We start from the raw sequence: 57,671 nt of genomic DNA, 5'->3' as shown, positions 1-57,671 counted from the left end.
TATAGCCTTTTTCAATTAAAATATCAATATAGCCTTGTGCTGCATGATGGGGTACCCCACACATTGGGATTGGTTCGTCTGCATTACGATTCCTGCTGGTTAATGTTAACTCTAAAATTTGAGACGCATTGATGGCATCTTCATAAAATAATTCATAAAAATCACCTAAACGATAGAACAAAAAAGCATCTTGGTATTGGGCCTTGATGCTTAAATATTGTTCCATCATTGGAGTATTCTTAGTTTTTTGAGGCATTGTCTTCCTCCTCTATCCAATTATTGATTTCATCTTGCAGCATTTTCGTCAAATGATGCAATAAATCATTTGCTTCAAGCAATTGTTTCCGATAAGCTACTACGATCGGATGTTGATCAAATTGTTTCGTCAATTGTTCAACCCGACCATTCGCTTCTTTTTCTGCTATTCTTTTCCCATAATAAGCATAGTTTGCTGCTTCTTTTTGTGCAGATTTGATATCTTCCGTTAACTTTTCTAAATAGGAACTAGTTTGTACTTTTCGCTCTAGTTCGTGGTAGCGGATGATCGTTTCATGTTCACTTAAAAGTTGAGCTAATTTATCCGCTTCTCGTTGAATATTCGGCTCTTTATGCAAAAGATGTCTCACTTTCTATTCTAAAAATGGACGGTCCTCGTTGATCTGGATTAATTGGATGGTTTTCGCTTTACCAGTTGCATCGTCAAATTCCAGTAAACAGCCACTCAAAATACCTCGTCCTCGTTCAACGACTTCAAAACGTTTCGGCAAAGCTGTTAAAAATTTTTCGATAACTGGTTCTCGGCGCATACCTAAAATTCCGTCATAAGGACCTGTCATACCTACATCAGTTAAATAGGCAGTTCCCTGCGGTAGAATCCGAGCATCATTGGTTTGTACATGCGTATGGGTCCCAATGACTGCTGAGACTTTTCCATCTAAGAACCATCCCATGGCTTGTTTCTCACTTGTCGTTTCTCCATGAAAATCAACGAAAATGATTGGCGTTCTTTTTTTTGCTTCGGCGATCAAGCGATCCATCTTGCGGAACGGATCATCTAAGTCGACCATAAAAGAACGTGCTTGCATGTTGATTACAGCTAGTTCTACTTGATTGACTTTCACGAATACCATTCCTTGACCTGGCGTTCCTTCAGGAAAGTTTGCTGGACGAACGATTTTTTTTGCTTGATCGATAAATTCAAAAATATCTCGGTTGTCCCAAGTATGATTGCCCATCGTGACAACATCTACACCGTCTTGTAAAAACTTTTTATAAATTTTTTCAGTTATTCCTCTTCCAGAAGCTGCATTTTCTCCATTTACGATTGTGACCTGTGGTTGATATTTCTTTTTTAAACGAGGAAGATAGGTTGTAATCATATCTCTTCCCATTGAACCTACTACATCACCAATAAATAAAACCCGCACACGTTTTCCTCTTCTCTTTTAACATCATTCTATATTATAGTTGTTTTTTTGTAGAAAGAAAAGGGCAGAAAAATCCTCTGCGTAACCCTCATCTGAAACTACTAAAAAACTAGCTGAAGTCAGTCTCCAACTAGTTCTTTTTACTATCCTAGATTATACTTGTTTATTTAAATCATGGAAAGTTGCTTCAATGCTTTCCAAATTCCATCTTCATCATTTGTATCAGTAACCAACTTCGCTTCTGCTTGTACCTCTGGAACTGCATTTCCCATTGCAACACCAATGCCTGACATACGCAGCATCTCCCGGTCATTTTGGCCATCACCGAAACTAATGATATCTTCTTGCGCAATTCCGACTTGTTCTGCTAGGTGTAAAATCGTGGCTGCTTTTGAACCGTCATGTGGAACAACATCCACACTTTTTTCATGCCAACGAACAAATCGAATCTTATCGTAACTAGAAAAATGATGATCGTAATTCTGATCAAAAAATGCTAAAGCTTGATAGATATCTTGTTCTTCCACAAAGTACTGATCAAGTTCAGGTAAAACAGCACCAAAAGAATGCATTGCCTCTTCCATCATTCCCACATGATTGGAAGAATAACGTTTGATATTATCTAGACTCACAAAAGCAGTATCGATATTTTTATCTTGTGCTTCTTTGACAAAATTGTCTAATTGTTCACGGTCAAGCAAATTTTTATAAACTTGTTCATGATCTAAAAATCCAGCAGCGCCATTACATAAGATATAATTTGTAAATGCTAGATCTCGTATAACCTCTTGCGCATGGAAACGACTACGCCCAGTAGCAATCGTTACCAAATGTCCTGCTTTACGTAACTTATCCAAGGCTTCTCTTGTGCTGTCTAATGCTTGTTTATTTGTGTCCAGTAGCGTCCCATCAATATCAAAAGCAAATAATTTACGTTTCATTTTTTTAGTCGACTCACTTTCTTATAAATACTTGCTTGCTTCTCTTCTTGTCAAAGCAGACCATTCTTTTGTCAATTGTTCTTTTACCCAAGAAACATTTGTCTTGCTATAATCGCGCAATGCCCACCCAATCGCCTTTTGAATAAAAAATTCCTTTGAGAAGCGATCTTCAGTGATCACTCGATCCAACAACAGCTGATTGGTAGCTTCTTTAAATCCTAACTGTAACGTAATTGCTATTCTCCGAAGCCAAAAATCTTCTTTTTTTTCAAACAAAAGAGAAACCGTCTCTAATTGTTCCATATGAAGTTTACACCATGTAGCATAAACTTTCCGCCAAGCATCAATCGTATCCCACCATGCTTTTTCCGGTACCAATACAGACAATTCGACCAACTCATCCAATGATAAACGTTTGATGTTTTGTTGAATCAAATCAATCGCCAGGTACTGATACTCCCGTTCTGTTTTTTCATAATAATAGAAAACAAGGAAAAAAAGGTCTGGAACATCAAGCACTTTGCTTTCACGCAAAAGTGTTTGTTGCAATTTCCAACGTTCTGGTTTGGGCACACCTGCAAATGAGAACTGATTTCTCATATACATTTCCATTGGATGTGCTTTTTCTTCATTTTTTTGAAAAACTAAAAGTTCCAAGACAGTCCTCCTTGAAAAATCAAGCCCGTATCTTAGGTGACAGCTGAAAAATCACTGTCACTACCTTTTAGTGGCTCTGTAGGTTGAAAATAGGCTGTGCTTACACAAGCATGATCCTTCATTTATTTCTTTTTAAGATTGGTACGTTTATTTTTCATGCTTTTAAAAGATACCCTCTTATTTTATAGAGTGAAACAAGGTTTGTAAAGCGTTTTTAAAGAGAAACGTACTTGACAGTTTCACCTTGTTTCCCTTATACTGGACTTTGTGTAAAATAATGCAGCGGAAAAATAATAATTTCGTCCCTAGTTCATTGCCCCGATTCGGGTTCAATTGCGTAACCGCGGCTGCAAAGGTGAAGATTGAAGAATGGACTACACGATTATGAATTTTTTATCGGATTATTTTACTCCAAAAACTAAATTTATTTTATTGGAGGAAATTTTAATGTCTCGTTATACAGGACCATCATGGAAAATTTCTCGTCGTCTAGGTATTTCATTATCAGGCACAGGAAAAGAATTAGCACGTCGCCCTTACGCTCCAGGTCAACATGGACCAAACAGCCGTGGCAAACAATCAGAATACGGTATGCAATTAACTGAAAAACAAAAACTACGTCACATGTACGGAATGAACGAACGTCAATTCCGTAACTTGTTCGTTAAAGCTAGCAAAATCAAAGAAGGTAAACACGGGGTTAACTTCATGATCTTACTAGAACAACGTTTAGACAATGTTGTTTATCGTCTAGGTCTTGCAACTACTCGTCGTCAAGCTCGCCAATTAGTTAACCATGGTCATGTGATGGTTGATGGCAAACGCGTTGATATCCCTTCATACCACGTTGAAGTTGGTCAAGTGATCTCAGTTCGTGAAAAATCACAAAACATGACAACAATCAAAGAAGCTGTTGAAGCAACTGTTGGTCGTCCAGCATTCGTAAGCTTCGATGCTGAAAAATTGGAAGGTTCATTAACTCGTTTACCAGAACGTGACGAACTATATCCAGAAATCGACGAAGCTCTTGTCGTTGAATACTACAACCAAAGCCTATAATTTTCAAAGCTTTGGCTTACAAGCCCACTATCTATTCGATAGTGGGGCTTTTTTTATGTAGATTTCCCTCTCTCTTTTCTAGCTCTCTTCTTTATTTGAATTTGATTCGCCCGTGTAACTCTCCTAGAATCATATGTTGAGACTTGCCAAAAAGTTCAAAATGAAACAATGTTTAACTGAACATATAACCTATCCTCAAAGGAAGATAGACTAATATTTTGAAGGAATACTTCGTTTATTTAAAAAATATACTTTACAAAAAATAATTTTTCTTATACAATTTCGTTAACTTAGAAAATAAAAATGGTTAACAAAGGAGAACTTATGACAAAATCACTCAAGGAACTCATTCTTGCTGCAGAATTTGCAGCGATCATTGCCGTTCTTTCACAATTCACTTTCCCTCTAGGTCTAATTCCTTTGACTGGACAGACTTTTGCCATTGGTTTAACTGCTACTTTCCTTGGTAAGAGAACAGGAACTGTCTCCGTCTTGATCTATCTTTTATTAGGTCTTATTGGGTTACCTGTTTTCTCGGGGATGTCTGGAGGAATTGGTGTATTATTCGGTCCTACCGGTGGCTATCTAGTTGGTTTTATCCTCCAGTCTTGGCTAATTGGATTTATCATGGAGAAAGTCGGTTCTCGCTATCCTCTGACAATATCCGCAAACTTAGTTGGTTCAGCAGCCGCATTATGCTGTGGCATGCTTTGGTTAATGATCAGTAGCAGTCTTTCTCTTCACACTGCATTTTTAAGTGGATTTCTTCCTTTTATAATCCCTGAAGCAATCAAATCGATTGCTGCCGCTTCGGTAGGTCTGTTTCTAAAAAAACGTTTGTCTCGACTTCAGTTGTTTAGTATGGATAAATAACTAGACAAAACAACTACTACGTTGTATTCCTTTACGAAAAATTTTTTAAAATAAAATCGTCACTGATTCAAACTGATTGTGGCATTACCTAAATTCCTTGAATTGATGATAAATAAAAAAAGCTTACAATCGTAAGCTTTCAGACTATAGACAAAGTACTTATTTATAGTGCTTTGTCTTTTTTATACGTTAAAACAGAACGATAAATTGGAGCTGTACCCGATGCTTTCAAAACAAAGTAAGTTTAAAGATCTCTATAAAAAAAGAGAAGAAACGATTGAACGAATATTCAGCACCACAAAAGAATTTCATGGATTACGTTATACCAATCAAATAGGAATTGTAAAAATACACATGAAAATCGGGCTTACTTTTGCTTGTCTAAATATGAAAAAGCTAAATCAAAAAATATCAAGCGAAAAAAGAGTATTTTTCTAAAGAAAAGAAGACAAATTTTTCTTTTGTTTTTGAAAATAGACATATAAAAAAGAGGTTGAGACAAAAGTGTTCAGCATCAAGAAATAAGAAGGAATTTCCGAAAATTGCTTCTCAAATTTTTGGTAAATTTCGGCTTATTTCCGAAGATGCTACTTTTGTCTCACCGTTTATTCGTTTTTAGAGATACTAGAAGAGACTGAGACAACTTTTGTCCCAGTCCCTTCAATCTAAAAGCTTTCAATCGTAAGCTTTTTATCTTCTATTTTTAGACTTAGCTAAATCGTCGTTTATTTTTTTAGATCTACTTTTTGTCCGACCCAATAAATGATGACTCCTCCCACTAGCATGGAAGCTAGCTCACCCAAAGCAACAGTTCCCCAAGTGAAGAAAAAGGGTAATTGATAGAATAGCTTCAATTGTCCAGCAACTGTAAACATAGAAAATGCAAAGACCAAAGCTGTAATCACCATTTTTATTTTCATGTTTCTTACTCGTTTCGTTATCTCATAGTTAATCAATAAGACGAGTAAGGTGCTGATACTACCAACTACTACATCAATCAATCCCAATGGTGAGGAAAGATTGGCTAAAGCAACACCTAGCGTGATAGCCAAAATATACTTTTTATTATAGAGCGACAAATAATTGAACATTTCGGAAAGACGTATTTGAATGGCACCAAAACTGATAACTGACAACACGAATGTAACTGCCACATATAAGCCTGTTACAAGTGCCATTCGAGCAATTTCTGCTGTGGTAAAACGATTAGTAGAACGAATTTTCTTTTGATCCATATTCTTTCTCCTTTACAAGGTCGGGATACAATCGATCATCCTTGTGGTCAAAAATGCCACAAAAGATCTCGTCTCTCTCAACTCTTGGTAATAACTACGACCAAAGGATGGGAATTGACTTCCAACTGAAGTGCCGTAGTGCGAATAAATTCGCTAATCATAGCTTATCTGAAAACAATAAAAAAGACAAAATCATTTTAATAACCAACCACCATCGATTGGAACGATCGTCCCTTGGATATAGCTTGCTTGAGGGGTTGCCAAAAACAACGTTAATTCAGCAACTTCCTCTGGTTGCGCCCACCGTTTAACAGGTGTTTCATTCGCCACCCATTCTGCCATCTCACCATTTCCTGCAAAATCAGCTGCATTCATAGGTGTTTGAATCGCGCCTGGTGCAATTCCTTTGATACAAATACCTTGAGAAGCATAATCTAATGCTAATTGCTTCGTAAAGCCAACAATTGCATGCTTTGCGCTGGTATAGGCAATCCCGCCCCCACCACCGACAAAGCCAGCAATTGATGCCATATTGATGATTGTCCCCTTTTCTTCCTCAAGCATATCTGGAAGGATCAAGTGCGTTAGCTGAAACATACTCTTGACATTAACAGCAAACACTCGATCCCATAAAGCTTCATCTGTTTCCAACAATGGCTGGTACTCATCTAAAATTCCTGCTGTATTCAGCAAGATCGCAACTTTTCCAAACGTTTCGTGACACTGTTCAACCGCCTTTTTTAACAAAGAATGATTCGTGATATCACCTAAAAAATAAGCAAAGGTTTCAGAAAATTGCTGGGATAGATCGTCCATTCGGCCTAATTGCTGATCAAAACCAAACACCCGCGAACCTTGTTCTAAAAAGGCTTTAGCTTGTGCCTGTCCGATACCTGAAGCTGCTCCAGTGACAAAAACAACTTTCTCTGTTAGATCACTGTATCTATTTTTCATTCCACAATGATCCAATCTTCAGCTAAAATGTCACAGACTGTAGGCGCAAAACTGGAAAATCCTTCGTCACTTGTTTTGATTAAAAAGTAAGGGGTAACGGGACAACCGTCAAATTCTTCTCCTGAAACAAGAACGACATACAATTCAAAACCACTCCAACCTTTTCGAATCACTTTATTCCCTTTTTTTAATGCTGGTAAAATTTCTTCAAATGTCATTTATTTCGTTCCTTTCTTTGTCTTTTCGGTCTTGGATCAACACAAATTTTTGGTACAATTGGATATAATCGTTTAACTGTAACTCTCCATTCACGATAAAATATTCTAAATCAGACCATGGTTTACGATGCACTTTGCTCGTTGAAAGTAATAAATCAACTTCTCGTCCCCGATAATCTGTTGGTAAAAATTTCAAACAATAAACATTTCGAAAAAAACGATGTAAGTCTTCTATTAACAACTGCTCTTCAAACAGAGGGAAATCTGTCATCAAAAGAATCGTGATCTGCGGTAACTTTGGTGTAAATGCACCCATTGTCTTTAAAACCGTTAAATACCGCCCCATCAAAAAAGACATATTTTGAAATGCTAGCTGATCCACTTTTTGCTCGGTCTCAAAAAACAAATCGAGCCACTGGATAATTTCACTGTTTTCGATCATCAAATGATTTATAAAGTCACTGTTGTTCCCATCAATGGTTTCCTTAGCTTCTGGAAAAAGATAGGCAAATAAATGACTACTAAAAAGATAGGTTTCAGCTTCTTTTGTTAAGGGTTCTTCTGACAATCCTTGTTCCACTTGATAGAGAGCTAATGCTTCTTTTGCTTCATAAAGTGCATGGTAGGGTGGTGTTTGTCTCCTTCGATGGAAAGCAAACATTTCTTCTCGGATGTCTTCATCCGTATAGTACTCTTCTCGTGTCATCAAAACTAAAAATAACGCACCTAATTCTTCTTCATTTTGAAAATAGTTAGGAAACACTGGTTGCATCCAATGACAAAATTTTTGAAACATAGGATTATCAGTAATCAGTTGTCGCTTTCGTTCGTTTAACGATACGTAATGCTTCTGAGATTTACGCAAGAAGAAAGCTCCTAACATATACTCTAGTCTTCTTTTTTTGATCTCATTAAGGCGAACATTGAAAAAAGCCATGATTTGTTCAGCAATTTTTTTCACATCTAATTGTGAAATCGTTACAAAAGGCCAAATTTTCCCACGAAACAACTGCCAAAACGTCATGTGAAGGTAAAGCCGGATGATTTCTTCTTCTCCTTGCACCACATAAGTCCCACGTTGTAAATAAATCCCGTAATTTTTTAATTGTTCTCTCCACTCGTTGATCTTTCGACGCGCAGTTGATTCGCTGATATATTGTTTTTGAGCAAATTGATAGATCGTATGAAACTCTTCAAAAAAAATATCGTGCAATAGCTGGTATTTCAGCGTACTTTGCACGAGAAAAATCAAAAAACGCTCATGTTCGATAGAATCAAGCGTATCATAAAAGGAATAGCCAGAACGAGGGGTTTTCATAAACAATGTTTGAGAGCTCTCGTTGAACTGATGGTAATTTTTTGTTAATTCGTTTAAGTACTTAGCGACACTTCTTGCATCTAATTGGACTGTTTGTGCCAGTTCAGCAATCGTGTGCCACTGATGATCCTCGAAACTTTCCAGCAGGAGAATTTTATAATAAAGGTCTTTATCAAATCGTTTTAAATATTCAGATGACAAATACAACTTTTACCACTCCTTTATGCTAGAACGTTTTTTTCATTGTAGCATAAATCCTGGGAAACAACATCAAAACAGGTTAGTAAAAAACTGAAATAATAATGGTAATAAAAAGACGGTCAGCATGCCATTGACGCCAATGGCTAAGCCTGAAATAATCCCTTCGATCTCACCCAATTCGATTGCCTTTGCTGTACCAATCGCATGAGAGGTACTTCCTAACGCAATCCCCTTAGCAATCGGACTGCTGATCTTAAAAAGACGAAAGATATGAGTAGCGATCAACGACCCAAAGATACCAGTAGAAACAACAATTGCAAGCGTGACCGCATTGATTCCTCCCATCGTATGAGAAAGATCAACAGATATCGCTGTTGTCACTGATTTAGGTAGCAGAGAAATGACCATCGCTTTTTTTAATGTAAATAAATAGCCAATACCCACACTGACTAAGCAATTAGCTACGATCCCCGCTAAGATTGCCGCAATGACTGGGAAAAAATTTTCTTTTAACAAATGAAAATTTTTATATAAGGGAATAGCTAATGCAACTGTTGCTGGCGTAATCATCATGGTCAAAAAATTCCCACCCACATTATAATCCTGGTAACTGATTCCAGAAAAATGAAGAAAAAGAATGATCACTAAAATAGACAATACCAACGGATTGATAATTGGCAATTTATACTTGCGTAAAAATTTATCTGATAATACGTAGACACCTAACGTTAAGCTTAATCCAAATAATGGGTTACGAATAAATTCAGTCAATTTGTTGCTCCTTCCTTTTGATTTTCTGCAACTTTTGGCTACTTGTTTGTTTCAATTGAACAGATTGTAACATTTTTTCTACTACTTCTGCCGTTTTGCCTGCTACGACCATCGTTACGATCGAACAGATCACTACCGCACCTAATAAAATAGGCCAAATTGTCGCAATATCACCAAAATAGTCAAGTAAACCTACCCCTGCCGGGACGAATAAAATCGTTAAATTATTTAATAAAAAATCACCTGTTCCTCCTAAATGCTCAGGCTTTACTAGTCGCATCTCAAAAGCTAGGAACAAAAATAAGATACCTAGGATACTTCCAGGAATTGGTAAATGGAACAATACACGAGTTCCTTCACCTAAAACTGAGAAAAAGAGGATAATAAAAAATTCTTGAAAAAATTTCATCTATGAAACACTCCTTATTGTTAGCTTTCATTTTACTAACAATATTTTTCTGAAATTTTCAAATTGTGCTGTTTCTAAAGTACAATATTTGAAAAATATAATCGTTTTTTTTTGGTATATTTATAATTAAGGTTGGTGTTTTGTGGGAAAGTTCCATACGTTGTTTTGGAAGTTGGTCAGATTTCTTTTATACATAGAAATCATTTTTTTATCTGCACTTATTTATGACCAATAAAAACGTCGGATGCGAAGCACTACACCTATTGTGTTGTTGTTTCTTTTTTTTTGCATTTTTATAAATTTTGGAGGTATATATGGATTATTCACTTATGACCCGTCTTGTGGCGGAAATGATCGGTACAGCTTTATTAATCATTCTTGGGAATGGTGCTGTAGCAAACGTAGATTTAAAAGGAACAAAAGGTTATGGAAGTGACTGGATGTTGATCGCTGTAGGTTATGGCTGTGGTGTAATGATGCCAGCAATGATTTTTGGTGGTATCAGTGGAAATCATATTAACCCAGCGTTCACAATTGCTCTTGCCTCAAATGGTTTATTCCCATGGGCTGAAGTATTACCTTATATTGCTGCTCAATTGATTGGTGCCGCAATTGGACAATTGATCGTTGTAGCTTGCTACAAACCTTATTATGATCAAACAGACGATGTAAACCATGTATTAGGTACTTTCTCAACAATCAACAGTGTTGGTTCTAAATTCAATGGTTTTGTTAATGAATTCTTTGGATCATTTGTTTTATTCTTTGGTGCACTAGGAATTACTAAAGCACCTTTCTTCCAAGACAATCTTGGTACAGCACACTTAGCTCTTGGTTTCTTAGTATGGACGTTAGTTGCTTCTCTCGGCGGACCTACTGGACCTGGTTTGAACCCAGCACGTGACTTCGCACCACGTTTAGTCCACGCATTGTTACCATTAAAACATAAAGGTTCATCACAATGGGGCTACGCATGGGTACCTGTTGTTGCACCAATTTGTGCAGGTATCGTTGCTGTCTTCTTATACAAATTCTTATTTATGGCTTAATTTATCAAAAAAACTTGGAATCATTTCGATTCCAAGTTTTTTTATTTGGAGAAAAAATTGATTTCTATCCTCTTTTAACCTATGTCATACTATGCAAAGAACGCAAAATAAATTGCGGACTTTACTATTTATTTTATGAATGGAGGAACCCTTATGCCTTACAAAACAGATTTTCAACGACATCTTGATATACTTGCTCTTTCTTTATCATTAAAGAATAATGATAACTGGCATCATCCAGATAATAAAGTGAATTACCCACTCTTATTTTCTACTTATATTAAAATGATCCAACAAGATGAACAAGAATTTTTTGTACGTAAGCAAGACAGATTAAAAATGATTCAGTCACTCAATCGAAGCAAGGATTTCTATTCTTTTACTCGTCACACACAACTTTTACATACTTTAGAGCGGATGGATCCAAACGACTCTCGAGATTTTATTCTTTTGCCCCTATATTATGCGGTAGAAGAAAAATATAAAGGTCATATTTCCGGAGCACTCATCTACAAAGAAACGGAAACCTATAGAATTGTTCTAGTCGATAAAGAGAATCTCCGGTCAAACTCATCTGTAAATATGGTGACAATTCCTTCGGAGGAGATGCCTTCCCTTAGTAAAGAATTGTTTGTACAGAGAGATCATCCTAATATCGAATCTAGCTTTGATATTCTGGACAAAATTATTGACTATTCTAATCATCCCATTTTGCCACTAAACTATACGATGCATGGACAAAAAGAAGAAAATTGTGTGGTCAAAGAAATAGAAGCTACTGTGAAAACTGCGCTCTTTCATTGTCGCCATGGACTTCTCGCTTCACAAGATAGTAAAAAAATAAAATGGAGTGATGTTCCCGAGTCCAATTTGGAGATGAAAAAACGCTTTTCAACTGTGATCAAAGCAGAATACGGAGAATCTCTTCTTATTGATTATTCCTTTTTACTGTTCACCTTGAGAAAGCAAGCGAATGATGAATATTCGTCTTTAACAACAACAGAAAAAGACAAAATACAGGAAATATACAAAAAAATGTTTATCAATCATCCAGAAATTCAAAAAATCTTTAAAATAGAGAAACCAACAAACCTAAATAAAGCAATTATAGAAGATCAGAAAACAGGTGCGTATCCAAAAGCTGGCAATACCAAAAATATGATCAATATTTTTGAAAAAATAACTGACGAAAAAAATAGGAGAGCTAACGGATTAAGAACCGAAAAAAGGACGCCAAAAGATGAGTTCATTCGCTAAAGGGGATAATGTGAATCAATAATCCGATTGTGCTCAACAAGAAAAAATAAACGAGTGCCTAGCTCCGCAATAAATAGTTAGACCGTGACCGTTCTAACCCTATTTTCAAAAAATGATATTACTCGTTGACAATGGAATAAAAAGCCATGACAACCCTTCTAATAAGAAATGGTCGTCATGGCTTTTGCAAACTCTTCGTACAAATGTTCATTGCGGTAGCGATTAAACTCTGGGTCGTGTTTTCGTAATAGCGTGCGTAACTTCATGGGATGATAACTATCGATCAAGTGATTTTCTCGTACAAACTCCCTCGTCAATTGCCATTCATAATAATAGCCAAAAGGACGGCAACTATAGCGGGTACCATGAATGAGTTTATCTTCAAAACGACGATGGGTATGTCCAAAAACAACCTGTTTGATATTATCGTATTGATCTAATAGTTGTCCAAAAGAAGCGGAACCTAAAAAAGCATTTAAGTTGTTCCAGCGTTCGTATGGAGCGTTTTGATAGACAATAAAGTCTTTTTTAGGAACAAAATGTGTCGCTAAAATAACGTCCAGTTTTTTTGCTTCTAACTGGTCTAGTAACTTTTTCATTGCTATCAGAACTCGAGCGTTGACTTCAATGTCACTTCCCTCTCGTTTAATAAAACGATCATACCAGTAAAGGTTCTTCATGCGCAGAATTTGTTTATTTTCTTTTAACTCTGAGAATTGATAATCATACCAACCATTCATCCCAAGTAGGACTGTCTGCTCATTCAACGCCAGATATCGTTCATTTAAAAAGTGAGAATCCGGGAAATGATTCATCATTTCTTCGCCCTCAACATCTGCCAATTCATGGTTCCCAAAGTTGAACGTTGTAGAAATTCCTTTTTTAGCAAAAAATTCAACAACTGCTTGGCAAAGATCAACTTTATTCGCCACATCTCCTGCTAAGTGAAGCCGTGTGATCCCTTTGTCTGTGAGAACCTTCCACAAAATCAGCCATTCTTGTTCACTAAACTGATTGATATCTACATGTAAATCGCTGATAATTGCCAAGTTTCCCATATGCTTACCTTCTGTCTTCTATTTTCTACTCGTGATGTATGATTTGAAGATTACCTTTTAGTAATCCACTGGGGCCTTTTAACTGTAAACTCTTATAAGTCGGTTCAACTGCAATTGTCGTCGGATCATCTAGATACATCAATGCACTTTTTTTGATGTAGATTGGTCCAACAGCTGTTTCTACTTTGACAGAGTATAAACTCAAATCTTTTGTTGTCTCTTTCTTTACGAGAATCAAACGAAAGGATGTATCAATCTGACAAGTTACTCGACTGTCGGCAAAAGGACCATCTCCGTCTTCAATATCAAGTAATAACTGTTCATCTTCATTTTGTTGTGCTAATAATTTTTCTTTTGCTTCATCTGTTAGTAATAATTCCATTCTTATCACCTCAAACTTAGCTTAATGATTTTACAACTCAGATGCAACTAACTTGTTTATGCTATACCTTTATCAACTTCTACCTGCTTGCCATTCTTGTCGTGTCAATCCCCGCAAGACAACTGAAATGATTTTTCCTTTGAAACGCCTTGCATCAGGGATGATTCCTTCTTTTTTCATCCCAAGTTTTTCCATTACACGCCCCGACTTAGGGTTTTCTGCATCGTGATAAGCAAAGATCCGAACTAAGTTTAACTCTTCAAAGCCTAATTTTATCAATGCTTGACTCGCTTCTGGAACAAATCCTCTTCCCCAATACTTCTTATTCAGTGCATAACCGATCTCTGCGTTATCTTCATTTTCTTGTACTCTTAAATCAATTGTCCCGATGAATTGTTGATTTTCTTTTAATTCAATACCGTACTTCCCTAAAGGTGCTGACATAAAATAATTAGCGATGCTGTTTTTCGTATCTTCAACGGATTGATGTGTTGGAAATACAAACCGTGTCGTTTCTTCATCATGAGCATAGTCATACATGTCTTTTGCATCATTTAATGTAACGGGGCGTAAAATCAAGCGCTCTGTTTCAATACGTTGATGTTGCGCAAAAACCAAATTTCGATTGATCAATTGTTCCATCGCTATCCTCACCTTTTGCTTTTTCGTTTTCTTAACTGTAGCGAAATTTGTTATAACTTTCAACTACTTCCGTCGAAAGAATCCTTAAACCTGCCTAAAATAAAGGACTGGAAAGTTCAAAATAAAAAATCCTTAATCATTGCTTGAAAAAGAATAATTTTTTGTTCACGTTTTATTAACATCTTTTCGTTATCGTTGAAATAACCAATAAATACAATGGATATCGGAGGAGTTCCTATGAGAGAATATACGAAAAAAATCTATTTTATTGAAGAAACCCAAAATATTGAAGGATCTTATATTGAAGTAAAAACCTTATTTGTCAACGAGGATAAAGAACAAGCCCTCACGACATTTAAACAATTATCAAAAAAACTAATGCCTTCTTTTGGCTTGGTACTAGGTGAGTATAAAATCAAAGCCGGAAAAAGTTATTTTTCCCAATTGTTAAAACGGTGGGCACATTTACCGGCTGAATTTTATCGTACGATGACAATTTTAAATTACCAAACATTAGCTGAAACAAAAGGATAAAAATTTAAGTTTTATTTATGTTTCGTTTAGTATCCTTATCAACACCATAGGAGGCGAACGAGATGATAAAAAAATTTTTCACACGATTATTTACCCAGCATCAACCTAGAATTAATCCTTATGAAGTCGAAAATGAATTTATGTTGAAGACAGACTTCCCCAAATGCTACTAATAGCTTGCTTTATAACCAAAAGAGAGACTGGCAGATTATTTTTTTCTGACAGTCTCATTTTTTCTCCTATTTAAATCTTCTAAATATATATCTATATACAAATCCATAACTATTAATCTTCCTTAAAAAAAATGTACTTTTATTAAACAAGCTTATGTTCTAGAAAAGTATTTCTCTTGCTTTACAACATATGATTGTAACGAAGGCTCAGTTCTTTGTTGGCTAGGTAAGGTAAGAATATCTCCCATTTTTTTTAATTGAGGTATAAAAGGTGGCATTTGTTCATTGTTGATTCCTACAATACGAGAATCTTTTTTAAATTCTTCAACAATTTTATTCCGTTTATAAAGCCTCCAATTTCTTTTATAAATATTGTTATATCTTCTTTTTAAAACTATGTATTTTATTTTTTTATATATATTATTTTTTCTTTGACTTCGTATTTTTTCTAATTTCATCATCTTCTGTTGTAATTTTACATTTTTTGGATGATTTTTTCGCTTCAGATAATAATTGTTAAAAATATAGTCAAAAGACTTATTTTGTTCATGTTTATTAGTTTTCAAAGCCTTAAGAAATCGTTTTCTCATCTCTAAAGTTGAATTAGGGCAAGAGTTCCATTTAGGTCTCAATGTTGGTTTAGAATGAGAATATGACAGAATACTTTTTTGACAGTTAAAAAGAGCTACTTTAAGTGTAGATTCTACCTCGTTAACAATGCAGTTTCCAACATTTTGAGGTGACATATCAACGTTAAGCCTAGAAACACACTTTTTTGTTGATATGTGAACTAATTTCTTTAATTCTTCGAAAGGTTGTATCGTTGGTAGAGCAAACTTATTACTTAAATAAAGTACATGATTAAGCTGATCTATTCTTTCAGCATAGATGGTTATAAGTCCAACAGGAAATTGATGATTAAATAGTTTCGCTTTATCAACCATTACTACGTCATAACAATTTCCATGTTTATATATTATTAATCCAGAACAATGTCCTTTACCAGAATAAAGAGGATAGGCAAGTGGTACAATCAAAAATGACGTAGGATCATTTGTTTTAAGACTTTCCAGTATTTGTAACGATGCAGTAGTACTTGGTGCATTACAAAAATCTAGTGTTTTTGTTAATGACGAAAGAATGTGTTCTTTCCTATTTTCATCAATAAAGAACCCATCAGTATCCTGTTCAATCATTTTTTTGTAGGTAGAAAGTAGCATCACTTCGTCCTCTGTGCCAGTATCACCGTCTCTCTTGTGCTCTTTGACAGCATCTTCCATTCTATAGTATAAGTTGGTATTATGTTTTAACCCTAAGGTCAGGGCTAAAAGCTCATAACGACGTTGATAATCATCCATATAATTCAATTCCTTTCATATGTAGAGATTAAGATGAATAATTTAAAAAACTTTATTCGATTCATTAGTGGGAGTTGCTAACAAATATAGCATAGTTGAAGATATAATATTCATTAATTTTTTCCTCAAGAAAGAAATAGTTGTTCTAAGCTTACATAAATATGAGCACATCCCGTTATGACTATAAAAAAGATTACTCCACCATCTATAGAATCTAATATTTTTTTATATATAAAGAAAATGAGACCGATAACAATCGTCCCATCTCGTTTTTACTTTATTTCAAGGCTTGAGCAACATCTTCAATCATTAATTTCATGGATTCTAAGCCTCCACCACTTAGATACCAAACGTCTGGCTGTAGCGAAATCACTTTATGATGTTTACCTGCATCCGTTTGTGCAATCAACTCATTCGCAGCGACATTATCCTTACTGTCATCGCCACCGATCGCTTTCGTACGATCTACCACAAAAAGAATACCAGGATTTTTGTCTAATACATATTCATAAGAGACGCTTTGTCCATGAGTAGAAGCTTCAATATGTTCATCTGCTTGTTTAAAACCAAAGACATCATGAACAAGTCCGAAGCGTGATCCTGAACCATAGGCGGATAATTGTCCTTCATTGACTAACGTCACTAACGCAGTTTGATCAAGATTACTTGTTTTTTCTTTTATCTCATTGATTTTTTTAGTTAAATCGGTAAGTCCTGCCTCGGCTTGATCTTCTCGATCAAAAATCTTTCCTAAGGTTTGAACATTTTGTTGTATCGATTCCCATGGCTTGCTTGAATCAACAGCTAAATATAAAGTAGGCGCAATTTTGTTTAATTCCTCTTGATAATCGCTTTGTCTCCCTGAGATAATGATCAAATCAGGTTGCATTTGGTTGATTTTTTCTAAATCAGGTTCTTTAAGTCCGCCTGCGGAATCCACTTCTTTATATTTTGCCAAATAGTCTGGTAAATTCTTCGTGGCCGCACCAACGACTTTATCCCCCACTCCTAATGCATCCAAAGTATCTAAAGAACCATTATCAAAGACGACGACTTTTTGAGGTTTTTGTTTAACTTCAATTTTCTCACCGTTACTGTCTTTTACGGTCAAAGAAGATTGAACTTCTCCGCCGCTGGTTTTCGTATTTGACGTAGTACTCCCCGCATTGCTACCACATGCTGCTAACGCTACTGTTGCTACTAATAAAAAACTGACAACTAATTTTTTCATTCCGATTCTCCTTCTGCTATTTTAAAAATAAAGACAGAATCTGCGTCCTTCAATCTCGCAAACTCGAATGTCCATTTCATATAATTCATCTAAGATGTTCTTTTGGATAATTTCATTGGTGGCTCCTTGAATAAACAGTTCCCCATTTTTCATGGCAATGATCTCATCCGCATAGCTTGCTGCAAAATTGATATCATGAAGCACAATAATGATCGTTTTCCCTAAATCTCGAACTAAGTGTTGTAAAATTTGCATGATCTGAACAGCAAAATTCATATCCAAATTATTTAACGGTTCATCAAGTAAGATATAATCGGTATCTTGGGCTAACACCATCGCTATATAAGCTCGTTGTAATTGCCCACCCGAAAGCGTATGAATCATCTGGTTTTTTAAGGAGGTTAAACCTAAGTGCTGCAAAGATTCCGCCACGATTAGTTGATCTTTTGTAGTCAACTTGCCTTTCGTATAAGGAAAGCGCCCAAATTCTACCAGTTCTTCCACTGTGATTTGCATACTAATGCCATTTGATTGGCGTAAAATGGCTAATTTTTGAGCTAATTCTTTTGATCGCCAGGCTTTCACTTCGTTATGATCAAGATAGATTTCCCCAGTATCTTTCGCAATCAAACGACTAATCATGGATAAAACCGTTGATTTACCAGCACCATTGGGACCAATAAAAGCCGTTAATCTTTGTTCATGGATTGATACATCGACGTCTTTGACTACCCGTTTGTCATGGTAACTTTTATTGACCTTTTTTAAATCGATCATCCAATTGTCTTCCTTTCTCGAATCAGTTTGATCATAAAGTACAGTCCTCCTGAAAATTCTACGATGACACTGACAGTGGTATTCCATTTAAAAATTTGTTCAACCAGCAGTTGTCCCCCCATCAAAAACAGTAACGCAACCAAAAAACTACCTAAAAACAACTCTCGATGCCGATAAGTCGCAAATAATCGATAACTAACATTCGCTACAATAAAACCTAAAAAAGTTAATGGTCCTACTAATGCCGTTGCTGTCCCTGTTAAAAGACTGACACCGCACAGGATTAAAAATTGAAATCGCTCTGTATCGATTCCTAAATTGATTGCCTGCTCTTGCCCTAGATGAAAAACGTCTAAATAACGACTTTTATAAAACAAAAAGAGCCATGTACCACTAATCAATATAGTTGCTGGTACTAGATAATGGCTAGGGATGTTCCCAAAACTAGCAAATAATTTCCCTTGTAATAAATCATATTCGTTTGGGTCCATCACCACTTGTAGAAATGTACTAATGCTGCTGAATAAAGTCCCTAAGATGACACCAGTCATCAAAAGCAAAAACAAGTTCGTTTGCCCTCTCTTCAGTAAAAAGAAAAAGAGTAATTGACTCAGACCTACCATTAACGCAATATTTGTCAAAAAAAAGCCAATCCCTGTTTGCTGAAGCATGGTCACACCCCCAACGACAAAGAAAAGGACCGTTTGAACTAAGACATAGAGAGAATCTAGTCCTAATACTGAGGGTGTCAGAAACTGATTTTGGGTAATTGTCTGAAAACTGATCGTGGCACTACTGGTGGCTAACGCAACAAGTAAAAAAGCAACGATTTTTTTACTCCGTAAGGCCCAAGCAAATTGCCAATTTCCATAAGTGTTGATCGTTAAATAGCTCATAATCACTAAGAGGACAAGAAGCAACAGTCCAATGAATACGCCCCTTTTTTTAAGCATATTTTTTCCTCCTAACCAACAGATAGAGAAAAATAATTGCCCCGAAGATCCCCACGATCACACTTACTGGGATTTCGTAAGGGTAGATCACCAAGCGAGCAACGATATCACAAAAAAGTAAGAAAACACTTCCCAACAATGCAGTAATACCAATTGTTTTATGTACTTGATCTCCATATAAACGGGCTGTGATATTTGGAATGATTACCCCTAAAAATGGAATACTTCCCACCATAATCAAAACAATCGCACTAGCTAAAGAAACGAGACCGATCCCTAGTAACTGCATTTTTTTATAGTCAATCCCTAAATTGACCGCAAATGACTCCCCCAATCCAACAATCGTAAATCGATAAGCAAAGAAAGAAATAACGATTAATAATGGAACGGTTACATAAAGCAATTCATAATTTCCACGTATAATCGTGGCAAAATTCCCCTGTAACCAAGAAGACATATTTTGGATCAATTGAAATTGATAAGCAAAAAAAGTGGCAATGGAGCCGATGATATTACCTAACATGACACCGATCAATGGTAACATCAGTTGATTCTTTTGAGGTAACGTTTGTGCCAAAAAAAGAAATAAAAGTGTCCCACCAAAAGCAAACAAAAAAGCGGTAAATGAACGTAAAAGCAACGGTGCATTTGGTAAAAAAAGCATCACCACTAAAATACCCAATCTTGCACTATTCATCGTTCCAGCTGTGGTAGGCGAAACAAATTTATTTTGCGTCAAATGTTGCATGATCAAGCCACAAATACTGCTAGTTGCTCCTGCAAGGATCAGGCAAACCGTTCGTGGCAGACGAGTGGCAAGAAACAATTGCGTGCTTTGTCCTTTGAATTGAAGCAAATCAATTACTTGAATCGTTGAGACACCAATAAATAATGAGCTGATAGTCAGTAAACCTAACAACCCTATGAGCCAACCGTAGCGCATCAAACCCCTCCTGTAATTGATAATGATTCTCATTCTTATTCTAAGTGAACAGATGAACAAAAGCAACCGCTTTTTTTCCTTTCAAACTTCAATTGTTTGTATGTTATACTTTTATTAGCTATACAATGAAAAGGAGGATATTTTGATGTCAAAAGATGATGTACAGAGCCACTTAGATAAGGGGATGTATGGTACACCATTAGTTAATCCAGAGGAACAACATAAATATATGGGGACATTCCGTGAACGTTGCTATTTAAGTATGACTGTAGCTGAGATGAAAGATCCTATAAACAAAGAAAACTTTCTCAAAGAAATCGAAAAACAACCCGATGTTACGGTTCTTCTGAATGGCTCGCTACCTTTAACGATCCAGAATCAATATATCCAACTTGCTACCAAACAAAATGTACGCTTTACGATCGTTAATGATTATGTATCTGATGATCCCAATAGCTTTGGTTTATTAGTCGCTGCTAAAGAAGCGGTCAACGAGCCAGTCATTGATGTAGAAAAGAAATATCCCAAACAAGAGTCTCTTTCTCCAAAAGAACAGCCGAAGAAAAAAAGCTTTTGGGAACGACTATTTTAAGCTTATGCTGACTGTCATATTTCCCATAAAAGGCATGATACTCAAAACAATCTCTAAAAAAGAGAAGATACTAAAATTGACAAGCAATTTAAGTATCTTCTCTTTTGTTGGCGTTGAACACTATTTTCAATCTACAACATACCTCATTCAGTAAAAAATCTTTCACCTATGTTATCCCATAGCTAATTTCTTTTGATCTTCATAACTATTCAATCAATTTTAAGGGGCATTAACTAAATTCGATTCAACGTGCCCCGTATAATTTCCGGGTTGTGCTACCTTTGCATCAGTGATTTTGAGCGAGACATTTCCTAAATCATAATTATAGACAGAGGTATGAATTGCTTGAGTAGCTTTCATTATAACGGTTGGGCTATCCGTTTTTATTTCTGGTGAAATAGTACCTTGGACTTCACTACCACAATCAACCAAGTCCGTACTAGGATTAAATGGCGCATTTCCATCATTGATATTTTTCTTCACGATACCTTGGTTAGTTAGGACGATCGAGCTTGTTGGAATCTCCTGAGCGCTATCCCAAACAAGTTGCGCTTGTAGTGACCAACTATTATTAGTTTGACTCTCATCACATACACCGACATCAAAAGAAGTTTGTTTAATAAATGGAATATATTGCTCTCCTGATTCTTTTAATGGTGTTTCAAGAAAGCTAAATTTCTTAGGGATATAAGAAAGTCCAAATGAACTTGTTGTTCCCGGTCTCATATTGTCTGAAGGAGATGGCATTTCTGGTAATGGTGACCAGATGGCTTGATAAGTCGTATTGAGTAAGTCTGTCACCTGATTTCCACTGCCCCCTTCTTTTATGTTCCAGCCGATAAAAATGCTATTTGGTTTCTCAGCGACTAGAGTAGCTTTGAATTGATCAAGTGTTGCCATTTGTAGTTTAGGATCGGTAGGATAAACCGCAACAGATTGGAAATAGTGTTTTGTTATACTATTATCTTCAAACGTCCCCCCGTTGGCATCAAAAGTAGGACCAGCAATTATCCGATTATTAGAAAGATAATTGTAGTTTAATAGTTTATTATCTTTGGCAATAACTAATAGTGGAGTCTTGTTGCCTGTAGTAAACATATTAGTAGTATCAGTGACATTCGTCAGATCAAATTGTCTTAAATCTAATAAATTTAACTCATTCATGCCAAAAAACATGCTATTCATAAACTTTGCTTTCTCTGTTTGAAAAGAGCTCAAATCTAATTTTTTTAAACTAGACAAATAGGCAAACATATAATTCATATTCATCACTTGACGAACATCCCAATTTGCTAATTCTAATTCTTGTAAATTTCGATCTGCATTGAACATATAATTCATATCTGTAATATGGGAAGTATCCCAACCACTCAGATTCGCTTTAGTTAAAAGAGGATCATTAGCAAACATCGCTCCTGTGTTTGTCACTGTACTAACATCCAATCCCGTCAAATCTACTTCCTTTAAATTCGACCAAAATTGAAAAGCATATCTTAAATCTGTCGTTTGAATTGGTACTTTATTCCCCGAAGCAATTTTAAAACTGGTAATCGATTTATAATTAGGGAAAACTGCAGTGTTGATATTGTTCAAAATAGTCGGCTTTCCATTGATTACTGTAGGCACAACGATTTCTTGGCTCTTTCCAATGTATTTCGTTAAAAGATAACGATCCTTTTGTGGCGTCAACTGATATTGCCATTCCGATACAGTACCGGTTGCTGCTGTAACAGAGGAAGTTATTTGATCTACAGGGGGCATCGCTACATAACTCCCCTCAATAGAATGTTCATTTTGTTCTTGCAATTGATTCTGTAATGAAACAGGCCAATGACTTAAATCTAAATTTTTTAATGCGTGACAATTAGTGACGAATCCTTTGACACTTTTAATCATGGTTGTCTTCCAATTGTTGATTCCCTCAATTTTTGTTAACTGTGGACAATCATTAAACATATCACTCAAATCTTCTGGCATTTCATTTTCTAAGATTTTCACTTGTGTTAAATTCGGACAATTCATAAACATACCTGATAGATTAGTCGCATCAACTTTGTTGATCTTTACAGACTGTAATTGAGTACAGTTTTTAAACATCTCACTTGTATTAGCCACCTGACTAAAATCAGTCAGCCCAAAATCAACATTTTTGAGTGTTTGGTTTCCAGAAAATACTTGAGTCAGATTGACACTATTCCCATGATCACTAGCAATGCAAGGGGTGAAAGGGAGATCAGCAGACACCGTCAAAGAATGCACTTCATTTTTGTTGATATCTCTCAAAAATTGTGGAGATAAGATTAGTTTTTTTATATTTGGTTGAATAGCATCTAAAAATGAAGAATTAATCACGATGGCTGGGACTTGGGTATTGTCTGACAATCCTGACAGTGTTAGTTCTGAATTATTCAATCGATAGTTGATGTGTTGATAGACTCCCTCATGACTTCCTGCTGTTGGCGATTCTACTACTTGCTTCAAGTCGTTGTTTTCAACGGTAGTCGCTGTTTGGCTATCCGCAAAGCCTGATTGTCCATAATAAACCATATTTCCTAACAAAATCATCATGATCGAAACATATTTTATTTTTCTCAAATCAGTCAGCTCCTCTTCACTTATAATTGTTTCGCCACAACGAAAAAGTATCCAACGCCTAATAAGATTAAACTAATTGAAGTCACAAGAATTAGTGTATTAAGATAAAGAATCGTTTTATTTTCTTCTCCTATAATCACTCTTTTATAATTCATTAAAAATAGGTAAATGGCTGCGCCCATGAAGAGAATACCCGTTGAAATAATAAAAATCGGTATCGTATACATAATTGTCCACTCCTTCCAATCAAATAAATATAAGACTTATACTTATTTGATTCCTCCTTTGAAAGTATGTTATTTCTGTTCATAAAGTAAATCATTCATACTCCTATTTTTTCTAAAAATGGATATAAACGAAAAAAGAGAATGATCCAACTAATTTGGAGCCATTGAGGAACAACAACGTGATAAAGCGACTGTTCATTGATATCATTAGCCGTTGTTGGATTGATCGTAAATTCTTTGCTAAATAACCATTCCTTGCCACCTGCCTTAACTGAACCAGTAAAAACATATGTCCCTGCCTTTAGTTCATCCTTTTTCCAATCAAATTGAAAAGGATAGACTGAATAAGGTGCAATATTTACATTTGTTTTTTGTTGCTCTTTGATGACTTTATCTGTATTTTTTTCAAGAATTTTACCTGCAACAGTTGCTTGATCAAATATATAAGGGTTAGGATTTAAAATATCTGCTTGAATGATTTTTCTTCCATTTGATAAAATCGGAGCGACTTTTTCTAAAGTAACAGAAATAGGTTGATTCATTTTGGTTTTTGCATTGTTGGTTAAAACTACTCCTAATGTGTAGTTATACGTATTTTCGATTGATACTTCTTTTTTCTGGTCTTTTGGTGTTTTTTCAGCTTTCTCAGAAACCACGATTCCTCCGACGACCACACCGGGAAATTTTTCTTTGGGTAATGTAACCGTAAGAGAGGTCTTTACTTCACTCTTTGCTGGTACTTTGACTTCTGACTGTGTCGCTTTGACGATCGAAGTCAATGGTAATTTCAAATCTTTGTTGTCTTTCATCGTACCTGTATAATCTAACAAACCATTCACATTGGTATTTGCGTTTGTAACTTTAATCGTTAATCGTTTCTCCTGATTTGAACTATTGATCAATTTAACACCCAATTGATCTTGTGTACCTGGTTGCTCACATAGATAAAAATAGCCTAAATTAGTATCAATTTGATGCACATTGGGAATACGTTCGATCGTATAGCCTCCCATTATTTCTTCTGCTTGAACATCCAACGTACCAATAAACATAAACATAAGAAATAAGATGATTGATTGCACTTTTTTTAACAATACCGTTCTTCCTTCCTTTTTTTGATTATCAGCAGCTCTTTGATCAAAAGCTTGGTCTGCCAATAATCAAAAAAAGGAAAAGAGTAAGTCCTTTCCCTTCTTAAGGTAATTATGGAGCAACCGATAGATTCCATTCGACATGTCCTGTATGTGTCCCTGCTGGCGTAGTTTTTGTATTTGCTATTTTAAGAGACACTTGTCCTAATCCATAATCATAGGTGTCATTATGCACAAATCCCTGTGTTCCTGACATCAATAAAACTTGAGCATCTGATGTAATCTCAACATTAGGCACAGCAGTAACTGAACCAGCTGGAGCGTCCACTAACTGACCATTTCCAGTATTGACCTTCGCATTAGTTCCAGTATGGGCAGTTTGAATCGACATTCCTTTTTCTCCATTATCCCAAACAACTTGTGCTTTTAAAGACCATCCCATAGTTTCCCGAGTTTTGTCTTTGACCCCGACATCAAATGTGCCAGAATTTTGCGGCATGGTCACAGGGATCGTCTGAGAGCCAGTTTCCAATAATTTTGTTGACGGGATTGTAAAAGTACCTGGTTCATAAGCAATCCCAAAGGCAACCGTAGGATTATTTGATTTATTCCCTGGATCAGATGAGCTGGCAGGATCTTTCGTATTACTTGGTGGCGTTGGATTACTCCCACCATTCGTTGGTAATTCAAGTGGCGCACTGATAGGTGTTTCAGCTGTTGCTGGACTCGGAGTCATAGTTGTGCTTGCTGCGTATACCCTTGGATTATTAATTAATAAAAAAGAAGCCAGCAAGCCAGTGCTGATTAAAAAAGTACTTTTTTTCATTTATTTCACTCACTTTCTTTTTCAAACATCGGGTATTTTTATACTGTCCTGATTGAACAAAAAAAGCGTATCATTAAACTAGATTCAGTTTTTGTTCGTTTTTTTTGATTTCATACTTGTTTTCAAAAAAATCTAAGAGACTGAGCAGTAAAAGTAGTAAACAGGGTGATCATTTGTACATGACTTTTAAAAATAAATCGTGTACTTAGCAACCCGATGCATAAAAAAAACCATAAAATCCGAAAATAACACCCTTATTTTCTGGATTCTATGGGATATTTTTAACTAGTGAGTTTTGCCATAATGTGATTAATTTTGAGTCAGGATATTAAGTTCAGGATACAATAAATGCAACACGTCTAAAGTCAATCTTCTCCCTTTACCTGCAAATGGGTACACGTGCATATGCATCGCTGGATTGAAGTTAGCTTCGATAATCCCATAAGCAGTAGCGCTGTTTTCCGGTGCTACCTCTTTGTCCGGAATAATCAAATCGATTCCACTAATTTTTGCGCCTAAAGCTTCAACTGCAGAAACAGCTATCTGCTTATAACTTTCAGAAAATTCGTCTGTGACATCAATCGAATCGCCACCTGTACTAATATTAGAATTTTCTCGTAGATAAACAACCTGATCTTTCTGGGGAACAGAAGAAATGGTAAGCCCTTGTTCTTTTAACATCAGTTGCTCTAATTCTCCTAATTGAATTAGCTCTAAAGGTGCTCGATGATTTGTGCCTCTTAAAGGATCAAGATTCTTTTCAGCAACCAATTCAGCAACTGTACGTTGTCCATCTCCGACGACATTCGCAGGTTTACGAAGCATGATTGCTTTGACTTTGCCATCAATCACAAAGAAGCGATATTCCGTGCCTGGCATAAATTCTTCTACTAAAATCGAACGATCTTCGCTAAAGGCAATCGCAAGTCCTGCTTGATAGTCCTGTAAATCAGCACCATCTTTAAAAATCGTGATGCCTAGTCCATAGTTCGTTGATTTAGGTTTAATGACAAATGCTTTGTTTGCGAATCTTGGATAGGCTTTGACTGCTTCCTCCATTGTCGTAAACTCGGCTCCGTTTGGCACACGATAGCCGGCTTCTCTCAAGACTTTTTTAGTGACCGTTTTATTTTCCATGATCAAGGGAACGATATAGCTATCTTTACTTGTCATATTTGCATTTTTCACGTACTCAATATGATCGTGATGCTGTAACCGCAAAAATTGATCCGATTCGTCAATCACTTTCACTTCAATACCTTTTTGGATCGCATCAAATAACAAGATTTGCGTAGACAACTCCATCTCTCTAAATCCTGCGAGTTGATACGGACGTTCATGCGCTTTTTGATAGTAAGAAAGACCCAAAGAGGTAGCAAACTGATGTTGACTACTTTCTTTTGCTGCTTGATAGATTGTTCCTGCTAGTGTTTCACTTGGACGTTCCAGTTCTTCTAACATTTTTTCAATCAATGGTAGTGCCTCTAGTTGCTCAAGTTCGAGCGCCATCTTCTTCATATCAGTTAAAAGATCACGGCCTTCCTCGATAAACTCGGTTTGATTTAGAGGATGTTCAAGAGAGACGATTTCATTTTTTCTAGTTCCTTCTTCTACCCATTGATCAGCTGCTTCTTTTTCTTCCGTCCATAACATATAAGTTAAAAATAACTGTAAGAAACGAACTTGTTCTTGATCAATTCCTAAACGTGCATTGGGATTTAAATCGATATTTCTTAATTCGATATAACGCACACCCGTTTTAGCTAAATCTGCTACCCGTTTACCACCACGAAAACGCAGTGGCGTATAAAATTCTTTTTCTTCTGATAGTTTTCCTTCTTCAACCATCTTTTCAATGTCGAACAAATATTGCTCCATTGAAGCATACGAAACTTTGACATTTGGATGATTCGTATAACCATACGAACTATTCCGAATACTTCGAACTGGCTCATTAGGAGCTGGTTTATCAATGAAATAGTTTGCTTCACTTAATGGTGATGCCCCATAAAAATAGGTAATCAACCACCGATAGCGCAGAAAATTGCGCGCAGTTTTCAAATATAGCTCTGTTTTAAAAGCAGCAAACTCCGAAAACTCTGTTTGTTGCACAAACAACGATCGAAGCAAATCATCTCCAAATTCAAAATTAAAATGGATACCACTAACCATTTGCTTTCTTTTCCCATATTCTTTAGCTAAATAGCGGCGATATAACACATCTTCAAAATTTGCTAATTTTGCAATCATGATGTCTTCATCTTTTGCTGGCAATGCTGGTGGCATACTTAAAGGCCAGATCATTTCATTTTCAGGAATTGAGCGAGCAGCAACATCATAAATGGCTGACATATATTGGAAAAGCTCATGGATCGAATCGGTGACTGGTGTAATTAATTCAATTTGTGTTTCACTAAAGTCTGTCTGTATATATGGATGAAACGTACGATCGCCAAAAACACTTGGATGATCAGTACGTGTTAGATCTCCTGTAAGGTTCACTCGCTGTCCTTCTCGTTCCACACCAAAACGTGCTTGATCGATAAATGGACGTGAACTAGGATGTTTTAGTAATTGTTTAAAATTCATGTTGATTATCCTCCAGTTCGTATGCCTCTAATTATAGTAAAAAATAGCCAGAAAAAGAATGAAATTGTTTCAAAATATAAAAAAAGCCTGTCCAATTTTATGTACGCTTACTTCGTCGGTTGGGTTGGTTCACTCCCATACCTTACTAATACCATCATTATATGTAGAATTACCGTTACCTTTCTATAAGAAAAAGCATCTAGCTAAAAAGATTCAATTTTTTAGCTAAATGCTCTTCTTGCTGATAAAAAGAATAACTGCTTACTCTTCTTTCAACAATCCTTTAAATAAACCAATAACAAAATCATTAGGTTCAAATGGTTCAAGATCATCGATTCCTTCGCCAAGCCCTACCAATTTCACTGGTAAGTGAAGTTCATTACGGATGGCTAACACGATCCCACCTTTGGCTGTACCATCTAGTTTGGTTAAAACGAGCCCAGTGACATCAGTTGTTTCTTTAAATTGTTTTGCTTGTACCATTGCATTTTGACCAGTAGTCGCATCTAGTACAAGTAATGTTTCGTGAGGTGCATCTGGTAATTCTCGTTGAATGACACGTTTGATTTTTTCCAACTCATTCATCAAGTTGACTTTGTTTTGTAAACGTCCAGCTGTATCTACTAACAACACATCTGCCTGTTCACTTTTCGCACGTTCCATCGCATCATACACAACTGCTGCTGGGTCGCCACCAGCATTTCCCCGAACCACTTCGACACCAGCACGTTCGCCCCAAACCACTAATTGGTCAATCGCACCTGCTCGGAAAGTATCGGCTGCTGCCAGCAGCACTTTTTTTCCTTCATTTTTGTATTGGTGGGCTAGTTTTCCGATACTGGTTGTTTTTCCAACACCGTTTACCCCGACAAACAAAATAACTGTTAATCCTTCTTCTTGTAGATTTAATTCATTAACTTCGTTGATTCCTTCTTGTTCATATAAATCCACTAATTTTTCAATGATTGCATTTTGGATCTCAGCTGGTTTCTTTGCGTTTCTCAGTTTTACTTCTTGACGCAACGCTTCAGAAATCTGAATAGCCGTATCAAACCCAACATCCGCACCAATCAGTGTTTCTTCTAATTCTTCAAAAAAATCTTCGTCTACTGTCCGAAAATTAGCAAACAATTCATTCATTCGTTCGCCAAATGTTTTTCTGGTTTTTTCTAACCCTTTATCATATTTCTCTTGTACTTCGACTTCTTCTGGTTCTTGTTGTTCACCAGTAAAAGCACGCTTGATTTTATCAAAAAAGCCCATACGATCCCCCCTAATCTAAAACAAATTTTTCGATAACTTTGGCTACACCATGTTCTAAGTTACTTGACGTAACATAATTCGCTGCTTCTTTAACAAATGGGACGGCATTTGCCATGGCAACACCCATTCCAGCGTATTCAATCATCGGCAAATCGTTTTCTTCATCCCCAATTGCCATGATCTCAGCTGGTTCTAAACCTAAATCTTTTGCTAGTAAAGAAATACCATAAGCTTTTGTCACACCTTTTGGCATAAATTCTAAAAGCATACTGCGGGTCTTGATGATTTCATAACGTTCATGAAATTCGGCTGGTATTTCTTTGGTCTTAGGATCTAATTCCGCTTGCGGATAGGCAATAACTGCTTTATTCAACACAAACTCGTCTGTCAGATCTGCTAAATTTGCCGGTTGAAACTGCAATAATTTATTTAATGTGTTGTATAAAGATTTTTTCCCTGGTGCAGTCGGTAATTGTAAAACCACATGATCTGATAATATATCTAAGGGCAATGCCAATTTTTGCGCAAGATCATATAAACGATGGATATCAGCAACTTCCATCACTTTTTTCTCAATAATTTCTCCTGTATCGTTTTTTTGAACAAGACCACCATTGAAGGTGATGCTATAATCCCCTTCGTCCACTAATCCTAACTCTTGCAAATAATGAGCCATTGCTGCTAAGGGACGACCAGTACATAAAACGATCTTAACACCTTTTTCTTTTGCTTTCGCTAAAGCTTGCTTATTCTCATCTGAAATTTGTTTTTCTTCATTCAATAATGTACCGTCTAAGTCGATCGCAATTAATTTAATCATTTATTTCCTTACACCTTCGTTTCCATTTTTCCTTCTTCATTGATATCTTCCATACGGACAGACACAATTTTTGAAACACCTGATTCTTGCATGGTTACTCCATATAAAACATCGGCAGCTACCATGGTACCTTTTCGGTGTGTGACCACGATGAATTGAGTGTCATCTTGGAAATCACTTAAATAACGTCCAAATCTTTTCACATTTGCTTCATCTAACGCAGCTTCTACTTCGTCTAAAATACAAAATGGAACAGGACAAACTCGGATGATTGAAAACAGCAAGGCGATAGCAGTTAATGCTCTTTCCCCTCCAGAAAGCAAGCTCAGACTTTGTAATTTCTTGCCTGGTGGTTGCACTTCGATTTCGATCCCTGTTTTTAATAGATCCGATGGGTCAGTCAATACCAATTCTGCGCGACCACCACCAAACATATTAGGAAAGACTACTTTAAACTCTTGCCTGATTGCTTCAAAGACTTCTTTAAAGCGAGCCCGTACTTCAGCATCCATTTCTTCCATTGTTTCAAACAATTGGTTCTTTGCAGATAACAAATCATCACGTTGTGTGGCTAAAAACGTATGTCGTTCATTCACTTGCTCAAATTGCTCAATCGAACGGATATTCACTGGTCCAAGGTCTGCGATCTGCTCTTTTAAGACTGCTACTTTCGTGCGACTACTTACAATATCGGAAGTTGGCTGGTAATCAGTGACAGCTTTTTCAAAGCTGATTTGGTATTCCGTTTGCAAATAGCTCAGCTGATGATCCAACAACATTTCTGCACGGTCTTTTTGCACTTCCAGTTTCGATTGTTCTGTTAGCTGTTGCTTTTGTTGTTGGTTTTTTTCAGCAAGTACTGTTTCAAGCTGATCGATTTCTTTTTGCGTACGTTCTCGTTGTTCCTTCACTGCCACTAGTTCTACTTGCAGTTCTTCACGCTGTTGCGCAAGTTCCGTGATTTGGCTCGCTAAACTTTCTTCAGTGATTTCATGATCAGAAAAATCTGCAGTCAATGTTGCTAATTGTTGCTCTAAACTTGTCTGACGTTCAAGTGCTTCATTTTTTTGAACACGTGCTCCACGTAATTGGATCTGTAAATGATTGAATTGCTCTTTCAAGACAGCTAAATCTGCTTGTTCCTGTGCTTTTCGTGCTTGGACTTGTGATCGTTTTTCTTCCATTTGATCACTTTCTTGGTTCAGTGATTTGATCTCTTCATCGATTTGTTGTCGTTGTTGTTCGATTTCCTTTTGTCTTGCCGTTAACTCTGCTTGTTGTTTTTGATATGTTTCGATGAATTGTTGCAATTCTCTCGTTTCAAAGTTTGAGAGTTGCTTTTCTTTTTCAAAGCGTGCTAAGTCATTCGTGATATTTTGCAGTTGATTCGTTATTTCCTGCTCTTCAAACCGCAATTGTTCATTTTGCGTACGCAACTTTTCTTGTTTTTGGCTCAAGTCAGTGACTTTGGTTTGTAGTTCTTGAACAATTTTTTCTTGATTTTGCAACTGCTGATCTGCTTGTTCATATTCAGCTGTCAGCTGTTTCAATTCTTGATTTTGAGAGAAGAGACTGCCTTGATTCCCCCGTTTATTTGCTCCACCCGTCATGGAACCACCAGCATTCATCACGTCTCCTTCCAGAGACACTACTCGGTATTGGTATCGTATGGTCTGAGCAATAGCATTGGCACTAGTTAGATCCTTCGCTAATAAGATCGTTCCCAATAAATTGTGGACCACGGTTTGAATTTCTGCAGGGAATGTCACCTGTTCACTTGCGATACCTAAAAACCCATCTACCGCTGCTGCTTGCGAAAGAACGTGCGCAGGTAACTGTCTAGGTTTAATCGTTGTTAACGGTAAAAAGGTCGCTCTACCCCCTCTTTGCTTTTTCAAATAAGTGATTGCTTGACGTGCATCGTGTTCGTTTTCAACAATGACGTGTTGCGCTGCTCCACCTAGAGCTGTTTCGATTGCAAGGGTAAAAGAGCTAGGTACATCAATCAACTCAGCGACTGCACCTACGATACCAGATAATTGTTGTTTATGTTGTAAAACTAACCGAACGCCCTGGTAAAAACCAAAATAGTTTTCTTGGATTTCTTGTAAACTTTTTTGGCGTGCCTTTAATTGTTGGACTTGGTTCATCAATTGGTACATTTTAGGTTGTTCATTGGTTAATTTAGTTTGTACTGTTTTCCCTTTTGTTTGAACTTCTTCCAACTCATGTTGGTTCTTAACTAAAGCTTGTTGAAGATTTGCTTGTTTTTCAGATAGTTCCTGTTTTTGAGAGGATAACGCCAAGACAGAGGCTTCTACTTCTGATTGCTTCGCTAATGTTTGTTTACTTTTGGACGTTTCTTGTAAATATTGACGTTCAAGATATTTCAATTCATTTCCGACATTCGCTTGTTCTTGCATCAAATCAACATATTGATCTCGTAATTCAGATAATAATTCCTTCGTTGATTTTTGATATTTTTCCAATTCTTGTTGTGTCTTCATCAACTGTTGTTGTGCTTCTTGGATTTCTGTTTCTTTTTCAGTTGTTTCTTTTGTCAATTTTTCCTGAAGTTCCTCAAAATGCGCTACTTTCTTTTGCGCCTCGGCCAAAGAAGCCTGATATTCTTGCGTACTCTTTTGTGTATGCTTTGTCCGCTCTATTAAGACATCTTTTTGCCCTTCTGCTTGTTTTAATCTTTCAGACAATGCCAACAGACTTTGTTGACCTTTTTCAATTTGACGGTCTTTTTTGGCGTTTTGCTTTCTTTTTTCTGATAGTACGGCTTCTTGCGATTGGATATGTGTCGCTAATTTTGTCAGCTCTTGATTGAATTGTGTCAGCTGAGTTTGTTTTTCTTCCCACTCTTTTTTCGCTACGTTGATCTCTGTAATCATCAACGCTATATCCGTTTGGGTTAATTCTTCTTTTAACTGCAAAAATTTCTTAGCGATTTCACTTTGCTCAGCTAGAGGTGTTAATTGCTCTTGCAACTCGTAAATAATGTCTTGCACTCGACTAAGATTATCTTCTGTTTCAAATAACTTTTGTTCCGCTTTTTTCTTGCGTTGTTTATATTTTAATACACCTGCTGCTTCTTCAAATATTCCCCGACGGTCTTCTGGCTTACTACTAAAAATTGCTTCTACTTTCCCTTGTGAAATGATCGAAAACGATTCTTTTCCTAAACCTGAATCTAAGAACAGTTCTTGGATGTCTTTCAATCGACAAGGTTGTTTATTGATAAAAAAATCACTTTCGCCTGTTCGTCGATAGCGACGAGTCACGCTGATTTCTTGATAATCCAATGGTAAATAATGATCGGTATTATCCAAAAGTACTGTAACTTCTGCCACATTCAAAGGCTTACGAGAGTCTGAACCAGCGAAAATAATATCGGGCATTTTCCCACCTCGAAGGCTCTTAGCAGATTGCTCGCCTAAAACCCAGCGGATTGCTTCAGTGATATTACTTTTGCCACTCCCATTTGGTCCAACGACGGCTGTCACACTATTTTCAAAATCAATCACTGTTTTATCTGCAAAGGATTTAAATCCAGCTATTTCAATTCGTTTTAAATACACGAAGCGTTCCCTCACTTACTTTTACAGTGCTGCCAGTGCATTTTCTGCAGCAGCTTGTTCTGCTAGTTTTTTCGATTTTCCTTGCCCAGTCCCAATCAACTTGTCATCTACATAGACTTCGATCCAAAAAATCCGTTCATGTGCCGGACCTTCCTCTTTTATTAATCGGTATTCAATAAATACATCACCTGATTTTTGCAACACTTCTTGCAACTTCGTTTTATGATCCATCTCATGTGAAAAAGCACCTGCTTTGACTTTTGGAAAGACAACTGTTTGAAGAAAGGCATGGGCTGCTTCAAACCCTTGATCAAGGTACAAAGCACCTAGAAAGGCTTCAAATAAGTCACAAAGAAGAGCTGGTCTGGTTCTTCCCCCAGAATTTTCTTCTCCTTTACCTAACATGATATATTTATCAAATCCACATTCTTTGGCAAACTTGGATAAACTATCTTCACGAACGATCGCTGCACGTGTCTTTGTTAGTTTCCCTTCTGGGATATCTGGATATAAACGATATAAATATTCTGAAACCATTAATTCTAATACGGCATCTCCTAAAAATTCTAATCGTTCGTTATCTGATAGTTGAAGGTTGCGATGCTCATTCACATAGGATGAATGGGTAAAAGCTTGTTCAAGTAGATTGAGATCGTGAAAAACGATAGTATACTTTTCTTTTAATTCATTTGTCAGCTGATTGTCCATTTTTCACATTCCTTTATGGATATTTTTTCAATACTTCCTTATTATACTGGTTTTTGTCTAAATTTGAAATGGTTCCGACAAAAGGTAAGTAAAGGTTTAATAAACCTCAAGGATCCAATGATTTTTTCGATTAAAGAATTTATTAGCTGATCATTTGATTGATTTGATAAATAGTATTCAAAAGTTGCCAGCTATACGAAAAGACCTCCCAAACCGTTTCCGTGTTTGGGAGGTCTTTCTCATTGCCAGATTCATTCATTACTTTCGCTAAACGGCATGTATGTCCTTATTTTAAGAACGTGATTCTGCTGTTACCGTTACTTTCGCCCATGGATTTGGTGCATCATATGACCAATCCCAATCTTTAGTACGATCGCTCACTGGTAGTACTTCATTACGGAACAATGTTGGAATTGCGAAAGCTTCTTCAAATGCATATGCTTGCCATTTTTTATATGCTTCTTTTTGGTAATCTGCATCAAATGCTTCACTTGAATTGATATCATTGATCAATTTCGTATTTTCTTCTGATTCAAAACGAGTGTAGTTGAATGCTGCATTTGGTCCCCATAGTCCGTTTGGATTTGGATCAGTTCCTGTACTCCAAGCTGCTTGATATACATCAATTTCAGGATCGTCATTTTCTAATTTATCGTAGAATGAGTTAAATTCGATTAAACGTCCAGTCGTGTATTTCACATCTAAGCCGATTTTTTTCCATTGTTGCACATAGTAATCAGATAATGGTTGCGCTGTTTCGCCACCTGACATTGAAGCAAAGTTGATCGTTAATTTATTTCCGTCTTTATCTTCACGTAACCCATCACCATCTACATCTTTATAGCCAGCATCATCCAATAATTTGTTTGCTTTATCGATATCTTGCGTAAATCCTTTTAGATCGGCATCGTGAAATGATTCAAATACAGGAGGAATCAATGAAGTAGCATTGCTTCTTAACCCTGCATAGAAACGTTCCCCTACTGCATCGTTATCTAATGCATAACCCATTGCTTGTCGCAATGATTTATCTGCCATTTTAGAATTTGGATCGTATTCAACACTGCTCTTTTCAGCATTCCATTTACCTAATTTGAAGCCTAAGTAAGTGTATGATGTTTGTTCACGTCCTAAGTTTGTGTAACCTGAGACATCTTTATATGTGTCATACGTATCTGTAGGCATTTGGAAAATCATGTCATAAAGTTTTGAGTTCAAAGCTTCTGTTGCACTAGCAATCGGCAATGATTTCATCGTGATTTTTTTCAATTGTGGTTTGCCATTCCAGTAATATTCATTTGGTAGATACTCTACTGATTCTCCTGCAACGATATTACTCATGTAATATGGACCAAAAGTCACTGGATTTTTACGTACTTGATCACTTGATTCCATGTCTTTGATTGCTACACCTTCAAGTGTGTGTTTTGGAGCTGCATATGCCCAAATCCCACCACCTGATTGAAGCATACTTGGTTCCACTTTTTTATATTCGATTTCAACTGTCTTATTGTCCACTTTTTTGATACCTGAGATTGTCGGAGCGCTACCGCTATGGTATTCTTCCATCCCAACGATGTTTCGGAAGTTATCATCATAACGGATACCTGTATAATCCTTGTTACCGATAATTTCATAAGGGAAAATCACGTCATCTGCGGTTACATCTTTACCATCTGACCATTTTACATTGTCTTTTACTTTGATCGTTGCTTTTTTCGTCTCTTGGTCTAAATCTAAACTCGCTGCACCATCATTTGTGATCTTGAAGTCCGCATCATTTGTAAATAGTGCTTCATGAGAAGGTGCCATAAATGCTGCATCGTAAGAATCTTGATAAAATTCCCATTGGAACAATCCTTTGAATTGACTATCGGTTGCTACTGCAGCCTCCAATTCGCCATCTTTTATTGCATCTTTATCATTTTTCGTTGAGATTGGAAATGTTAATTCCTTCTTCTCACCGTTATTTGCTGAACTCCCAGAAGAGTTAGAACCTCCGCCGCTTCCACAAGCAGCTAATGCCATTACTGAAAAAAGTGTAACAACGCCTAAAATTGATTTCTTCATTCCTTATTTCCCCCTTTGCTTTCTTCTTTATCCTAATCGTTGGCGTGCATCGGCAGAACGCTTAAACGCTTGTCCAACATAGTTTATACTCAACATCAATACTAAAATTAGAATTGACGCAGGTAACCAGATCCATTGTCGATTCACTAAAACCTCACCGTTGCTGGCATAACCGATTAGCGTTCCTAAACTAGGAACATTTGCTGGTAAGCCAAACCCTAAGAAAGTCAAAGTGGTCTCGATCCCAATATTTGCTGCAAAGTTCATCGTTAAGTTGGTAATGATCAATGAACTTAAGTTAGGCATGATTTCACGGAACATGATTTTAAAATCACTTGTTCCCATTGTTTTTGAAGCACTCACATAATCACGCCTTGCTTCTGATAAAGTTTTACTTCTGAATAATCGAGCTTTAGCAACCCAATAAAATGCACTCATAATGAAGATGAACGACCAAACATTATATCTAGAGATAATCGATACAAATACGATAATAATCAACATAATCGGTAAAATCATAATGAAGTCAACGATACGCATCAAAATGTTATCGATGATCCCCCCATAAAACCCAGAAATGATCCCTAGTCCAACCCCGATAATCGAAGTGATGACTGTGATTGCAAAACCAATGGTGACGGAGTTTCTTGCACCGATAATCAGTTGTCCTAAAACATCCCGACCACCTTCATCTGCTCCTAAAATAAATTTTGTCCCCTCGGTAGAGATAGCACCTGGAGCTGCATATTTATCAAAGATGCTGACATACATTACTTTATCTTGGTCTGTAAATAACGCACCGATAAAGATAACTAACAATAAAATAACGAGTAAGCCTAATGAAAAAATGGCGATTTTATCTTTTTTAAATTCACGGGCAATCATTCGTAACCCCATTGGCGGGATACTTTCTTGCACAACGTCTTTCTTTTTATCACTCATTTGTCTTTTCTCCTTTCTGATTGAATTTTATTGGATACGGATACGTGGATCAACAATGCTCATGATGATATCTGAAAGCAAGGTTCCGATCAACGTCGCAATTCCTAAAATCAATACTAAGGAGGTAATAACTGTATAGTCACGTTGTCCGATCGAATCAATAAACAATTTACCGACTCCTGGATAGCCAAAAATCTTTTCAATAACTACTGAACCAGCAATCAAGGAAGTAATTTCATAACCCATTTGTGAAGCCATCGGCAATGCCGCGTTTCGGAAAATATGACGACTAAATACTTTATTGGTTGGTACCCCTTTTGAACGGGCAGTTCGCACAAAGTCTAAAGATTTTGAATCAATGACTTCGCTACGTAAATACTGGATCGTTACAGCTGTAGCTAAAAAGGCTTGCGTGATCGATGGTAAAATGATGTATTTCATGCGATCAATCAACTGGGTGAAAAAGCCCCCTTGGATTCCTAACGTCTGGGAGCCGCTGGTTGGGAACCAACCTAGACGATAACCAAATACAAATAACATAATCAATCCAAAGATAAATAACGGAACAGCAAAACTAAAGAAATTGTAGATTACAACAGCTTTATCCAAAAATGAGTTTTGGTATCTTCCCGCCAACATACCTAGTGGTACAGCAATCAAATAAGTAATGATAACTGTTAAGATCGACAAGTAAAGAGTATTGACGATACGCTCACCAATCAAATCAGAAACTGAACGTTTGTATAAGAAACTTTGACCGAAGTCTCCTTGTAACGCATTCCCGATCCATCGGAAATACTGGACATACCAAGGATCATTCAAACCAGCTGCCTGTCTCATTTGCTCGATGACTGCTGGATCTTGGTTGGGGTTGATCAACCCGGTAAAAGGATCTCCAGGCATCGCTTTTGCCAACATAAAGATCAAAATACTAAGAATAATAACTTGTGGGATCATTAATAATACACGTCGTAATATCGTTTTCCACATTAGCTAGCACCTCCATCTTTCAACGCTACTTTATGCGTCGGTGTGATCGTACGGAGATCGTACACTCGACCAGTTGCATCGTAGTACTCCTTTTGATTTTGGATGTACTCACGTTCCACTCTTCGTCGATTCTCTTTGTGTAACTCCCGATTTTCGACATCAATCCGAGGGATAGCAGACAGTAAACGTTTCGTATAGATATGACGTGGATCATTATAAATATCTTCTCGTGTACCAATTTCAACGAATCGACCTTTATACATAATTGCGATATTATCACACATATGTTTCACGACTCCCAAGTCATGAGAAATAAATAAATAACTTAAACCAAATTCTTGTTGGATTCGTTTCATGAAATTTAATACTTGCGCCTGAACGGATAAATCCAATGCAGAAACTGGTTCATCTGCTACGATGAGTTTTGGGTTTGTCGCAACTGCACGTGCAACCCCTAAACGTTGACGCTGTCCACCTGAAAACTCATGTGGATATTTATACAGCGCATCTTCCGGCATCCCTACGATATCCAGTAGATTTTTCACTTTTTTCTTTTCCTCTTGATCACTCAAACGTTCAAAGTTACGGATCGGTTCTGCAATAATATCCAATACTCGCTTTTTAGGATTCAAGCTGGACATTGAGTCTTGGAAGATCATTTGAACATCTTTGTTATAGCCAATTTTTTGTCGGTTACTTTTTTTAGTGACATCTTTACCTTCATAAATGATTTGTCCTGAAGTCACTTTTTCTAATCCAACGACTGCTTTCCCTGTCGTTGATTTACCAGAACCAGATTCTCCGACTAAGCCATACGTTTTTCCTTTTTCAATAATGAAGTCGACACCATCTACTGCATATACATGATCCGTTACTCGATTAAAGAATCCACTACGAATAGGATAGTGTACTTTCAAATCGCTGATTGTAATTAATTCTGTCATCTACACCTCTCCTTTTTCGTCTCTAAAGTGGAAATGTTTGTAGCAAGAGCAACGAACCAAATGATTCGGAGCAATTTCATGAAGGACAGGGTTTTCTTCGTGATCACTGGCTGGAATCCAAGGAATCCGAGGAGCAAAACGACAACCAGTTCGTGGCATATTTTTCAAAGAAGGAACAACGCCTTCAATCACATGGAGCTCAGCTTCATGGTTCCCCTCTTGAGGAATAGAGTTCAACAATGAACGGGTATAAGGGTGTTTAGGATTTTCAAAAAGTTCTTTGACCCCAGCTACTTCAACAAATTGACCGCCATACATTACCGCTACCCGATCAGCCATTTCTGCCACAACACCTAAGTCATGCGTGATCAGAATGATTCCTGTTTTGGTTTCTTCTTGTAAGTCTTTTAATAAATCAAGAATTTGCGCTTGAATCGTTACATCTAGCGCTGTCGTTGGCTCATCTGCAATAACAATCGGTGGCTTACACGCAATCGCAATGGCGATGATTACCCGCTGTCTCATCCCCCCAGATAATTCATGAGGATATTGTCGTCCGACTCTGGCAGGATTAGGAATCCCAACTTGCTCCAACAATTCCAAGGCACGAGCTTGCCGTTGTTCAGCGTTCATTTTGGTATGATAAGATAACCCTTCCTTAATTTGATCTTCAATACGCATCAAAGGGTTTAACGCAGATAACGGATCTTGGAAAATCATCCCAATATCATTCCCGCGGATTTTGTTATACAAAGTTTCATTCAATTCAATCAAGTTTAAATCATTATATAAAATTTCGCCTGTGATCTTTGTGTTGTTTGGATCAAGTAACCCCATAATAGTAGTCGCTAATGTACTTTTCCCGCAACCAGATTCTCCAACGATTGCTAAGATCTCGTTTTTATCTAATGTAAAAGAAACGTCATCTACTGCATCGTAATACTCATCTTTAAGACGGAAGCCTGTATGTAGGTTCTGAACATCTAATAGTTGATTATCTGACAATCGAATACCCCTCTCTGCTCCCTGGTTGGAAGTTTTCTTAATAAAAAATGATATCCCACAGAATAAAACGTTTTATAATAAGCGTTATTCTAAGGATAGTGCAATATATTATTAATAATTATATATAAAACCCCTCTACAATGCAAGAAAATTTCAGTCAGTTGCCAGAATTGTCAGAAAAATCTATTTAAAATAAAGATAAATCACTTGAAAAATTAAAAAAAAGTGAGTAAAGATCCGATTGATCTTTACTCACTTTCATGCTGATGATTAGTTAAGATGATTGCTGATGTAGTCAACTGCCCCACCAACTGTTTCAATTTGTTCTGCATCTTCGTCAGAAATTTCTGTTCCAAACTCATCTTCAAGTTCCAAAACAAATTCCATGATGCTGATTGAGTCAGCTTTTAGGTCATCTTTGATATTTAATTCATCAGTTACTTTATCTGTATCAATTTCAAAATGATTTGAAATAATTTTCGCTACTTTATTAAATACTTCTTCACGTGACAATGTTTTCACCTCCAACAATTATCAAAATTGCCGATTTCCTTCACCAAGGCTAATTTTACTGACATTTTCTAAGATTGTCCACCTTTTTTTCTATAGGGTCGTCGACGAGCAACCAGAAACATTATTCTGCAGGTTTTTCGAATTGTTCAACTAACTGCCCTACCACATTGGTTTCCAACATAGTGTGGATTTGTCTGATGGTATGTCTCACTGCATCTGGTCCAGTCGCACCGTGAGTTTTGATGACTGGTGCCTTTAATCCAAAAAGAACTGCTCCGCCATGTTTTGAATAATCCATTTCTGATTTTAATGAACGTAACCCATCTTTCAACAATAGTGCGCCCATTTTTCCTTTAAACCCTTCATTTAAAATGGCAGCTTTCAAAAGGTCCATCAGATTCATTGCTGTCCCCTCAATGGATTTCAATACTGCATTGCCTGTAAATCCATCGGTTACAACAACATCTGCTACCCCGTTCAATAGTTCCCTCGCTTCAACGTTTCCAATAAAATTCAAACTGGTTTCATTTTGAAGTAATTCGAAAGCTTTTTTAGTTAATTCGCTTCCTTTTGTTGCTTCCGTCCCATTATTCAATAAAGCAACTCGAGGTCTACCGATTCCTCGGACTTTTCTTGCATAAAATGAGCCTAAGATTCCATATTGTAATAAATGTTCCGGTTTATTTTCAGCATTTGCACCTAGATCAAGCATATCAAACCCTGCATTGGGTTGACCGACTACCGGTAAAGTAGACATCAGACCAGGGCGTTCGATGTTTTTGATACGACCAACAATAAAGAGTCCAGCTGCTAATAATGCGCCAGTGTTCCCCGCTGAAAAAATCGCGTCTGCTTCACCATTTTTGACAGCTTGTGCTGCCAAAACCATCGAAGCATTCTTCTTACGGCGAATGGCTTTAACTGGTTCATCATCACTATCGATTTTTTCATCTGTATGAATGATCGTCACATTGTGTTCTGTTGTTAGATATTTTCTTATTTCATTTTCCTTACCATAAAGGATAAATTCCACATCTGGGAAATCTTTTTGAGCTAAAGCCACACCTTCCACAATGGCTTGTGGTGCGTGATCTCCACCCATTGCATCTACGGCAATTTTCATTATTTCCACTCCTTTTTTATCATCACTATAAAGTATAGCACAGTCTATTAATCAAAATAACGATTATCTTGATTTTCCAAGTCTAAACTGCGGACCAAATGTTGGTATTCTGGCAATAGTTGCCAATCCTTTAACTGCCATAGCTTTTGTGCCTCATCACGAGCTACCTCTAATATATTACTATCTGTTACAAGATCAGCAATTGCAAATTGCGGTAAACCTGATTGGCGAAAACCAAATACTTCTCCTGGTCCACGCAACTCTAAATCTTTCTCACTTAGAATAAAGCCATTGTTCGTTTCTGTCATTATTTTCATTCGCTCAATCCCTAATTCATTTTTAGGATTAGCTACCAATACACAATAAGAAGCATCACTACCACGTCCAACACGTCCACGTAATTGATGTAACTGTGCTAATCCAAAACGATCAGCATCCATGATCAACATGACTGTAGCATTCGGAACATTTACACCCACTTCGATGACCGTCGTTGAAACCAAGATTTGCATCTTGTTTTCTTTAAATGTTTCCATAATTGCTTCTTTTTCCTGGTTCTTCATTTTACCATGTAACAATCCGACTTCATACTGAGGCGCAAAAAGCGCACTTAATTTTTCATAAATTTCAACAGCGTTTTTAACGTCTAATGCTTCTGACTCTTCAATCAACGGGCAAATGACATACATTTGATGTCCTTTCGCCAGTTCCTTCCATGTCCAATCTAACACACTATTTAATTGTGGCGTACGAACCCATCTCGTCTCTATTGGAATCCGGCCAGCTGGAAGTTCGTCAATTACCGAAACATCCATTTCTCCGTATGCAGTAATCGCTAAAGTCCGAGGAATTGGTGTGGCTGTCATAAATAAAACATCTGGACGCCAGCCTTTTTCACGGAGTACTTTTCGCTGATTCACACCAAAACGATGTTGTTCATCCGTAATAACTAAACCTAAGTGTTGAAATTCGACTCCTTCTTGAATCAACGCATGGGTACCGACAACGATATCGATTTCTCCTTGTTCCAGCAATTCGAGTAGTTCTCTTCGCTCTTTGGCTTTCGTCGAACCTGTTAACAGCGCAAGTTTAACTTCTTGCGCATCGAATAATTGGAGTAGACTTTCCATGTGTTGTTGTGCCAAAATTTCAGTTGGTACCATCAATGCGCCTTGAAACCCTGCAGTGACCGCCGCATATAAGGCAATTGCTGCAACAATCGTCTTTCCGCTACCTACATCACCTTGCAATAGGCGTTGCATATGTTGCGGACTTCTTAAGTCACGACAAATTTCATTCGTGACTCTTTTTTGGGCATCCGTCAATTCAAAAGGTAGTTTTTGAATAAATTGTTTCAAGCGCTGGATGTCATATAAAATTTCAATGCCATTTGTTTCTGCTTTTTCCGATTTTTTAAGCCCTTGAAGTCGCATTTGAAATAAAAAGAATTCTTCAAAGACAATTCTTCGTTTTGCTTGATGGTTTTCTTCATGATTTTTCGGAAAATGCATGCTTTTAACAGCTGTTGGCCGATCCAACAGTCGATATTTCTCAACTAATCCATTGGGAAGATTCTCTTCGATCAAATCACCATACTCTTCGAACCCTCTTCGAATCAAATCGACTAAAGTTGTTTGACGGATTGATTTATTGACATGATAGATTGGAGAAAAATCATCCACCGCTTGAGAACCCAAAATTTTCATACCATTTAATGACTTCCGTTTCGCATCCCATTTTCCATAGACAGCAATTTCTTCGGATAAGATCACTTTATCTTTCAAATATGGTTGGTTGAAAAAAGAAACATTGAAAACAGCATGATCCTGCATCATACGAAATTGGAGTCGATTCTTTTTGTATCCAAAGCGACTCATTACTGGTGGTGAAACAACCAGGCCTTTTAAAGTCACTTTTTCTTGATCAAGTATTTCATTTAAATTTCTTTCTTGAATGTCTTCATAGCGAAAAGGATAATAGGTCAATAGGTCTTCGATGGTTTGGATTCCCAGACTAGCAAGACTATCCGCCCTTTTTGCTCCCACACCGGCTAACATCGTCACTGGATCATTTAAAGACCTCATATTTCACCCTCCTTTACCGTATGTTTCACTATCAATCCATTCCTTAGAAATAGGGCTGCACCAACAACCTGGTACAGCCCCCGTTCTTTTACCGTTCGTTCAGGCGAAAAGGATTGTCCTTTTCTATTCTGCAGAGAATAAATACGGATAAACCGGTTGATCGCCTTGATGAATTTCAATTTCTAAATCTGGATATTGTTCAACTAATTTAGCTGATAATTCTTCTGCTTGATGAACCGAACCACCTTCACCTGCTAAAATCGTCACAATTTCTGTTTCTTCAGTGATCATTTTTTCTAAGGTAGCGAATGAAGTTGCCATCATGTCAGAATCTGAGATAACGATTTTCCCATCAATCATCCCTAAGAAATCGCCCTCAGTAATTTTCACACCATCAATGGTTGTGTCACGAATCGCATGAGTAATTTGCCCACTAACGACACTTGCAAGCATTTCTGTCATAGTCGCTTTGTTTTCTTCCAACGATACTTGATCATTAAATGAAAGCATCGCAGTTAATCCTTGAGAGATCGTTTTTGATGGTACGACCGCTACTGGGATATCTGCTACTTCAGCCGCTTGATCCGCAGCCATGAAGATATTTTTATTGTTTGGTAATACGATGACTTTATCCGCATTGACTTCCTTGATCGCTTTAACGATATCTTCCGTACTTGGGTTCATCGTTTGTCCACCACTAATGACGTAGTTTGCTCCTAAACTTTCAAATAACTCTTGCACTCCTTTACCGGCTGCAATCGCTACGATCCCATAAGGTGTACGAGCTGCTTTTTGTGGCTTCGCTTGCTCATCGTGTTCTAAAATCGTTTCATGCTGTAAACGCATGTTGTCGACTTTGATTTTTACTAATGAACCAAATTTTTGTCCATAATTTAATACTTCACCTGGATTTTCGGTATGCACGTGGACCTTAATGATCTCATCATCATTAACAACCAATAATGAATCACCGATTCCATCTAAGTAATTACGAAATTCTTCATAGTCAAATTGGCTATCAACGGTTGGTCCTTCACCGATTTTTACCATGATTTCTGTACAGTAACCATAATGGATATCTTCTGTTGCTAATTGACCTTGGACACTGCGATGATGCTCAGCATTGACCATTTCATCCATTTCAGCTGGTGATGGTTCATAGACTTCTGTCATTTTGAACTCACCATTCAAGGCACTTAAGAAGCCTTCATATACAAATAGCAAACCTTGACCGCCACTATCGACGACACCGACTTCTTTTAACACTGGTAACAAATCAGGTGTTTTCGCTAAGGCACGTTTCCCACCTTTTACCACAGCCGTCATCACTTCAACAACGTCGTCACTTGTTTTAGCTTTCTTTTCTCCAGCTTTTGCAGCTTCACGGGCTACTGTCAAAATGGTTCCTTCAACAGGCTTCATGACTGCTTTATAAGCTGTCTCAACGCCATGCGTAAAAGCCGCAGCTAAATCTGCAGCGTTTAACACTGTCACGTCAGGTATTTGCTTTGAAAAGCCTCGGAATAATTGAGACAAAATAACTCCTGAATTTCCTCTGGCTCCCATTAGTAGGCCTTTTGATAACATTGCTGCTAACTCGCCTACTTTTTCAGAAGTAGAATCAGCAACTGCTTTAGCTCCACTTGTCATAGATAAATTCATATTGGTACCTGTATCTCCATCAGGAACTGGGAATACATTTAACGAATTGACATATTCTGCATTTACTTGCAGACGATTCGCGCCCGCCTGAACCATTTCCTGGAATTGGCTTGCACTGATTTCTGTTACACTCACCTAGATAATCCTCCTTCAGATCGACTGCTGAATCATTCAGCAAGCCTTCTGCCTAGTCTGGCAGTACACGAACACCTTGGACGAAAACATTAACAGAATTGGCTGTTACACCTAGTAATGTCTCCAAGTTGTATTTTACTTTTTCTTGGACATTGCGAGAAACTTCTGAAATTTTTGTACCATAACTAATGATCGTATAAACATCTACTGCGATACCATTAGCTTCTTGGCGAACAACTACTCCTCGAGAATAATTTTCTTTTCGTAGAATTTCAGTAATATTATCTTTTATTTGGTTCTTGCTGGCCATTCCTACAACACCGAACACATCTGTTGCGGCGCCACCAACAACTGTTGCAATCACATCATTGGTAATTTCAATGGTTCCAGCTGACGTTTGAATTTTTACAGCCATGAATGAGCCTCCTTAACGGGCAAAATACTCCCATTTTTCTTCTATCATATTTTATCATAGCGTCACCCGAAATAAAAGGCAGTTACCCTAAAGTACTCAAAAACCGCTGAAAATTTTAAGATTAGTCCTGTATAATTTACAATTATTCCCATGGATTGTCAATTCTTGCTATGAAAAGACACTTGCATATTACCCCTTCATATGATATGTTATTCTGGTATGAGCTGAATTATTCTATCGCTCCAAATCGAGGTAAAGGGGGAAAATTACATGGCAAAAGTTTGTTACTTTACTGGTCGCAAGACAAAAAGTGGAAACAATCGTTCTCATGCGATGAACTCAACAAAACGTACTGTTAAACCTAACTTACAAAAAGTTCGCGTTATGATCGACGGAAAACCTAAAAAAGTTTGGGTGTCAACTCGTGCTTTGAAGTCAGGAAAAGTTGCACGCGTTTAATTGAATGAAGTTTGAACCGTTCGGTGCGTGAACGGTTTTTATTTTTATTATAATGCCTTACTTTTCATAAAAGAAGTTAGTTGAAAAGCCTACAAATGATCTTGATGAACGATCATTTGTAGGCTTTTTAGGTTTTGCCAAGTCCTTAATATTAAACATGTATTCTTTTAAAAACTGGTATTTTATTATTTATAAAATCAGTTTATATAAGTTTTTTTGCCTTTTATTTTCAAAATAAATGTTATTTATTATTGTTTTTTTATTTTTTTGGAAATGCCAAGTCTTTTCATGTAGTTAAAAATATGAATATGATAAACTAGAGATAACTTCATATTTCATAGAAATTTGGTGAATGAATCAATGAAAACAAAAATCAAACTTTTTTTAAAAGAAAATGGTCGTTATGCTTTTGCTAGTTTTCTGATCCCTTTTTTGATACTTGCGTTAGTTTACTTAAGTATCGGAATTTATCCAGGAAGTAGCCGAAGCATTCTTGCAAGTGATGCATTTTCTCAATTTTCAAATTTCCATGCAAGCTTTCGGAACATGTTATTAGGAAAGCAAAGTATTTTTTATACTTGGAACGCCTCATTAGGTCTGAATTATTTATCTTTAATTTCATATTACTTAGGCGGATTATTTACTCCGCTTGTTCTTTTGTTTCCTAATAATATGATGCCTGATGCTTTATATTTTCTAACTCTGCTTAAAGTTGGGTTTGCTGGATTATCTTTTTGGTTCCTTGCGCGGACGTATAAAATTCCACGTTGGGGACAAGTGGCTTTAAGTGTTAGCTATGCTTCGATCTCTTTCATTACCGCTCATTCTGAGATCATTATGTGGTTGGATGCGTTTATTTATCTTCCACTTATTATTTTGGGTATCCATCGGGTCATGGATTATAAACGACCAACATTATTATTTGTTAGTTACTTATTGCTCTTTTTATCCAGTTTTTATATGGGCTTTATGATTGGTATTTTTTCTTTTCTTTATTTTATGGCAAGGCTGTTTACAAAATGGTCACTCTACAAAAAATCGATTGTACCTTATGGGATTACTTCCTTATTAGCTGGTGGAGCATCAATGATCATTATTCTTCCAGCAGTCTTGGATCTCCGATCAAATGGCGAAACATTAACACAGATCACTACACTAAAAACCGAAGCTACCTCATATTTGGATATCATCATGAAAAACATGATCGGTGTCTATGACACAACCAAATATGGCTCCATTCCTTTTATTTATGCTGGTTTGTTTCCATTAGTTTTATGTCTATTTTATTTTGCTAGTCGAAAAATCAACTTAAAGAACAAACTTTTGTATGGTAGTTTATTTGCTTTATTGATTGCTAGTTTCTATCTTGTACCACTCAACCTCTTTTGGCATGGTATGCATGCGCCTAATATGTTTTTGTTCCGCTATTCCTATTTGTTTTCTTTTCTCGTCCTTTTGTTAGCGGCCAAAGGATGGGAACGAATAACTAAAGAGGATCAAGGCTTACTCCTAAGTATCATCATCATTTTAGCAGCAGTTTTTGCTATCGCATGGGGCCTTAAGCCTAATAATAGTTACTCTTATATTACAACGACATCGTTTGTCTTAACGATTGTTTTCTTGAGTCTTTACGCATTAACAATTGGCTTTTTCCAGCAACCAAAACAGCCCGTTAAATACCTTAGCTTATTGTTACTGTTACTGATGACAGGAGAAGCAAGTGTCAATACGAATAGTATGATTCATGGGATATTAGACGATTGGAATTATGCTTCACGAAGCTTATATACTGATCCTGCTCCTAGCATCAAGTCACTTGTTGATCAGACAAAACAAGAATCGGATACTTTTTATCGATTAGAAAATCTTGATCCGATTTCTCCTAATGATTCCATTAACTATGGCTATAGTGGTATCAGTTTGTTTTCTTCTATTAGAAACAGGAACTCTTCTGCTTATCTAGATTCGTTAGGCTTTCGTTCAAGAGGAACAAATCTTAATATCCGCTACGCAAACAATACGTTATTGATGGATGGGTTTACAGGAATAAAATATAATATTGCTAAAAACGACAGTAGCTTTAGCAAATATGGCTTTGTGAAAGAAAGTCAGAGCGGTGACTATACACTCTATAAAAATCTAAATGCTTTACCGCTAGCTTTTACAGCACCAGTAGATATCAATCACGTGGAACAACCATTAACTGACAATCTCACGAGTCAAACCAATTTGATCAATCGGCTGGCTGATTTAAATGAGCGGTATTTTACTTTCTACACACCAACTTTGAAAAGCCAACAAAACGTCACAGTAAATAAAACGTCTACCGGGGTGACTTATTCTGAAACCGCGAATAACCAGCCCAAAACGCTTACTTGGGAAGTGCGTGTACCAGCAAACACACAAGCTTATCTCAGTTTGTTCCCTACTAACTATGCCCAATTAGAAAGCTCTACCGCCACGATTACTGTCAACGGTGTGTCACGAAAGACTCAGATCAGTATTTCTGGACAATATTATGATCTAGGATATTATCCTCAAGACACAACAGTTACTTTCTCCGCTAGTTTTTATGGCACAAAAGAGGTTAGCTTTATGGAACCTAAAGTTCTTGGACTTGATGTTGTTGCTTATCAAGCAGCAATGAATCAAATCAAAGAAAATGGTGTTGCTATGAAAACGACCGGCCGAACAGCCACTGGTACTGTCAACACATCCGAAGAAAGAATGCTAGTCACAACGATCCCTTATGATGCTGGCTGGTCCGCAAAAATCGATGGAAAGGCAGTCAAAGTCGAAAACTTCAAAGATGCCTTTGTAATGATCAAACTACCTGCAGGCAAACATACCGTCACTTTTAGTTACTTACCTCAAGGTTTTATCATCGGATCGATTTTGTTCGTTCTTTGTATCGGACTTTTTATCCTATATGTGTGGTATCAAAAGAAAGAGCCCAAAGTAAATAAGCGATATAAACATAGTTAATGATCCACTCAGCGCCATCATTTCTAAAATTGAAATGATGGCGCTGATTTTTACGTTGATGACTCTTATAGTTCTGATTACTTATCTACTACCGTATTCAGTAATTTCATTATGTTCTGTTATCTTCCTTACAGGACTTGTGGAGCCTGCAATCCTTGACGTTGATTGCAGACTCGAACTTGATTCACGCCTTTTCTCCAAAAGCTCTCCTAAGCGTTGAACATCACCCTGTTGATTAGATGAACTGCCATTATTTAAATTCCCACCTCCGGAAAGAGAGGGTGAATTGTCAAGGATCCAATCGCTTATTTTTATTATTTCAACCTACAAAACATGTTCCGTCATGGCAAAACCTACCAAATAAAAAAAGACAGAAAGAAACTTTTCTTCTTTCTGTCCCAATTATTCTATCTCTCATAACCAACATCAATTTCTTATCATTCCTCAACGAAGTTAAAAAGTTAAATGTTCTGGTTTATTGATTACTTATCTGTCGTACCCAACGGCGCCCTTAGGATTATTTATCCGGCTTACAAGATTTGGAGATGCTGTAGAATGCATTTTGACCTCCTGTGTGCCGCAGTTTCCTAAAATTCCTCTCAGTTCTTTTTTCTGACCATTACTCAACCTACCGTTATCTACCTTGCCATTATTCACCTCTTCATTACTTAATTGTCTAGCTTTTTTTTGATATATTGAGTTGTCTTGCAAGTCTTTGATATTCGCATATGTAGCTCTAAACAAAGATGTTTTTTTGGTTTGAGAGGTAAGTTGATCTAAACTGCCTGTTTTTCCTTCTTCCTTGCTGTTTCCACTAAGCTGTGTTACTTCTGGATTTGTATTAATCTCTTTATCTGTTAAACTACTCTGGTTTGAAGTATTGGAGCTAGTTTTAGAGTTACAAGCGGGTTTGCCTAAACCGTCTGCTTCTCCTTTTATCTTACTAGCTAATGTAGTATTTATTGCTTCTGGAGTTGCATCATCTTTTTTATCCAATAAACTACTTCTACTTGATTGACCTTCTCCCACAGATAATCGTGGTTCCTTTAAGTGTTGACTTTCGATTAACTCATCCGTTTCAAATACATTGTTTATTTTTGAAACTTGTTCATTTAATGTGTATTCATTTTCCTTACTGAGAATCATCCTACTATCTATGTTATGTATACCTGCTTTTTTTAACGTATTGCTTGTGCTGAGATCGTAATAATTATAGCTTTTTGTTGCGACTGAATTTTCCGCTTTTGTCATTAGGATAAAAACATTTCGTTTCAACCCTTTTTTCATTGCAATTTGATAACGAACTTCTAGTAAATCTCGTAAATTTTCTTTAAAGCTTGGAGTGTCTATATACCCGTTTTGATACGCCGTAATAATCTCATCATATAATTTCTTTTTTGTTTTCCTCAAATCTTTTATTCCTAATTTTACATACTCACTTCGTTCTTTTGAAATTTCAGGAACAGCATTTTCCAAGTCATTTTTGTACTTATAGGTGTTAGCTTCTATCAAGCCATTATGTTCAAGTACCTGAAATATTTTAGAACAGAGTTCGTTTATCTTCTTCTTCGATTCATTCCAGGTTATTTCACTATCCGCTTTCTTTAATTCTTGATATTCTTTATCAATAGATTGCCATTCACTGAAGTTAGTCCCCGACGTTTTTAAATGATCTGCCAGTGTCAATTGAAACGACCCATAGAGTCGTTGCGGATTTTCCCCTATTCTTGGAGCATATTTTTCACAAAACTCGCGCAGGTCAATACTAGAAACACGATCCACGTTTCTTACGACATAAAGATGAAGACGGACATCACGTAGTCGTCCTATAGTCCATTTAATAGACTCATTCAAACTAGAGGTTTCTTGCTTTCTTGATTGTTTAATCAACGAAGCAAGTGATTTATTGTACTTCTCTTCTAGTTGCTTTAGTTCCTTCTTATTTTTAGTATGAATGTCAAAGTCAAATGTTTTATGATTATAGCTTCTATGAGTTAAACGTTCTTTGCTATTTGTTATAAGTATATTTTTACTATCTATATCGTGTATCCTTGCTTTTTGTAAAGTTTTGCTTCGACTTAGATCGTAATAGTCATAGCTATGTCGATCATTTAGGTATTGTAATTTTTTATTCAATTCAGGTTGAAGTTTGTTATGCAAAAGCTTAACTAAACTCCTTGCTTTTTCTAAATCTTTTGTTTTTAACTTCTTTATTTGCTTATAGAGCTCACCAATTTCTTTTAGATCTTCTTTTGATGGTTTATCTAAATAATCTACTGATTGTTCTGGAGGGTCTGAGATTCCATTAGAAAGAGCAACTATTTTTTTTTGTATGTTTGATTCAATGGTTGCCCTTCTACGCTTCGATCATCAAACAAATGATCTTTATGATACAAAGCGTGAACATCAATACCGAATTGTTTTTTAAGCTGATTTCTAGCAAGAATTTGGTATCGTATGTTTAACAAGTTACGTAATTTTTCTTTCGATTGATTGGTATCCAAATCCCCTTTTTCATAAGCTGGGATGATTTCTTTGTACAAATCTTCTTTCTCGTGTTTCAACTCTTTCATTGTTAGCTTACTATAGTCAACGATCATGGCTTGGTTTTCGTTAGCCCCAGCATTCTCCCATGGGTCTGCAGCTTGTTCAAACTCATCCTCAGAATCCGAACTATCGTCAAAAATTTGAGAGTAAGTAATAGGGTTATGGCTTGATGTTCCTAAATATGTATCTTCTTCAGTTTCCATAAAATAACTCTCCTTTCGTTAATAAACCTACTAAGTCCTTCACATTATATACTCAAAACAAGTGGTCCCTAGTCCATTTTTTTCTTTATTTTTAAAATTTAAGTTCTGTGATAGTAACAGAGGATTCAGTAAACTGATTGATCTATTTTAGAATTTACCCGTAGTACGCAAGCTTACCTGAGTCTTCCAATTAGGAACTCCAAAAATAAAATAACACAAATGATACATCCTGGCTGAATGCTTCTGTCACTCTTGATGCTTTATTTATCTATTAGTTAAAAAGAACGATCATTTCTAGTTACAGGTTTCGATCGACTGTTAGAAACACCATTTGTTGGTTGTAAATGATCATTTCTAGTTACAGGTTTCGGTCGACTATTAGAAAAACTATTTGTTGATGGTAAATTATACCGAAGGACCTTCTGATGATTGCTGGTTTTTTTGATAAAGTTCAGTCATTTTATTTTTGTAAATTTGATTTAAAGGTTGTATTGATTCTAAAGTTTGTTCCAAACTTGATTCTATAGCTGGCATAGTAAATAATGACTCTTTTAGATAAAAAATGGAAATATCTATACCAATACTTTGTTCAAATTCTTTTTTTATTGCAAGTTGATATCTTATTTCCAACAAATTAGATAGATTTTCTTTAAATGTTTCGGTATTTACCTCCCCTTTTTTAGATAACGCAATAATAGTTTTATACAATTCTTTTTTTGTTTGTTGCAATTGTTTTATTGTCATTTGATGATACTTAGATCGTATTACCTGCTCTTTAGGGATACCATCGTTCTTTTTATCTTCCATGGTGCTTACCTTGTCCTATTGATTGCTCATTTTCCATAAATTTTTTCTCCCTTCGCTCTTTCAGTCCCTATGTCATAGGTAAATTATAATGTTGTGGTGTCTTTTTTTGTCCCTTACTTTTTTGTCTATTTATTCATAAAACTACCGACCCCCAGAAGTTAGTTTTTGAGCTAATCTTTAGGGATCGGTACAAAAATGATTTTAGATTCTTTAACTGTTTGTTTTACATTTTATAATTTAAATTAGACACTAGTCTCTCTTAATAAATCATTACTAGGCTTTCCTTTAGACGGATCAAATTGTTGATTTTGCGCATCCTGCTGTACTTTACTTTGTGCTCCATTTATTATATTTAATAATCGTCCTTGGTCATTTTCTGGATTCATTCCCTTATTTTTATTCACTTCAGCGTAAAGGGGTTCTATTTTTTTCACAGGATCTGGTAAATACTCACGGCAATCTTTAATTCCTAAGTTCTTTAATGTAGGACACTCATTAATAGGGGTATTAATGTGATAAAATGGTTGTTCGATTAGCGTGTATTGATTAAGTAGCTTATCTATTTCTGGTAGTAGCTTTATGAACTCTTCATTCGCCCTTTTATATGATCCCTCTTTATCCAATCGTTTTATATAATTGACCTTATTAATAATCCAAGCTCTATCTTGAGCATAATCAACCTTTTTGGATTCTAAATAGTTCTTCGCTATTCTAGCCTTATATTGATCCATATTAAAAAATTCATTCAACTTCCCAACTGATACCGGGTCAGCACTCCTTGTCACATCCTGAAATCTTTTGCTAACCTCCTGTGTAAAATCATCCACCAGATCAGGACTTTTATCTTTTAATTGCGTTGCTGCTGTCTCCTGCCATGCATGAATAATTTTTTGGGGATCAACGTTGTTTCGCTCAGCAAATTTGTGACAAAATTTCTCATAGTCCATCCCAAGCATGTGTTCGATCGTTTTTCTAGTCTCAAGTTGATGATGGATGTCACGTAAGTTGCTTAGATTAGTGATGAATTCTTTTTCATGCACATCCTTATTTAGTGAAGTTTTAGCATTTTTAAAAAGCTTATAAAATTTAGTAACTTGTTTATTGAAAACCAATTCAAGTTCCTTTAACTCTTTTTTGCTTTGTTTAACGTACTGCAAGTTTTTAGTATCAGGTGACGGATAATTAAACTTTAATCGATTCGAAGCATCCAATATCTTCTCAACATTTCCCCATTTATGAAGACCGGCCTTTTTCAACGTTTTACTTTTACTCAAATCGTAATAATCATAGGTCGATAAGTTATTAGGTATATTTTTGTTCAATGCTTCTACTATAAGTGGATAAATCTGTGCAGCTGATTCTCTTCCAGACAATGTTTGATTGGTATTAAATTGATGTTTCATTTTCTGATATAATTTAGCTCTTTTTTTCTTATTCTCATCTTTAGTATTGTCAGTTGTTACTTGTGGTATATTAGTTTTCGTTTGGTTTATAAAATTACTGATTGCAGCATCATATTTGTTTATCATGTCTGGATTGTCTCTACCTAAAAATTTAGAATTATTTAAAATTTTTGTGAAATCAAAACCAACCTTTTGAATCAGTTCTTTTTTTATGGCGATTTTATAGCGAATATCTAGTAATCTCTCTACTTTTTCAGAAAATTCTTTTGTACCTACTTTATGTTCTTTAGATAACTGAATGATCTCTTTATATAGTTTTTGCTTTTCATTTCTTAAAGAGTTCATGGATTGCCAAAGTTCCGGTTTTGGACCTTGATCCCGGTTATTATCTACGACTTCATAATCATTATTAATATCCGCAACTTCATCATAGATGCTAAAAGATATTGAAGACGTGGTAGAAGCATTACTTGGACGAGGAGTTGGCTCTAAACTTACTTCCTCAAGATTCCCGTTCTTCCTATAACTGTCTACTTCATAATATTCAACTGGTTCGTCATACCCATTATCCTCAACAGCACTTGAACGAGAAGTTAGCTCCTCAGGATTCCCGTTCTCCCCATAAATGTCTACTTCATCATATTCAACTGGTTTGTCATACCCATTATCCTCAACAGCATGATTTCCGTTTTGTCCTTGACTCGTAAGTTGGGAACTATGTATTGTGTTGTCCTCTGAACTGTTTTTTAGACTCTCTTGTTGTTTCTTTTGGAATTCTTTAAATTTCATTTTAACCACTTCTGCTAAACTAACCGAAGAGTTTTGGCTATTAGCACCAACACTTAAATCTTGCCTTCGAATTTGTTTTAAACCAAGTTGTTCCCTTACTTGATGTATCATGTGATATGTATTTAAAAAATTCTTTCTCTGAAATAATAGAGATTCTATTACTGCAGTGTCAGTCATTCCATCAGGAGCAATACCCTCGTCTTTTTTTAATAGGTTCAAATTGTTCTTAGTAGCTTCCCAACCTTCTTCAATTGAACTAATTAGCTGTTCTCTTTCATGCGGTCTAGCTTTCTTCAGTGATTCCACTCCATCACTAATACTTTTGTTATATGCTAGTATATCTTGTAAAATACCATCTGAATCTTGCTTTTTTTCGCTTACAGCACGTGTAAATAAACGTGTGCTTTTACTTGCTACTAGCCTTTCATGTGCCTTTAGTTTAGTTTTTATAGTATTCGGTATCATTTCAGTTAAGTTCATCACTGCTACTTCTAGTTTTTCTTTGGTTAATTGCTTATTGTCTTTCGATAACGTTTTCTTTGTTTCTTCACTTATTTTTTTATGAAATGTTTCGCTATCATAAAATCCTAGATTGTTAGCTATCGCTATAAGGTCTCCATGTATAGTCTCCAATGTTTCCTGATTATTTTCCATTAATGTTTCCTGATTATTTTCCATTAAAAAATCTCCCTCCGTTAAGTTAGTCCATATTGTATACTAAAATCCAATCATTCCTTTACCTATTTTTTCTTTTTTTTAAAATTTATGTTTCGCTTAGTAAAAATGTTTGACATTCGTACACATCGTCTAACTTAATATCTAGTCATTATTTTTCATATCTACTCTTCCAATATTTAGCTGAGTACTGAACTCGATTCGCATATTCATAAAACAAAATCATGAATTGAAGCATTCTATCCTACAAAAATGGCTCACCTTGAGTAGCTATGGTACGTTCTCAAATAATTAAACAACAGGTATACTCACTAGCCGTATAAAATCCATCTGAATTCTTTATTTAAGGGTTGATTATCAGCTATTACCTAGATAAAGATTGTCCATTTGTCACAGTATTTTGGGAAATTCTATTTTTTTCTAACTCCGCACCTTGTTTTGCTCTATCACAAGCTTCGTTTATAGAACTCTTTGTTTCAAAAAACTTAGTTAACGCTTTGACATTTGTTTTTGGTACCAGTTGATTGGTTTTATTGTTATGTTTTTCTTGATCAACTTCTAGTTTCGAAGAAGTGTTTGCCGTAAGATCTGTTCTTGTTGGCTCAGGTTGCTCTAGCTTCTCCTTACTCGGTAATGTCAAAGGGATGTTTTCTGTAAATTCTTTTTTTGCTGACTCGGGTTGTTTTGGTTTCTCTTCGCTCAATAGTTTCGAAGGATTATCGTCTGCCGAGTTTTCTACTGTTTGTTCTACTGATATTTTCTGTGCCGTTAGTTTATTTAACATTAACTGGTTTAATACATTATCAAAGATTGATCGTTGCAGTTTTTGATCACCTTGTAGTTTTGAAGAATTGTTTTCCGTAAGATCTATTCTTGTTGACTCGGGTTGTCCTGACTTCTCCTCACTCGGTAATATCAAAGAGGTGTTTTCTGTAAATTCTTTTTTTGCAGACTCTGCTGTTCTTTCTTGTGCTACTGGATTATTTAACTTTATTTGGTTTAATACATCAACGAATTTTCTTCTATGCTCTCCTTGATCAGAAGGTTTAGTTTTTGACGATTCCTTTGTTATTGGCACTGGTATTACTGTTGTCTGATGTATGGGCAGGTTCTTTAGGAATATGTTACCCATAGCGTTTTTAAAAATTTCTTTCTCAGTTGCTGTCATAGCCATAAACGATTTTGAACCGGTTGTTTCTCCC

The 57,671-nt window shown here is 36.4% G+C and carries 50 protein-coding genes and 2 pseudogenes (1 of these 52 running past the window's edge); 9 read left to right on the top strand and 43 right to left on the bottom strand.

Features of this window, described 5'->3' with window-relative positions:
* The 5 genes from mutS to AB3H90_RS07510 all read right to left on the bottom strand — a co-directional run.
* On the bottom strand, positions 1-256 hold the 5' end (the start) of the coding sequence (gene mutS, locus AB3H90_RS07530; protein ID WP_094940933.1) for a DNA mismatch repair protein MutS. The gene continues 2,357 nt to the left of window position 1, outside the view; only the first 256 of its 2,613 coding nucleotides appear in the window; its start codon is at positions 254-256; the stop codon falls past the left edge of the window.
* On the bottom strand, positions 240-614 hold the full coding sequence (locus AB3H90_RS07525) for a YlbF family regulator (RefSeq protein ID WP_010736830.1): 375 nt from the start codon (positions 612-614) through the stop codon (positions 240-242). Before AB3H90_RS07525 ends, mutS begins: the two co-directional genes overlap by 17 nt.
* Before the next feature lie 15 nt (positions 615-629).
* Complete coding sequence (locus AB3H90_RS07520; protein WP_010720381.1) at positions 630-1,427, bottom strand: TIGR00282 family metallophosphoesterase; 798 nt, start codon at positions 1,425-1,427, stop codon at positions 630-632.
* 167 nt (positions 1,428-1,594) lie between these two features.
* Positions 1,595-2,368 carry a Cof-type HAD-IIB family hydrolase gene (locus AB3H90_RS07515; RefSeq protein ID WP_010720382.1) on the bottom strand — a complete coding sequence of 258 codons (774 nt, stop codon included), beginning with the start codon at positions 2,366-2,368 and terminating at the stop codon, positions 1,595-1,597.
* Positions 2,369-2,389: 21 nt separating this feature from the next.
* Positions 2,390-3,025, bottom strand: coding sequence for a DNA alkylation repair protein (locus tag AB3H90_RS07510; protein WP_368016491.1), 636 nt, complete (start codon positions 3,023-3,025; stop codon positions 2,390-2,392).
* Positions 3,026-3,472: 447 nt separating this feature from the next.
* Between AB3H90_RS07510 and rpsD the strand changes: the two genes are divergently transcribed.
* The 3 genes and pseudogenes from rpsD to AB3H90_RS07495 all read left to right on the top strand — a co-directional run.
* Positions 3,473-4,084, top strand: a complete 612-nt coding sequence (gene rpsD, locus AB3H90_RS07505; RefSeq protein ID WP_010720384.1) for a 30S ribosomal protein S4 — start codon at positions 3,473-3,475, stop codon at positions 4,082-4,084.
* 324 nt (positions 4,085-4,408) lie between these two features.
* The gene (locus tag AB3H90_RS07500; protein WP_010736828.1) at positions 4,409-4,957 is read left to right on the top strand and encodes a biotin transporter BioY; all 549 of its coding nucleotides are present in this window, start codon (positions 4,409-4,411) and stop codon (positions 4,955-4,957) included.
* Positions 4,958-5,203: 246 nt separating this feature from the next.
* Positions 5,204-5,368: pseudogene (locus tag AB3H90_RS07495) on the top strand (transposase); the annotation flags it as partial.
* A 314-nt stretch (positions 5,369-5,682) separates the two neighbouring features.
* Here the strand turns inward: AB3H90_RS07495 and AB3H90_RS07490 are convergent.
* The 6 genes from AB3H90_RS07490 to AB3H90_RS07465 form a co-directional block, all read right to left on the bottom strand.
* Positions 5,683-6,192, bottom strand: a complete 510-nt coding sequence (locus AB3H90_RS07490; RefSeq protein ID WP_126344832.1) for a QueT transporter family protein — start codon at positions 6,190-6,192, stop codon at positions 5,683-5,685.
* A 192-nt stretch (positions 6,193-6,384) separates the two neighbouring features.
* Positions 6,385-7,146 (bottom strand): 3-oxoacyl-ACP reductase, encoded by a 762-nt coding sequence (locus AB3H90_RS07485; protein WP_368016490.1) that lies wholly within the window; start codon positions 7,144-7,146, stop codon positions 6,385-6,387.
* Entirely contained in the window at positions 7,143-7,364 is a 222-nt protein-coding gene (locus AB3H90_RS07480; RefSeq protein WP_010720389.1) for a DUF2829 domain-containing protein, read from the bottom strand. Before AB3H90_RS07480 ends, AB3H90_RS07485 begins: the two co-directional genes overlap by 4 nt.
* Positions 7,354-8,889 carry a helix-turn-helix domain-containing protein gene (locus tag AB3H90_RS07475; protein ID WP_368016489.1) on the bottom strand — a complete coding sequence of 512 codons (1,536 nt, stop codon included), beginning with the start codon at positions 8,887-8,889 and terminating at the stop codon, positions 7,354-7,356. Before AB3H90_RS07475 ends, AB3H90_RS07480 begins: the two co-directional genes overlap by 11 nt.
* Positions 8,890-8,952: 63 nt before the next feature.
* A complete protein-coding gene (locus tag AB3H90_RS07470; RefSeq protein ID WP_368016488.1) occupies positions 8,953-9,654 on the bottom strand; it encodes an LrgB family protein in 702 nt (233 codons plus the stop codon).
* On the bottom strand, positions 9,647-10,063 hold the full coding sequence (locus tag AB3H90_RS07465) for a CidA/LrgA family protein (RefSeq protein ID WP_010720392.1): 417 nt from the start codon (positions 10,061-10,063) through the stop codon (positions 9,647-9,649). Before AB3H90_RS07465 ends, AB3H90_RS07470 begins: the two co-directional genes overlap by 8 nt.
* Positions 10,064-10,377: 314 nt before the next feature.
* On the opposite strand from AB3H90_RS07465, the gene AB3H90_RS07460 reads away from it, so the two are divergent.
* Together AB3H90_RS07460 and AB3H90_RS07455 are read left to right on the top strand one after the other, a co-directional pair.
* The gene (locus AB3H90_RS07460) at positions 10,378-11,112 is read left to right on the top strand and encodes an MIP/aquaporin family protein (RefSeq protein WP_010720393.1); all 735 of its coding nucleotides are present in this window, start codon (positions 10,378-10,380) and stop codon (positions 11,110-11,112) included.
* 153 nt (positions 11,113-11,265) lie between these two features.
* Positions 11,266-12,369, top strand: a complete 1,104-nt coding sequence (locus AB3H90_RS07455; protein WP_368016487.1) for a hypothetical protein — start codon at positions 11,266-11,268, stop codon at positions 12,367-12,369.
* Positions 12,370-12,527: 158 nt separating this feature from the next.
* On the opposite strand, the gene AB3H90_RS07450 is transcribed toward AB3H90_RS07455, so the two are convergent.
* The 3 genes from AB3H90_RS07450 to AB3H90_RS07440 form a co-directional block, all read right to left on the bottom strand.
* Positions 12,528-13,427, bottom strand: coding sequence for a metallophosphoesterase (locus AB3H90_RS07450; protein WP_367010760.1), 900 nt, complete (start codon positions 13,425-13,427; stop codon positions 12,528-12,530).
* A 25-nt stretch (positions 13,428-13,452) separates the two neighbouring features.
* Entirely contained in the window at positions 13,453-13,809 is a 357-nt protein-coding gene (locus AB3H90_RS07445; RefSeq protein WP_010736822.1) for an iron-sulfur cluster biosynthesis family protein, read from the bottom strand.
* 72 nt (positions 13,810-13,881) lie between these two features.
* Positions 13,882-14,451 carry a GNAT family N-acetyltransferase gene (locus AB3H90_RS07440; protein WP_368016486.1) on the bottom strand — a complete coding sequence of 190 codons (570 nt, stop codon included), beginning with the start codon at positions 14,449-14,451 and terminating at the stop codon, positions 13,882-13,884.
* 237 nt (positions 14,452-14,688) lie between these two features.
* Between AB3H90_RS07440 and AB3H90_RS07435 the strand changes: the two genes are divergently transcribed.
* Positions 14,689-14,985 carry a hypothetical protein gene (locus AB3H90_RS07435; protein ID WP_010720399.1) on the top strand — a complete coding sequence of 99 codons (297 nt, stop codon included), beginning with the start codon at positions 14,689-14,691 and terminating at the stop codon, positions 14,983-14,985.
* 325 nt (positions 14,986-15,310) lie between these two features.
* On the opposite strand, the gene AB3H90_RS07430 is transcribed toward AB3H90_RS07435, so the two are convergent.
* The 5 genes from AB3H90_RS07430 to AB3H90_RS07410 all read right to left on the bottom strand — a co-directional run bounded on the left by AB3H90_RS07430 (position 15,311) and on the right by AB3H90_RS07410 (position 20,420).
* The gene (locus AB3H90_RS07430; protein ID WP_368016485.1) at positions 15,311-16,516 is read right to left on the bottom strand and encodes a hypothetical protein; all 1,206 of its coding nucleotides are present in this window, start codon (positions 16,514-16,516) and stop codon (positions 15,311-15,313) included.
* Between the two features lie 277 nt (positions 16,517-16,793).
* Positions 16,794-17,747 carry a siderophore ABC transporter substrate-binding protein gene (locus tag AB3H90_RS07425; RefSeq protein WP_368016484.1) on the bottom strand — a complete coding sequence of 318 codons (954 nt, stop codon included), beginning with the start codon at positions 17,745-17,747 and terminating at the stop codon, positions 16,794-16,796.
* Positions 17,748-17,768: 21 nt separating this feature from the next.
* Positions 17,769-18,524 (bottom strand): ABC transporter ATP-binding protein, encoded by a 756-nt coding sequence (locus tag AB3H90_RS07420; RefSeq protein WP_096709751.1) that lies wholly within the window; start codon positions 18,522-18,524, stop codon positions 17,769-17,771.
* Complete coding sequence (locus tag AB3H90_RS07415) at positions 18,521-19,477, bottom strand: iron chelate uptake ABC transporter family permease subunit (protein ID WP_368016483.1); 957 nt, start codon at positions 19,475-19,477, stop codon at positions 18,521-18,523. Before AB3H90_RS07415 ends, AB3H90_RS07420 begins: the two co-directional genes overlap by 4 nt.
* Entirely contained in the window at positions 19,470-20,420 is a 951-nt protein-coding gene (locus tag AB3H90_RS07410) for an ABC transporter permease (protein ID WP_368016482.1), read from the bottom strand. The genes AB3H90_RS07415 and AB3H90_RS07410 overlap by 8 nt, the downstream gene beginning before the upstream one ends.
* A 145-nt stretch (positions 20,421-20,565) precedes the next feature.
* Between AB3H90_RS07410 and AB3H90_RS07405 the strand changes: the two genes are divergently transcribed.
* Positions 20,566-21,012 carry a YueI family protein gene (locus tag AB3H90_RS07405; RefSeq protein WP_010720405.1) on the top strand — a complete coding sequence of 149 codons (447 nt, stop codon included), beginning with the start codon at positions 20,566-20,568 and terminating at the stop codon, positions 21,010-21,012.
* Positions 21,013-21,231: 219 nt separating this feature from the next.
* On the opposite strand, the gene AB3H90_RS07400 is transcribed toward AB3H90_RS07405, so the two are convergent.
* From AB3H90_RS07400 to AB3H90_RS07310, 19 genes are all read right to left on the bottom strand, one after another.
* On the bottom strand, positions 21,232-23,607 hold the full coding sequence (locus tag AB3H90_RS07400) for a BspA family leucine-rich repeat surface protein (protein WP_368016481.1): 2,376 nt from the start codon (positions 23,605-23,607) through the stop codon (positions 21,232-21,234).
* A gap of 20 nt (positions 23,608-23,627) precedes the next feature.
* Positions 23,628-23,834 (bottom strand): hypothetical protein, encoded by a 207-nt coding sequence (locus AB3H90_RS07395; RefSeq protein WP_094940671.1) that lies wholly within the window; start codon positions 23,832-23,834, stop codon positions 23,628-23,630.
* 95 nt (positions 23,835-23,929) lie between these two features.
* Complete coding sequence (locus AB3H90_RS07390) at positions 23,930-24,928, bottom strand: DUF3324 domain-containing protein (protein ID WP_368016480.1); 999 nt, start codon at positions 24,926-24,928, stop codon at positions 23,930-23,932.
* A gap of 109 nt (positions 24,929-25,037) precedes the next feature.
* Positions 25,038-25,751: a hypothetical protein gene (locus AB3H90_RS07385; RefSeq protein ID WP_368016479.1), complete on the bottom strand. Its 714-nt coding sequence runs from the start codon at positions 25,749-25,751 to the stop codon at positions 25,038-25,040.
* A gap of 309 nt (positions 25,752-26,060) precedes the next feature.
* Entirely contained in the window at positions 26,061-28,340 is a 2,280-nt protein-coding gene (gshAB, locus tag AB3H90_RS07380; RefSeq protein ID WP_368016478.1) for a bifunctional glutamate--cysteine ligase GshA/glutathione synthetase GshB, read from the bottom strand.
* Between the two features lie 261 nt (positions 28,341-28,601).
* Complete coding sequence (gene ftsY, locus AB3H90_RS07375) at positions 28,602-29,603, bottom strand: signal recognition particle-docking protein FtsY (protein WP_010720411.1); 1,002 nt, start codon at positions 29,601-29,603, stop codon at positions 28,602-28,604.
* A gap of 10 nt (positions 29,604-29,613) precedes the next feature.
* Entirely contained in the window at positions 29,614-30,423 is an 810-nt protein-coding gene (locus AB3H90_RS07370) for a Cof-type HAD-IIB family hydrolase (protein WP_368016476.1), read from the bottom strand.
* Between the two features lie 8 nt (positions 30,424-30,431).
* Complete coding sequence (gene smc / locus AB3H90_RS07365) at positions 30,432-34,010, bottom strand: chromosome segregation protein SMC (RefSeq protein WP_368016475.1); 3,579 nt, start codon at positions 34,008-34,010, stop codon at positions 30,432-30,434.
* 21 nt (positions 34,011-34,031) lie between these two features.
* On the bottom strand, positions 34,032-34,718 hold the full coding sequence (gene rnc / locus AB3H90_RS07360; protein WP_010720414.1) for a ribonuclease III: 687 nt from the start codon (positions 34,716-34,718) through the stop codon (positions 34,032-34,034).
* Between the two features lie 291 nt (positions 34,719-35,009).
* Positions 35,010-36,788 (bottom strand): oligopeptide ABC transporter substrate-binding protein, encoded by a 1,779-nt coding sequence (locus tag AB3H90_RS07355; protein ID WP_368016474.1) that lies wholly within the window; start codon positions 36,786-36,788, stop codon positions 35,010-35,012.
* A gap of 27 nt (positions 36,789-36,815) precedes the next feature.
* Positions 36,816-37,730, bottom strand: a complete 915-nt coding sequence (locus tag AB3H90_RS07350; RefSeq protein ID WP_010720416.1) for an ABC transporter permease — start codon at positions 37,728-37,730, stop codon at positions 36,816-36,818.
* A 27-nt stretch (positions 37,731-37,757) separates the two neighbouring features.
* On the bottom strand, positions 37,758-38,720 hold the full coding sequence (gene opp4B / locus AB3H90_RS07345; RefSeq protein ID WP_010720417.1) for an oligopeptide ABC transporter permease: 963 nt from the start codon (positions 38,718-38,720) through the stop codon (positions 37,758-37,760).
* Positions 38,720-39,664, bottom strand: a complete 945-nt coding sequence (locus AB3H90_RS07340) for an ABC transporter ATP-binding protein (protein WP_010720418.1) — start codon at positions 39,662-39,664, stop codon at positions 38,720-38,722. The genes opp4B and AB3H90_RS07340 overlap by 1 nt, the downstream gene beginning before the upstream one ends.
* Positions 39,665-40,669, bottom strand: coding sequence for an ABC transporter ATP-binding protein (locus AB3H90_RS07335; RefSeq protein ID WP_010736807.1), 1,005 nt, complete (start codon positions 40,667-40,669; stop codon positions 39,665-39,667).
* A gap of 270 nt (positions 40,670-40,939) precedes the next feature.
* Positions 40,940-41,182, bottom strand: a complete 243-nt coding sequence (acpP, locus tag AB3H90_RS07330; protein WP_010720420.1) for an acyl carrier protein — start codon at positions 41,180-41,182, stop codon at positions 40,940-40,942.
* Positions 41,183-41,303: 121 nt separating this feature from the next.
* Positions 41,304-42,305 (bottom strand): phosphate acyltransferase PlsX, encoded by a 1,002-nt coding sequence (gene plsX, locus AB3H90_RS07325; RefSeq protein WP_010720421.1) that lies wholly within the window; start codon positions 42,303-42,305, stop codon positions 41,304-41,306.
* 47 nt (positions 42,306-42,352) lie between these two features.
* The gene (gene recG / locus AB3H90_RS07320; RefSeq protein ID WP_034698627.1) at positions 42,353-44,389 is read right to left on the bottom strand and encodes an ATP-dependent DNA helicase RecG; all 2,037 of its coding nucleotides are present in this window, start codon (positions 44,387-44,389) and stop codon (positions 42,353-42,355) included.
* A gap of 123 nt (positions 44,390-44,512) precedes the next feature.
* Positions 44,513-46,186: a DAK2 domain-containing protein gene (locus AB3H90_RS07315; RefSeq protein ID WP_034698624.1), complete on the bottom strand. Its 1,674-nt coding sequence runs from the start codon at positions 46,184-46,186 to the stop codon at positions 44,513-44,515.
* Positions 46,187-46,238: 52 nt separating this feature from the next.
* Positions 46,239-46,601 (bottom strand): Asp23/Gls24 family envelope stress response protein, encoded by a 363-nt coding sequence (locus AB3H90_RS07310; RefSeq protein WP_010720424.1) that lies wholly within the window; start codon positions 46,599-46,601, stop codon positions 46,239-46,241.
* Between the two features lie 270 nt (positions 46,602-46,871).
* Here AB3H90_RS07310 and rpmB point away from each other — a divergent pair, with 270 nt between their 5' ends.
* Both rpmB and AB3H90_RS07300 read left to right on the top strand, forming a co-directional pair.
* On the top strand, positions 46,872-47,060 hold the full coding sequence (gene rpmB, locus AB3H90_RS07305; RefSeq protein WP_010720425.1) for a 50S ribosomal protein L28: 189 nt from the start codon (positions 46,872-46,874) through the stop codon (positions 47,058-47,060).
* A 360-nt stretch (positions 47,061-47,420) separates the two neighbouring features.
* Positions 47,421-50,045 (top strand): YfhO family protein, encoded by a 2,625-nt coding sequence (locus AB3H90_RS07300; protein WP_368016473.1) that lies wholly within the window; start codon positions 47,421-47,423, stop codon positions 50,043-50,045.
* Between the two features lie 486 nt (positions 50,046-50,531).
* On the opposite strand, the gene AB3H90_RS07295 is transcribed toward AB3H90_RS07300, so the two are convergent.
* The 5 genes and pseudogenes from AB3H90_RS07295 to AB3H90_RS07275 form a co-directional block, all read right to left on the bottom strand.
* Entirely contained in the window at positions 50,532-52,205 is a 1,674-nt protein-coding gene (locus tag AB3H90_RS07295; protein WP_368016472.1) for a hypothetical protein, read from the bottom strand.
* Positions 52,206-52,363: 158 nt separating this feature from the next.
* Positions 52,364-52,795 carry a hypothetical protein gene (locus AB3H90_RS07290; protein WP_368016471.1) on the bottom strand — a complete coding sequence of 144 codons (432 nt, stop codon included), beginning with the start codon at positions 52,793-52,795 and terminating at the stop codon, positions 52,364-52,366.
* A gap of 405 nt (positions 52,796-53,200) precedes the next feature.
* Positions 53,201-53,602, bottom strand: coding sequence for a hypothetical protein (locus tag AB3H90_RS07285; RefSeq protein WP_368016470.1), 402 nt, complete (start codon positions 53,600-53,602; stop codon positions 53,201-53,203).
* Positions 53,603-53,844: 242 nt separating this feature from the next.
* Positions 53,845-56,472, bottom strand: coding sequence for a hypothetical protein (locus AB3H90_RS07280; protein WP_368016469.1), 2,628 nt, complete (start codon positions 56,470-56,472; stop codon positions 53,845-53,847).
* A gap of 361 nt (positions 56,473-56,833) precedes the next feature.
* Positions 56,834-57,671: pseudogene (locus AB3H90_RS07275) on the bottom strand (hypothetical protein); the annotation flags it as partial.

It is taken from the genome of Enterococcus sp. C63 (assembly GCF_040887215.1).
In the GTDB taxonomy this organism is placed as follows: domain Bacteria; phylum Bacillota; class Bacilli; order Lactobacillales; family Enterococcaceae; genus Enterococcus_B; species Enterococcus_B hirae.
Note: the sequence above shows the minus strand (reverse complement) of the source record. Positions and strands in the feature narration are given on the sequence as shown.

What these genes read in the sequence shown, in the direction of transcription:
- AB3H90_RS07515 (WP_010720382.1), bottom strand. Translation starts at nt 2,368, where the DNA reads ATGAAACGTAAATTATTTGCTTTTGATATTGATGGGACGCTACTGGAC.
- rpsD (WP_010720384.1), top strand. Translation starts at nt 3,473, where the DNA reads ATGTCTCGTTATACAGGACCATCATGGAAAATTTCTCGTCGTCTAGGT.
- AB3H90_RS07500 (WP_010736828.1), top strand. Translation starts at nt 4,409, where the DNA reads ATGACAAAATCACTCAAGGAACTCATTCTTGCTGCAGAATTTGCAGCG.
- AB3H90_RS07490 (WP_126344832.1), bottom strand. Translation starts at nt 6,192, where the DNA reads ATGGATCAAAAGAAAATTCGTTCTACTAATCGTTTTACCACAGCAGAA.
- AB3H90_RS07485 (WP_368016490.1), bottom strand. Translation starts at nt 7,146, where the DNA reads ATGAAAAATAGATACAGTGATCTAACAGAGAAAGTTGTTTTTGTCACT.
- AB3H90_RS07480 (WP_010720389.1), bottom strand. Translation starts at nt 7,364, where the DNA reads ATGACATTTGAAGAAATTTTACCAGCATTAAAAAAAGGGAATAAAGTG.
- AB3H90_RS07465 (WP_010720392.1), bottom strand. Translation starts at nt 10,063, where the DNA reads ATGAAATTTTTTCAAGAATTTTTTATTATCCTCTTTTTCTCAGTTTTA.
- AB3H90_RS07460 (WP_010720393.1), top strand. Translation starts at nt 10,378, where the DNA reads ATGGATTATTCACTTATGACCCGTCTTGTGGCGGAAATGATCGGTACA.
- AB3H90_RS07455 (WP_368016487.1), top strand. Translation starts at nt 11,266, where the DNA reads ATGCCTTACAAAACAGATTTTCAACGACATCTTGATATACTTGCTCTT.
- AB3H90_RS07450 (WP_367010760.1), bottom strand. Translation starts at nt 13,427, where the DNA reads ATGGGAAACTTGGCAATTATCAGCGATTTACATGTAGATATCAATCAG.
- AB3H90_RS07445 (WP_010736822.1), bottom strand. Translation starts at nt 13,809, where the DNA reads ATGGAATTATTACTAACAGATGAAGCAAAAGAAAAATTATTAGCACAA.
- AB3H90_RS07440 (WP_368016486.1), bottom strand. Translation starts at nt 14,451, where the DNA reads ATGGAACAATTGATCAATCGAAATTTGGTTTTTGCGCAACATCAACGT.
- AB3H90_RS07435 (WP_010720399.1), top strand. Translation starts at nt 14,689, where the DNA reads ATGAGAGAATATACGAAAAAAATCTATTTTATTGAAGAAACCCAAAAT.
- AB3H90_RS07430 (WP_368016485.1), bottom strand. Translation starts at nt 16,516, where the DNA reads ATGGATGATTATCAACGTCGTTATGAGCTTTTAGCCCTGACCTTAGGG.
- AB3H90_RS07425 (WP_368016484.1), bottom strand. Translation starts at nt 17,747, where the DNA reads ATGAAAAAATTAGTTGTCAGTTTTTTATTAGTAGCAACAGTAGCGTTA.
- AB3H90_RS07420 (WP_096709751.1), bottom strand. Translation starts at nt 18,524, where the DNA reads ATGATCGATTTAAAAAAGGTCAATAAAAGTTACCATGACAAACGGGTA.
- AB3H90_RS07415 (WP_368016483.1), bottom strand. Translation starts at nt 19,477, where the DNA reads ATGCTTAAAAAAAGGGGCGTATTCATTGGACTGTTGCTTCTTGTCCTC.
- AB3H90_RS07410 (WP_368016482.1), bottom strand. Translation starts at nt 20,420, where the DNA reads ATGCGCTACGGTTGGCTCATAGGGTTGTTAGGTTTACTGACTATCAGC.
- AB3H90_RS07405 (WP_010720405.1), top strand. Translation starts at nt 20,566, where the DNA reads ATGTCAAAAGATGATGTACAGAGCCACTTAGATAAGGGGATGTATGGT.
- AB3H90_RS07395 (WP_094940671.1), bottom strand. Translation starts at nt 23,834, where the DNA reads ATGTATACGATACCGATTTTTATTATTTCAACGGGTATTCTCTTCATG.
- AB3H90_RS07385 (WP_368016479.1), bottom strand. Translation starts at nt 25,751, where the DNA reads ATGAAAAAAAGTACTTTTTTAATCAGCACTGGCTTGCTGGCTTCTTTT.
- gshAB (WP_368016478.1), bottom strand. Translation starts at nt 28,340, where the DNA reads ATGAATTTTAAACAATTACTAAAACATCCTAGTTCACGTCCATTTATC.
- ftsY (WP_010720411.1), bottom strand. Translation starts at nt 29,603, where the DNA reads ATGGGCTTTTTTGATAAAATCAAGCGTGCTTTTACTGGTGAACAACAA.
- AB3H90_RS07370 (WP_368016476.1), bottom strand. Translation starts at nt 30,423, where the DNA reads ATGATTAAATTAATTGCGATCGACTTAGACGGTACATTATTGAATGAA.
- rnc (WP_010720414.1), bottom strand. Translation starts at nt 34,718, where the DNA reads ATGGACAATCAGCTGACAAATGAATTAAAAGAAAAGTATACTATCGTT.
- AB3H90_RS07355 (WP_368016474.1), bottom strand. Translation starts at nt 36,788, where the DNA reads ATGAAGAAATCAATTTTAGGCGTTGTTACACTTTTTTCAGTAATGGCA.
- AB3H90_RS07350 (WP_010720416.1), bottom strand. Translation starts at nt 37,730, where the DNA reads ATGAGTGATAAAAAGAAAGACGTTGTGCAAGAAAGTATCCCGCCAATG.
- opp4B (WP_010720417.1), bottom strand. Translation starts at nt 38,720, where the DNA reads ATGTGGAAAACGATATTACGACGTGTATTATTAATGATCCCACAAGTT.
- AB3H90_RS07340 (WP_010720418.1), bottom strand. Translation starts at nt 39,664, where the DNA reads ATGACAGAATTAATTACAATCAGCGATTTGAAAGTACACTATCCTATT.
- plsX (WP_010720421.1), bottom strand. Translation starts at nt 42,305, where the DNA reads ATGAAAATTGCCGTAGATGCAATGGGTGGAGATCACGCACCACAAGCC.
- recG (WP_034698627.1), bottom strand. Translation starts at nt 44,389, where the DNA reads ATGAGGTCTTTAAATGATCCAGTGACGATGTTAGCCGGTGTGGGAGCA.
- AB3H90_RS07310 (WP_010720424.1), bottom strand. Translation starts at nt 46,601, where the DNA reads ATGGCTGTAAAAATTCAAACGTCAGCTGGAACCATTGAAATTACCAAT.
- rpmB (WP_010720425.1), top strand. Translation starts at nt 46,872, where the DNA reads ATGGCAAAAGTTTGTTACTTTACTGGTCGCAAGACAAAAAGTGGAAAC.
- AB3H90_RS07300 (WP_368016473.1), top strand. Translation starts at nt 47,421, where the DNA reads ATGAAAACAAAAATCAAACTTTTTTTAAAAGAAAATGGTCGTTATGCT.
- AB3H90_RS07290 (WP_368016471.1), bottom strand. Translation starts at nt 52,795, where the DNA reads ATGGAAACTGAAGAAGATACATATTTAGGAACATCAAGCCATAACCCT.
- AB3H90_RS07285 (WP_368016470.1), bottom strand. Translation starts at nt 53,602, where the DNA reads ATGGAAGATAAAAAGAACGATGGTATCCCTAAAGAGCAGGTAATACGA.
- AB3H90_RS07280 (WP_368016469.1), bottom strand. Translation starts at nt 56,472, where the DNA reads ATGGAAAATAATCAGGAAACATTAATGGAAAATAATCAGGAAACATTG.